Source organism: Kitasatospora sp. NPDC088346 (assembly GCF_044740765.1).
Taxonomy (GTDB): Bacteria; Actinomycetota; Actinomycetes; order Streptomycetales; family Streptomycetaceae; genus Kitasatospora.
The window spans coordinates 1-57,671 of sequence record NZ_JBIURH010000023.1 but is presented as its reverse complement, the minus strand read 5'-3'; the positions used below and the strand labels follow the sequence as shown (position 1 = coordinate 57,671).

42 protein-coding genes and 2 pseudogenes (1 of these 44 running past the window's edge) are annotated in these 57,671 nt (G+C 68.5%); 34 read left to right on the top strand and 10 right to left on the bottom strand.

Annotation, left to right across the window (positions count from 1 at the left end):
- The 18 genes from ACIOFR_RS25810 to ACIOFR_RS25725 all read left to right on the top strand — a co-directional run.
- Positions 1-829, top strand: the 3' portion of a protein-coding gene (locus ACIOFR_RS25810; RefSeq protein ID WP_401001282.1) for a hypothetical protein. 74 nt of this gene lie to the left of the window's left edge; only the last 829 of its 903 coding nucleotides appear in the window; the start codon falls outside the window, past its left edge; it ends in the stop codon at positions 827-829.
- Positions 826-1,758 carry a hypothetical protein gene (locus ACIOFR_RS25805; protein ID WP_401001280.1) on the top strand — a complete coding sequence of 311 codons (933 nt, stop codon included), beginning with the start codon at positions 826-828 and terminating at the stop codon, positions 1,756-1,758. The genes ACIOFR_RS25810 and ACIOFR_RS25805 overlap by 4 nt, the downstream gene beginning before the upstream one ends.
- Positions 1,755-2,126 carry a hypothetical protein gene (locus ACIOFR_RS25800; protein ID WP_401001278.1) on the top strand — a complete coding sequence of 124 codons (372 nt, stop codon included), beginning with the start codon at positions 1,755-1,757 and terminating at the stop codon, positions 2,124-2,126. The genes ACIOFR_RS25805 and ACIOFR_RS25800 overlap by 4 nt, the downstream gene beginning before the upstream one ends.
- The gene (locus ACIOFR_RS25795; RefSeq protein ID WP_401001277.1) at positions 2,123-2,623 is read left to right on the top strand and encodes a 6-pyruvoyl trahydropterin synthase family protein; all 501 of its coding nucleotides are present in this window, start codon (positions 2,123-2,125) and stop codon (positions 2,621-2,623) included. Before ACIOFR_RS25800 ends, ACIOFR_RS25795 begins: the two co-directional genes overlap by 4 nt.
- Complete coding sequence (locus ACIOFR_RS25790) at positions 2,620-3,351, top strand: 7-carboxy-7-deazaguanine synthase QueE (RefSeq protein ID WP_401001276.1); 732 nt, start codon at positions 2,620-2,622, stop codon at positions 3,349-3,351. Before ACIOFR_RS25795 ends, ACIOFR_RS25790 begins: the two co-directional genes overlap by 4 nt.
- Positions 3,348-3,950: a GTP cyclohydrolase I gene (folE, locus tag ACIOFR_RS25785; RefSeq protein WP_401001275.1), complete on the top strand. Its 603-nt coding sequence runs from the start codon at positions 3,348-3,350 to the stop codon at positions 3,948-3,950. Before ACIOFR_RS25790 ends, folE begins: the two co-directional genes overlap by 4 nt.
- Positions 3,951-4,055: 105 nt before the next feature.
- Positions 4,056-4,529: a hypothetical protein gene (locus tag ACIOFR_RS25780; RefSeq protein ID WP_401001274.1), complete on the top strand. Its 474-nt coding sequence runs from the start codon at positions 4,056-4,058 to the stop codon at positions 4,527-4,529.
- A gap of 424 nt (positions 4,530-4,953) precedes the next feature.
- Entirely contained in the window at positions 4,954-5,538 is a 585-nt protein-coding gene (locus tag ACIOFR_RS25775) for a hypothetical protein (RefSeq protein WP_401001273.1), read from the top strand.
- Positions 5,539-5,640: 102 nt separating this feature from the next.
- The gene (locus ACIOFR_RS25770) at positions 5,641-6,717 is read left to right on the top strand and encodes a hypothetical protein (RefSeq protein ID WP_401001272.1); all 1,077 of its coding nucleotides are present in this window, start codon (positions 5,641-5,643) and stop codon (positions 6,715-6,717) included.
- A 290-nt stretch (positions 6,718-7,007) separates the two neighbouring features.
- On the top strand, positions 7,008-7,466 hold the full coding sequence (locus tag ACIOFR_RS25765) for a hypothetical protein (RefSeq protein WP_401001270.1): 459 nt from the start codon (positions 7,008-7,010) through the stop codon (positions 7,464-7,466).
- Between the two features lie 125 nt (positions 7,467-7,591).
- Positions 7,592-8,494: a LysM peptidoglycan-binding domain-containing protein gene (locus ACIOFR_RS25760; protein ID WP_401001268.1), complete on the top strand. Its 903-nt coding sequence runs from the start codon at positions 7,592-7,594 to the stop codon at positions 8,492-8,494.
- A 219-nt stretch (positions 8,495-8,713) separates the two neighbouring features.
- The gene (locus ACIOFR_RS25755) at positions 8,714-9,319 is read left to right on the top strand and encodes a hypothetical protein (RefSeq protein WP_401001266.1); all 606 of its coding nucleotides are present in this window, start codon (positions 8,714-8,716) and stop codon (positions 9,317-9,319) included.
- Between the two features lie 398 nt (positions 9,320-9,717).
- Positions 9,718-10,086, top strand: coding sequence for an HU family DNA-binding protein (locus ACIOFR_RS25750; protein WP_401001265.1), 369 nt, complete (start codon positions 9,718-9,720; stop codon positions 10,084-10,086).
- Positions 10,083-10,532, top strand: a complete 450-nt coding sequence (locus ACIOFR_RS25745; RefSeq protein WP_401001263.1) for a hypothetical protein — start codon at positions 10,083-10,085, stop codon at positions 10,530-10,532. The genes ACIOFR_RS25750 and ACIOFR_RS25745 overlap by 4 nt, the downstream gene beginning before the upstream one ends.
- A gap of 94 nt (positions 10,533-10,626) precedes the next feature.
- Complete coding sequence (locus ACIOFR_RS25740; RefSeq protein ID WP_401001261.1) at positions 10,627-11,358, top strand: PP2C family protein-serine/threonine phosphatase; 732 nt, start codon at positions 10,627-10,629, stop codon at positions 11,356-11,358.
- 136 nt (positions 11,359-11,494) lie between these two features.
- Positions 11,495-12,052: a 3'-5' exoribonuclease domain-containing protein gene (locus ACIOFR_RS25735; protein ID WP_401001259.1), complete on the top strand. Its 558-nt coding sequence runs from the start codon at positions 11,495-11,497 to the stop codon at positions 12,050-12,052.
- The gene (locus ACIOFR_RS25730; protein ID WP_401001257.1) at positions 12,049-12,429 is read left to right on the top strand and encodes a single-stranded DNA-binding protein; all 381 of its coding nucleotides are present in this window, start codon (positions 12,049-12,051) and stop codon (positions 12,427-12,429) included. Before ACIOFR_RS25735 ends, ACIOFR_RS25730 begins: the two co-directional genes overlap by 4 nt.
- A gap of 104 nt (positions 12,430-12,533) precedes the next feature.
- Positions 12,534-12,842 carry a hypothetical protein gene (locus ACIOFR_RS25725; protein ID WP_401001255.1) on the top strand — a complete coding sequence of 103 codons (309 nt, stop codon included), beginning with the start codon at positions 12,534-12,536 and terminating at the stop codon, positions 12,840-12,842.
- Between the two features lie 29 nt (positions 12,843-12,871).
- Here ACIOFR_RS25725 and ACIOFR_RS25720 read toward each other — a convergent pair whose 3' ends face one another.
- Positions 12,872-13,165: a DUF6087 family protein gene (locus ACIOFR_RS25720; protein ID WP_401001254.1), complete on the bottom strand. Its 294-nt coding sequence runs from the start codon at positions 13,163-13,165 to the stop codon at positions 12,872-12,874.
- Positions 13,166-13,506: 341 nt separating this feature from the next.
- Here ACIOFR_RS25720 and ACIOFR_RS25715 point away from each other — a divergent pair, with 341 nt between their 5' ends.
- From ACIOFR_RS25715 to ACIOFR_RS25700, 4 genes are all read left to right on the top strand, one after another.
- Positions 13,507-14,544 (top strand): DUF932 domain-containing protein, encoded by a 1,038-nt coding sequence (locus ACIOFR_RS25715; protein ID WP_401001253.1) that lies wholly within the window; start codon positions 13,507-13,509, stop codon positions 14,542-14,544.
- Between the two features lie 104 nt (positions 14,545-14,648).
- Positions 14,649-15,224 carry a DUF4192 family protein gene (locus ACIOFR_RS25710; protein WP_401001251.1) on the top strand — a complete coding sequence of 192 codons (576 nt, stop codon included), beginning with the start codon at positions 14,649-14,651 and terminating at the stop codon, positions 15,222-15,224.
- Positions 15,225-15,373: 149 nt separating this feature from the next.
- The gene (locus ACIOFR_RS25705) at positions 15,374-15,976 is read left to right on the top strand and encodes a hypothetical protein (RefSeq protein ID WP_401001249.1); all 603 of its coding nucleotides are present in this window, start codon (positions 15,374-15,376) and stop codon (positions 15,974-15,976) included.
- Between the two features lie 178 nt (positions 15,977-16,154).
- The gene (locus ACIOFR_RS25700) at positions 16,155-16,739 is read left to right on the top strand and encodes a hypothetical protein (RefSeq protein ID WP_401001248.1); all 585 of its coding nucleotides are present in this window, start codon (positions 16,155-16,157) and stop codon (positions 16,737-16,739) included.
- Positions 16,740-17,052: 313 nt separating this feature from the next.
- Here ACIOFR_RS25700 and ACIOFR_RS25695 read toward each other — a convergent pair whose 3' ends face one another.
- From ACIOFR_RS25695 to ACIOFR_RS25675, 5 genes are all read right to left on the bottom strand, one after another.
- Positions 17,053-17,691 (bottom strand): hypothetical protein, encoded by a 639-nt coding sequence (locus ACIOFR_RS25695; RefSeq protein ID WP_401001246.1) that lies wholly within the window; start codon positions 17,689-17,691, stop codon positions 17,053-17,055.
- Between the two features lie 48 nt (positions 17,692-17,739).
- Positions 17,740-19,266, bottom strand: coding sequence for a class I SAM-dependent DNA methyltransferase (locus tag ACIOFR_RS25690; protein WP_401001245.1), 1,527 nt, complete (start codon positions 19,264-19,266; stop codon positions 17,740-17,742).
- Positions 19,267-19,383: 117 nt separating this feature from the next.
- Positions 19,384-20,943 (bottom strand): N-6 DNA methylase, encoded by a 1,560-nt coding sequence (locus ACIOFR_RS25685; RefSeq protein ID WP_401001243.1) that lies wholly within the window; start codon positions 20,941-20,943, stop codon positions 19,384-19,386.
- A complete protein-coding gene (locus tag ACIOFR_RS25680) occupies positions 20,940-22,358 on the bottom strand; it encodes a restriction endonuclease subunit S (protein WP_401001241.1) in 1,419 nt (472 codons plus the stop codon). The genes ACIOFR_RS25685 and ACIOFR_RS25680 overlap by 4 nt, the downstream gene beginning before the upstream one ends.
- Complete coding sequence (locus ACIOFR_RS25675; protein WP_401001239.1) at positions 22,355-25,990, bottom strand: DEAD/DEAH box helicase family protein; 3,636 nt, start codon at positions 25,988-25,990, stop codon at positions 22,355-22,357. The genes ACIOFR_RS25680 and ACIOFR_RS25675 overlap by 4 nt, the downstream gene beginning before the upstream one ends.
- A gap of 1,131 nt (positions 25,991-27,121) precedes the next feature.
- Here ACIOFR_RS25675 and ACIOFR_RS25670 point away from each other — a divergent pair.
- The 6 genes and pseudogenes from ACIOFR_RS25670 (at position 27,122) to ACIOFR_RS25645 (ending at position 37,838) form a co-directional block, all read left to right on the top strand.
- Positions 27,122-29,200, top strand: coding sequence for an AIPR family protein (locus ACIOFR_RS25670; RefSeq protein ID WP_401001238.1), 2,079 nt, complete (start codon positions 27,122-27,124; stop codon positions 29,198-29,200).
- 190 nt (positions 29,201-29,390) lie between these two features.
- A pseudogene (locus ACIOFR_RS25665) lies at positions 29,391-29,596 on the top strand (transposase); the annotation flags it as partial.
- 391 nt (positions 29,597-29,987) lie between these two features.
- Positions 29,988-31,589, top strand: coding sequence for a hypothetical protein (locus ACIOFR_RS25660; protein ID WP_401001236.1), 1,602 nt, complete (start codon positions 29,988-29,990; stop codon positions 31,587-31,589).
- A complete protein-coding gene (locus tag ACIOFR_RS25655; RefSeq protein ID WP_401001234.1) occupies positions 31,586-32,359 on the top strand; it encodes a hypothetical protein in 774 nt (257 codons plus the stop codon). Before ACIOFR_RS25660 ends, ACIOFR_RS25655 begins: the two co-directional genes overlap by 4 nt.
- Positions 32,356-36,792, top strand: a complete 4,437-nt coding sequence (locus tag ACIOFR_RS25650; RefSeq protein WP_401001232.1) for a hypothetical protein — start codon at positions 32,356-32,358, stop codon at positions 36,790-36,792. The genes ACIOFR_RS25655 and ACIOFR_RS25650 overlap by 4 nt, the downstream gene beginning before the upstream one ends.
- A complete protein-coding gene (locus tag ACIOFR_RS25645; protein WP_401001230.1) occupies positions 36,789-37,838 on the top strand; it encodes a Wadjet anti-phage system protein JetD domain-containing protein in 1,050 nt (349 codons plus the stop codon). The genes ACIOFR_RS25650 and ACIOFR_RS25645 overlap by 4 nt, the downstream gene beginning before the upstream one ends.
- Before the next feature lie 276 nt (positions 37,839-38,114).
- Here ACIOFR_RS25645 and ACIOFR_RS25640 read toward each other — a convergent pair whose 3' ends face one another.
- The 3 genes from ACIOFR_RS25640 to ACIOFR_RS25630 all read right to left on the bottom strand — a co-directional run bounded on the left by ACIOFR_RS25640 (position 38,115) and on the right by ACIOFR_RS25630 (position 43,087).
- Entirely contained in the window at positions 38,115-39,098 is a 984-nt protein-coding gene (locus tag ACIOFR_RS25640; protein WP_401001229.1) for a tyrosine-type recombinase/integrase, read from the bottom strand.
- A gap of 502 nt (positions 39,099-39,600) precedes the next feature.
- Entirely contained in the window at positions 39,601-42,060 is a 2,460-nt protein-coding gene (locus ACIOFR_RS25635) for a putative dsRNA-binding protein (protein WP_401001227.1), read from the bottom strand.
- A gap of 610 nt (positions 42,061-42,670) precedes the next feature.
- Positions 42,671-43,087 carry a hypothetical protein gene (locus tag ACIOFR_RS25630; protein ID WP_401001226.1) on the bottom strand — a complete coding sequence of 139 codons (417 nt, stop codon included), beginning with the start codon at positions 43,085-43,087 and terminating at the stop codon, positions 42,671-42,673.
- Positions 43,088-43,199: 112 nt separating this feature from the next.
- Here ACIOFR_RS25630 and ACIOFR_RS25625 point away from each other — a divergent pair, with 112 nt between their 5' ends.
- From ACIOFR_RS25625 to ACIOFR_RS25615, 3 genes are all read left to right on the top strand, one after another.
- Positions 43,200-44,597, top strand: a complete 1,398-nt coding sequence (locus ACIOFR_RS25625) for a hypothetical protein (RefSeq protein ID WP_401001225.1) — start codon at positions 43,200-43,202, stop codon at positions 44,595-44,597.
- Positions 44,598-45,172: 575 nt separating this feature from the next.
- Complete coding sequence (locus ACIOFR_RS25620; RefSeq protein WP_401001224.1) at positions 45,173-46,840, top strand: hypothetical protein; 1,668 nt, start codon at positions 45,173-45,175, stop codon at positions 46,838-46,840.
- A 143-nt stretch (positions 46,841-46,983) separates the two neighbouring features.
- Complete coding sequence (locus ACIOFR_RS25615) at positions 46,984-53,322, top strand: AAA family ATPase (protein WP_401001222.1); 6,339 nt, start codon at positions 46,984-46,986, stop codon at positions 53,320-53,322.
- 825 nt (positions 53,323-54,147) lie between these two features.
- Here the strand turns inward: ACIOFR_RS25615 and ACIOFR_RS25610 are convergent.
- Positions 54,148-55,416: a tyrosine-type recombinase/integrase gene (locus ACIOFR_RS25610; RefSeq protein WP_401001221.1), complete on the bottom strand. Its 1,269-nt coding sequence runs from the start codon at positions 55,414-55,416 to the stop codon at positions 54,148-54,150.
- Between the two features lie 71 nt (positions 55,417-55,487).
- Here ACIOFR_RS25610 and ACIOFR_RS25605 point away from each other — a divergent pair, with 71 nt between their 5' ends.
- From ACIOFR_RS25605 to ACIOFR_RS25595, 3 genes and pseudogenes are all read left to right on the top strand, one after another.
- Positions 55,488-56,609 carry a Fic family protein gene (locus tag ACIOFR_RS25605; RefSeq protein WP_401001220.1) on the top strand — a complete coding sequence of 374 codons (1,122 nt, stop codon included), beginning with the start codon at positions 55,488-55,490 and terminating at the stop codon, positions 56,607-56,609.
- A 260-nt stretch (positions 56,610-56,869) separates the two neighbouring features.
- Complete coding sequence (locus tag ACIOFR_RS25600; RefSeq protein WP_329492311.1) at positions 56,870-57,424, top strand: winged helix-turn-helix domain-containing protein; 555 nt, start codon at positions 56,870-56,872, stop codon at positions 57,422-57,424.
- A gap of 41 nt (positions 57,425-57,465) precedes the next feature.
- Positions 57,466-57,671: pseudogene (locus tag ACIOFR_RS25595) on the top strand (IS630 family transposase); the annotation flags it as partial.

The following is a 57,671-nucleotide window of genomic DNA, read 5'->3' as shown; positions in this document are numbered from 1 at the left end:
AGGGGAGTACAACGCCGGCCCGTACGTGCTGACCGCGGTCAACGAGCTGATGGGCGATGCCGAGGAGCGGCGGTTGCGCGGCCTCCTGGATGCCGGGAACCGAGTGCTCCTGGACTCGGGGATCTTCTGGCTGACCAACCGGCACCGGCGCGCCCACGGGGTGTCGATGGACGAGGTCCTGGCGCTGCCGCCCGAGAACATCGACGGGTTCGAGGAGCTGCGAGAGCGGTACGTCTACCTTGCTCGGACATACGAGGACCGGCTGTGGGGGTACATCGAGCTGGACCAGGGCGGCCTGGTCCACAAGCGTGCGCAGCGTGCCAGCCTCCAGGAGCTTGGCCTGTCGCCGATCCCGGTCTACCACCCGCTGGTGGACGGCTGGGACTACTTCGATGAGCTGGCCTCGCAGTACGACCGGATCTGCGTCGGCAACATTGTCCAGGCGTCGGCGCCGGTCAGGCTGCGGATCCTGCACACGCTCTGGGAGCGCCGCCGCGCTTATCCACACCTGTGGATGCACGCGCTCGGCCTGACCGCCAACGAATGGTGCCTACCCCTCGCGCCGGACTCCTGCGACTCCTCGTCCTGGCTGGCGCCGCTGCGCTGGAACCACCAGCGCATCGAGACCGCCATGCTGCGCCGGGTCGGCAACCTGCCCGCCGGCTTCCGCTACGCCCCCGGCGACACCACCTCCTACGAGGCCGCCGCCCGTATCTGCGCGGATGCCGCCGCCGCCCTCGGGCGCAGCTGGCACCACGCCGCGCACCGCATGGAGGACCTGACCGGTCCGACGCCCGCGCGCACTGACCAGGAAGGGGCGCTGCGATGACCGCCCGCGCCAAGAAGACTGCGGTGAGGAAGACCGGCGGTGGCGCCTTCGACCCGGCCAACCGGCACATCTACTTCGCCGCGGGCGACTCCGAGCACTACCCGTCGTACGTGCTGCTCGCCACCAACGACCTCCTGACCGCCGGCCACGAACGCCGACTGGTCGAGCTGCTGGATGCCGGCCACAAGGTGCTCCTCGACTCGGGGATCTTCTGGCTGACCAACCAGTACAAGCGAGCGAACCCGGGCGTCTCCATGGACGAGGCGCTGCGCCTGGCACCCGAGCAGATCGACGGCTTCGAGAACCTGTACACCCGGTACGTCGAGCTCGTACAACGGCACGGCGACCGCCTGTGGGGCTACATCGAGCTGGACCAGGGCGGCCGCGACAACAAGATCCGCACCCGGGGCCGACTGGAATCCGAAGGGCTCGCGCCGATCCCGGTCTATCACCCGTTGGTGGACGGCTGGGACTACTTCGACGAGCTGGCCTCGCAGTACGACCGGATCTGCTTCGGGAACGTCGTGCAGGCCCCGGCGCCGGTCAGGCTGCGCCTGTTGCACACCCTGTGGGAGCGGCACCGCCGGTACCCCGACCTGTGGGTGCACGTCCTCGGCCTGACTGTGAACGAGTGGTGCCTGGCCGTGCCGCCGGACTCCTGCGACTCCTCCACCTGGCTCGGCCCTCTGCGTTGGCCCGACGTCCGCGTCGACTCCGCGCTGCTGCGCAAGGTCGGAGTCATCGACCGCGGGTTCAGCTACGACCTCGACCAGCCGGCACACCCGACACGAGGCCGCACGGCCTGCTGCCTCATGTGCGCGCAGACCGTCGAGGCCACCACCACCGTGTGGAGCCTCGCGCGGACCACCAGGGAGCAGCTGCTCGGCCAGCAGCCCTACCCGCCCATCACCGAGAAGGAGACATCATGATCACGCCCCCCGGCGCGGCGGCCGCGACCGTGTGGGCGGAGGTCCGGCTGCCGGGCTTCCACCACTGGCCGGCCGCTCCCGAGCACCGCGCCTACCTGCGCGCCCGGCACCGCCACCTGTTCCACATCCGCGCCGCCGTCCACGTCGGCCACGACGACCGCGACACCGAGTTCCACGACCTCGCCGACCACATCCGCGCCTGGTGGGGCCCCGGCGACCGCGAGTGCGGCCCCGCCTCCTGCGAGGCGCTGGCCCGCACCCTTGCCGAGCGCCTGACCGCGATGGGCCTGCGCCTGGACGAGGTGGCCGTCTCCGAGGACGGAGAGGCCGGCGCCGTCATCCGCCTGCCGAAGGAGGACACGGCGTGAGCGACAACAGCGCCCTCACCGTGCGGCACGCCGTCACCGTCCGGCACAACTTCGAGACCGCCCACCGGCTCCCGCACCTCGCCGGGAAGTGCGAGAACCTGCACGGCCACAGCTGGTGGGCCGAGATCACCGTCACCTCGCCCAACCTTGCGGCCGGCACCGTCGTGGAGTTCGGAGGGTTCAAGCGAGCCCTGCGCGAGTGGATCGACACGTTCCTCGACCACGGCACCATGCTCGGCCACACCGACCCGCTCGCGCCCATCCTCGCCGGACACGGCAGCAAGCTGTTCCGCTTCGGCGCCGACGACCCGACCGAGCAAGAGCAGCACGCCACCGACCTCGGCTGGCCGAGCGTCGAAGCCGTCGCCGAGCTCCTGAGCCGGGTCGCCACCGACGCCCTGCACACCCTGCCCAGGGCCGCCGGCGCCGTCGTCTCCCACGTACGCGTGTCCGAGACCGCGGTCAACGCCGCCTCGTGGACGGCGGCGCAGCAGTGAGCGCACTCGTCCTGCCGGCCAGCCTGCCCGTGGTGGAGAAGTTCGGCCCCACCGTGCAAGGAGAGGGACCCTCCGCAGGCAGGCTGGCCCTCTTCCTGCGCCTCGGGGGCTGCAACCTGACCTGCAGCTGGTGCGACACCCCGTACTCCTGGGACGGCAAGCGGTTCGACCTGCGCAAGGAGATTGCCCGCGTGCCGGTGATCGACCTTGCGGAGTGGGCCGCTGAGCACCCGCACGCCATCATCGTGATGACCGGCGGCGAGACCCTGCTGCACCAGGGCACCGACGCCTGGCGCTCCTGGATGGCCGTGCTGCGCCACACCACCCGCCGCGTCGAGATCGAGACCAACGGCACGATCGCGCCGAAGCCCGTCAGCCTCGGCGTACCGCGGATGACGTTCAACGTGAGCCCCAAGCTCGCGAACTCCGGCGTCGCGGAGGACCGGCGGATCGTCCCCGACGCTCTGGAGGCGTTCGCGGACCTCAGCCACCGGGACCGGGCCCGCTTCAAGTTCGTGGCCACCGGCCCGGACGACCTCGAGGAGGTCGTCGCTCTGGTCGACCGCTTCCGCATCCCCCCGCACGCCGTGTGGGTGATGCCCGAAGGAACGACCGCCAAGCGCACCATCGACGTGGCGCGCTCCCTGGCCGAGCACGTGATCGGCCGCAACTGGAACCTGTCGATGCGGCAGCACGTGCTGCTGTGGCCTGGAGAGCGCAACCGATGACCACCACTACCCCTGTTCCCGAAGGCGTGGACCTGGCCGACGCCACTGCTCACGCCGCCGGCCTGCTCGCAGCCCTCGGCATCCCGTGCGACAGCGAGTCCACGGCCGACACGCCTCGCCGGATGGCCCGGGCGCTCGCCGAGCTGACCGCGGGCGTCCACCTCGATCCCGCTCGTCACCTGAAGGTCACCTTCCCGCCCGAGGACGAACGGCCGGGCATCATCGCCGCCGTCGACGTGCCGTTCGTCGCGCTGTGCGAACACCACGTCCTGCCGTTCCCCGGCCGGGCCACGGTCGCCTACCTGCCCGCGCCAGGGGCCCGCATCGTGGGTCTGTCCAAGCTCGCCCGTCTCGCCCAGGAGTACGCGGCGCGGCCGCAGGTACAGGAACGGCTCGGCCGGCAGGTGGTCGACGCCCTGGTCGGCAGCCTGGATGTCCAAGGCGCGGCGTGCCTGATCCGCTCCCAGCACGCCTGCATGACGCTGCGAGGCGCCCGCGCACACGACGCGGCGATGGTCACCACGCACCTGTCCGGCGTGATGGACACCGAGCCCGCCCGTCGCGCCGAAGTCCTCGCCCTGATGCCCTCACCGTCCTGAGTCAGTAGGGGAGTTGTGCCCAAGGTCCGTGTCCGCAGTGGAGGATGGCAGAGCCAGGTCGGGACCGCGAATCCCGGCCGCCTACAGGTCAAGGAGACCACCACCATGATGTTGCTGACCGTTCCCCTCGAGGTCCCCGCGACCGCCATCCGAGTCGGCGATCTGCGCGCCCAGCTTGAGCAGATGCCGGGCGACTACCTTGTCGTCGCCGACCACCACGACCCCGAGGGTGAGAGCCGCACCCTCCTGGGCTGGCCGGTGAAGGCCCCGGTGCGCGACGAGTCCGGCCGACGCGTCCCCGTTGTCGCGCTTCCGCAGCTCCACGCCTCAGACACCGCCGCGATGCGCGTCTCGTTCCTGCACGGCCGCTTGGCGGACCTGCCCGCCGATGCCCTGCTGGTGGTCCTCTGGGAGACCGCTGACGGGCCCCGGCAGTCCACCATCGGCTGGCCGGTGGAGACGGACTACGTGGACGAGGTGTCGGGTGTCAGCGTGCGCGCGGTGGCGCTGCCCCAGGTCGTCAGCGGCGCTACTGGCTACGCGTACGACGAGCTCGTCTACAACCTCGGCTGGGAGTAGAAGCCCCGCAGCTGCGCCCGGCACCACGTGGTGCCGGGCGCAGCCGTGTCCGGACTGTCGAGCCACACCAGACGAGGAACTCGTGAACGACGAACTCTCTCCCGCTAATGCTGTTGAGCCCGGCGGCTGCGCGTACTGCGGACTCCCGGAGCGCGGGCATGCCCGCCAGTGGACGGAGCGTGGCCGCTGGCACGCCTGGACCCACCCAAGCCAGGAACAGGTCGCTGCCCGTCTGTGCCAGCGTCGGGCTGGCCGCTTCGGCCGGACGGGCTGACCACCGAGAGCCCATCCTGACGGCTCTCCTGGGGCCCGTGCTGGGCGCGGCCGTCAGAGCGCCCTTGACCGGCCCTTCGACGTACGGTCCCCCACTGTGGATACCTCTCGCTCCGGCCGCCCCGGCCGCCGCCCAGCCCTCGAACCGGAGGTGGAGAAGAGGCTGCTCGACGCCGTCCGGGCCGGCGTGCCGGTGAGTGACGCGGCGCCGATGGCCGGCGTGCACGCCAGCACCGTGTACCGGTGGCTGGAGCGGGGGGAGCAGGAGCAGCAGCGTATCGAGGGCGGGCAGCGGGCGAGGGCGGGGGAGCGGCAGTTTCGCGAGTTTCGCGACAGGTTCATGCGCGCGCGTAGCGAGGGCAAGGCGCAGCTGGTGCTGCTGGTGCGGAAGGCCGCGCAGGGCGGCCACGTGCTTCGGGAGCGGACCCGGATGGTGCGCGACCCGGAGTCCGGCCAGCAGGTGGTTCAGACGGAGCGGGACTTCGCGCAGCCGGACTGGCGCGCGGCGCAGTTCCTGCTCGCCTGCCTCGCGCCGGAGACGTTCGGCCGCGCGGCGCAGGCTCGCATCGAGCTGGCGCCGGCGGGCGGAGGCGAGCTGCCAGTTGCGAGCGGGGCTGGCGAGGACATCGACCGCCTGTCGGCCCGGCTCGCGCAGATCCGCGAGGAGTTCGCCGCAGAGCTGGAGGAGGACGCGCAGGTCGTCGACGCCGAGCTCATTGAAGGCCCCGAGTCCTGAATCGCCAAGTCTCCTGCCATATAGGGCTGTTGTCCTGATTCGGCCCCGTTGGTGAGTGTGGGAGACGTCGGGCCGCCGGGCCCGGGGGGTGGAGGGGTCGAGATGGCCAGCAAGGACGTGATCGTCGGCCGCATGGTGGCCGAGGCGGCGGAGCGGGTGGAGTGGGAGATGCAGACCGCAGACCGCATCCTGCGCCGCATGGGACTCGGGCTGCTGCCCCAGCAGGCGATCGAGGGCGGCGCCATGATCGCTGCTGGGTCTCCTGGTGACTTGGGCGTGCACGAGATCAGGAACATGACGACCCTGTCGGCGATGTGGAGGCTGTGGGGCCGGGAGAAGTGCGTGTATGCCGTGCACCCCGACATGGGATCCGAACTCCAGAGCTACGCGGTCGGCATGATGGCCGGAGGTGTGTTCCGCCGGCTGCGGCGACCGAACAACCCCATGCTCGTCCTCGCCGAGCCATGGCCGTGCGTGGCGCTGGACGGCGGGCCTGGCCTGCTGTTGGCCGTGATGCTGTGCGGACGGGTGCAGGACAGCACCCTGCTGTGCCACACCACCGACCCGCGCATGGGCGAGCTGACTGCCGTGGCGGTGGTCGAGTACCGGAGCGAGGAGCGGCGCACGGTCGGGCTGGACTACCTGTACTGCTCCATCCCGACAGACTCCGAGGCGCGATTCACCGTGCGAGACCTGGCGCTGCGCAACGCGCGCAGGGCGGGCCGCGAGGAGCCGACGGAGTGTGAGGTGAGCTTCATCGGGCACGTTCTGCGGCTCGCCATGTACCTGTGCTCGTCCAAGGCGGACATTCAGGAGGCCTCCCCGGCCACGTCGAAGGGCGCGGGCAAGGGCAAGAGCGCCAAACGTGACCAGCAGCGCTCCTGGAAGAAGCCCGACCGGTTCCTGCGATTGGGGTGGCGGTTGGGCCCTGCCCTCAAGGCGGCCCGTGTCCGGGCCCAGCAGGACCGAAAGGGCCCCAGGCCAGCGCCTACAGGGAGCAGCGGGCGGGGCGGCTGGCGACTGCCCCCTCATCAGCGCAGCGGGCACCTGAAGACCGTATGGTGCGGCCCGGGCCGTACCGTCGCGGACTCCGCGCTGGTCGAGCCCTACTGGGTGTCGGAAGACCTGCTCGACGCTGAGGGGATGGCCCCGGAAGGTGTGGTCCGCTCCCTGCGCTGAGCCCTGTTGTCCGCCCCGGCAGCGGTGGGGACTGTAGTGGGGCCCGTCCGTGCGGGCCCCACTGCGCGCTCTCCCGGACTCACCAGCGACCGGTCCGGGCGCGCGCTGCTGATGCCGTCAGGCCCGGTACCGGAGCAGAAGCCGGCACGGGCGCGGTCATCCCGTGGTTGCCAGCCCCCTTTGCGACGGGGGCGCTTGGAGGAGACAGGTCGAAGACCACCCTGTACGAGCTGCCGCCAGCCCTGGCCGCCCGGCCGGTTGACCCCCGGCGCGGACTGCCGATCCCCGCAGTGAACGAGCGGCCGGACGGCACTGCCGACTACGTGTCCATCGATGGCCCGACCGCACTGTTCCTGGCCATAAAGGGGCGGTGCGGGCTGTGCGCCGAACCGATAGTCGACGTCGCCGCATTCCTCGGCGGCCCCGGCGCAGCGGAGGCCGGCGCCTACAGCGACCCGCCGATGCACGAGGGCTGCGCGGAGGCCGCACTGAAGCTGTGCCCGCACATGGCCCGCCAACACGCCCGCCGCGCCACCGGCTCGCGCGTCCCCGAGGGCTCCGCTGTGCCGGAAGGCTTCTCGGAGGCCAAGCCCGAGGAATGGGTGATGGTGCTGGCCGCCGGCTACGGCACTGGACTGATGCCGGCCGAGGGCGGCGGCACGGTGCCGATCTTCCTACCCGGCAGCTATGAGGGAGTGCGCCGATTCGTCTACGAGGACGGCGTGTTGATCGAGAAGACCGACAGCTGACGGCGCGACCTTAACCCCGGGCCCGGCATAGCTTCCCGGCACACCAACCACCCCACACGGGAGGACATCGTGCCGACCCACCAGAAGAGCAACCGCCGGGCCGCCTGCGGGCGGGAGGCGGGCCGATGAAGCTCGTCTCCCGTGCCGAATGGGGCGCAGCGGCGCCCACCGGCTCCTACGCCGGGATCAGCTCCACCCGGGGCGTGAAGATCCACTACGAGGGCTCCCCGGTGCCCGACACCCTGCTGGGTGACCACGGCCGCTGCGCCGGCCACGTCCGCGCGATCCAGGCCTCGCACATGGCGAACGCGTCCGAGGGCTGGATCGACATCGCGTACTCGTTCGTCGTGTGCCCGCACGGGTCCGTGTTCGAAGGGCGGGGCCTGGGTCGGAAGAACGGCGCCAACGGCAACTCGGCGCTGAACGCCGGCCACTACGCGGTCTGCGCGATGGTCGGCACCTCCGGCATCACCTCCCCCACGGACGCGATGCTTGACGGCCTGGTCGACGCCATCGAGTACTGCCAGGCGTCCGGCGGTGCCGGCAGCGAGGTGCGAGGCCACCGTGACGGGTACGCCACGGACTGCCCCGGCGACGACCTGTACGGCTGGATCCAGCGCGGCGCACCCAGGCCCGCTGATGGCGGAGGCGGCGGGGCAGCGCCGCAGCCCTCGGGCGACGGCGCCGGCATCTACACGGTGCAGCCGGGTGACACGCTCAGCGCGCTCGCCGGGCGGTTCGAGACGAGCGTGACGCAGCTCGTCACCCTCAATGGCATCTCCGACCCCGACCTGATCCAGGTCGGCCAGCAGCTCCAGATTCCGGCCCCGCCGTTCCCGGGCCGCGAGCACTTCGTCCTCGGCGCGCACAGCCCGTACGCCAAGCAGCTGCAGGCCTGGCTTCAGGCCGCCGGCTGGGGTCCCCGTACCGGGTCGGGCCGAGTGAGGACATGGAGGGCCTGGACCTCCAGAAGGTCCAGGCCCTCCATGAGTACTACGTCGGCGACCTGGGGCCGGCGGACGGGCTGACGGGGCCGGTGACCTGGCTGTACGCCTACCAGACCGCTCACGGCCTGCGCAGCCGGTAGGTCGTGGTCAACTCGGCTTTGGGGTGGGCGCTTTGAGTGCCCACCCCGAACCCAAAGTTACCTAGGTCTAGTTATTTGACTCAGGTCAATTCTGTGCGAGGCTGGTACTGCCAGCCGGGGAACGCGAAGCCCCGGCCAAACACCCAGGGAGTACAGCCCCATGACCGACACCCCCGCCACCGAGGCCAACACCCAGAGCGAGACCGGCACCCGCCCGGCCGCCAAGCGCCTCGACAAGCGGACTGTGGTCGCCCTCGGCCTCGCCGCCGCCGGGTTCGTCGCCGGTTCCGTCGTGATGGGCCGCCCGGCCGCCGCCCCGGCCCCGAGCGCCCAGCCCGTCCCGACCAACCTCGTGCCGACCCTGACGGCGGCCCCGGCCCAGCTCAACATCGAGGCTCCAACCCTCCCGGCCCTGCCGACACAGGCCCCGGCCGCCCCCGGCCTGGTTCCGGCCGCCCCGGCCCTGCCGGTGGCGCCCGCCGTCCCGGCCCCGGGCCTCACCCCCGCCCCGGCCGTCGTCACCCAGACGGCCGAGCAGCCCGCCCCCGTCCCGACCGTCACCGTGACCGTCACCCACGTGCAGACCGCCCCCTCCCCGGTGGCGCCCGCCCCGACCGGCGCGCCCACGATCTGCGCGCCCGCCCCGTCGCCCACCGCGACCGCGAGCCCGGCCCCCGTGCTGAGCCCGTCGGCAAGCTCCAGCCCCTCGCCCGCCCCGACCAGCCTGCCGCCCCTGGTGCCTGGCCGCCCGACCCCCAGCCACTGACCGGAACCTGACCGGCCTCGCCCCCGGGCGGGGCCGGTCAGGCCCCACCTCAGGAAGGAACCCGCCATGCGCAGCCCCGCTCTGTTCGTCGGCTCTCTCCTCGCCGGACTGGTGCTCGGCACCATCAGCGGCGCCGCCGTGGCGCGCACCGCCGACGCACCCCACCAGCCGCCCGCCATCCCGGCATCCCGGCATCCCAGCCCGGCTGCGCCACGCCGCCCGGCCCGGCCAAGCCGGTCGTCACCCCACCTCTTCCCGCTCCCAGCCCGGCCCCGGCACCCGTGCCGCACCTGGCCGTGTAGGGACCGCCCCACGCCCCGGGCCGGGCGCCGTGACGACTGAACCGGCGCCCGGCCCGGCACCACACCACACCCGCCCAACCCAGGACAGGAACGCAAATGAAGGTCAACAAGAACACCCTCATCGAGCGCCTCGCTCCCCAGCTCGGAGGCCGGCGCGCCGCCACCGCCGCCGTTGAGGCAGTGCTGGACACCATCGTTCGCGCCGTCGTCGCCGGTGACACAGTCTCTGTCACCGGCTTCGGTGCCTTCGAGCCGGTCGAGCACGCCAGCCGCCTCGCCCGCAATCCCCAGACCGGTGAGAAGGTGAAGGTCCCGGCGCGCCGGGTACCCCGCTTCCGCCCGCACGAGCGCTTCAAGGACCTCGCGGACAGCCGCCGCGCGCTCCCGATGGCCGGCAGCTCCATCCGCAAGGACCCGAAGGGCACCCACGCCGGAGCGCTGGCGTCGGCCCGGGACGCGGCATGAGCCGAAACCTCGCGGACCGCCTGTCCGCCCTCGTCCAGCAGTTCCATCCCGCTCCGCCCACGCCCTACGTGCTGCGCCGCGACATTGACGTGTCCGGGGTTTCTGGTACCGGGACGGTAGCTGAGGGCTGCTACTTCTCGATGGCTGCCGGCTCCGGCGCGGTCACCCGATGGCGAGGCGAGCGGGGCTCTACCGTCGCCTGGGACCGCGGGCAGGACATCGAGGCAATCCACGGGCACGGCGGGGCGACGCGCGTTGTCATCCTGCCGGTCCCGGCGATGCTCGCGGCCCTGTCGTCGGTCGCCTCCCTCGGTGAACAGCGGGGTGAGGACCGGTGGTCGGAAGGCTGGAACGAGGCACTGCGGACGGCTCGCGGACTGATCGAGGCGGCCCTCGGGCCGTACCTGCAAGGCGGCGAGCCGACAGTCAGCCCGCTAGATAATTGACCAGCGTCCAAATAGTTGACCTAAGTCAATTGCGCTGCGAGGCTGGTCCTGCCAGCCGGGGAATGCGAAGCCCCCGCCCACGAGAGGGGGCCCCATGCCCATCCGCAACTACGCCACGGCCCAGGACGTCGGCCTGCGCGCCAACCAGTGCGACGCCACCGCGGTCTCCACCACCCCCGCCGGCGTGCGGGCCTACGTCCTGCTGGACGGCATCGGCGAGAGCGAGGCCGTCCGAAGCTGGGTGCGTGACGCCGCCCGCCGTCTCGCCCGCGCCGCCGCACGCCGAGGCGACGCGGAAGCGGGCCTGCGCGCCGTCTACACCGCCTACGCCACCGAGCGCGCCGACGGCAGTCCCTACGCGCGCCCGCCGAAGGCCGCCGCAGTCGTGGCCGTCACCGCCCCAGGCAAGCCGCTGACCGTGGCCTGGTGCGGGGATTCACGCGCCTACGTCCTGACTCCGCGCGGGACCGTCGAGTGCCTGACCAACGACCACAACGTGCGCCGTGTGTTCGGCGGCAGCCGCAACGTCATCACCTCCTGCCTCGGCTCATCGCTCGGCGATGACGAGGTCAAGGAGCGGTACGGGCACCCGGCGATCGAGTCGATCACCCGCGGCATGGAGCCGTGCCGCCTGCTCCTGACCTCCGATGGGGCGTATGAGCCGCACGAGGACGCCGGGCAGCTCCTGGCCGACCACCTCGTCGGCGCCCCCGGCCAGGTTGCCCGCGTCCTGACCGCCACTGCCGTCCAACGCTCCCTCGCCGCGACCGGGAGCCAGCCGTACGCGGACAACGCCACCGCCTTGGTCGCCGACTTGCTGCCCTGACGTAGCGCCGGGGCAGGGCGCACTACCGCCCTGCCCCGGCCCGCAGCAGTACGGCCAACGGCCAGTACGTGGAGAACCGCACCTGGCCAGCCCGACCACCGCGACCGATATCCACACTGCTATCCCTGGAGGGACCGTGCGGGTCTTCTACAGCGCTCAGTACCTCGACTACAGCGACCGGCTCGCCCTGGTCAGCATCGGCCTGGTCCGCGAGGACGGCGGGACCTACTACGCGGTCAACCGGGGGCTGTCCGCCAGCCATGTCCTCGCGGACCCGTCGCTGCGCACGGCCGCATGGCCCCACCTGCCGACACGCGGTGACCGCCACCTCGACCGCAGTCACCCCGACGTCAAGGTGCGCAGCCGCATCGCCGCAGAGGTCACCGACTTCCTCGCGGCCGTGCCCGACCTCGAACTCTGGTCGTGGCGCGGAGCCCACGCCCATGTCCTGCTCTGCCAGCTGTACGGCACGGAACTGGATCTGCCGGACGCGGTCCCGGACTGGACCAACGACCTACGGCAGGAGGCGCACCGCCTCGGCGTGGATCCGGACGAACTGCCCGACCAGCAGACGCGTCGGCACCACGCCCTGGACGACGCCCGGCACCTGCTGATCCTCGCCCGCTGCTTGGACGCGGCCGCCGTCACAGACGCTGCCGAGCTGGCCGGCCACGCGCCCGGACGGGGCTGGTGACCGTGACCACCCAGACGTTGATTGGCCGCATCACCAAAGGCCCGGAGCTCCACCGGATCCCCGGCAGCCCCGTCCAGAACGTCACGTTCACCCTCGAACAGCGCCCCGCACTCGCCGAGCGCGGCAAGCGACGCGCGGCCGCCGGGCCGCTGCTCCTGCGGTGCATCGCCTGGCGAGGCATGGCCCAGCTGATCGCCGAGACCTTCCGCGCGGGCGACCGAGTGATCGTGATCGGTGCCCTGCAGCAGCGCTCCGGGCGCGCTGCCGGCTCCGCCCCCCACTCGTCCATGGAACTCGAGGTGACCGACATCGGGGCGCTGCTCCACGACGGGATGCCGCTCCGACGCACGGTGCCCACGGCGGGCGAGCCGGACTAACCCGTGGAGGGCGGTGTGGGCGTTGCTCGCACTGCCCTCGGGCGGACTGATAGACATGACGTCGTACCCCGTCCGGGCAGCCGGGCCATCACGCGAGGAGCATCATGAGCGGCAGGAAGCCGGGCACGGCGCTGGCCGGCGCCGCCAAGGCCCTAAAGGAGGCGGTCAAGGCCCTCGAGGAGGCCGGCCTCACCCATGTCGAGATCATGGCGGCCCTGCGCGAGCCGTTGGCCGAGGTCGATTCGACGCTGACCGAGATGCGCAGGCTGCGCCGCGAGGCCGTCGTGGCCGCCTACCCGGACCGAACCCGCACCGTCTATGAGCTGTCCGAGGCGTCGGGGCTGGAGTCCGCCCTGATCACCCGCTACGCGAAGGAAGCCGGCCTGGAGCTGCGCAACCGCAAGCGCGGCTAGTACCCGCCCCCGGGGCGGGCCAGCGCTCGTCACCGCGGCTTCCTGTGGCGGCCGGTGCCCCGCCCGAGGTTCGGCGCCGGCACCGGCCGGACGGTGCCGTCCCCGTCGATCCCGTGCAGCAGGCGCTGCGCCGCCGCGTAGTCGCCAACGACCGACTCCGGCAGCCACTGCACGCCGTCCCACCGCAACACCAGCCGCGGTTCCTCCGGCCGGACGTGCGCGGCGCCCTCGCTGCCGTCCAGCCGCACCACCTTCAAGGCACCTACCTGGCGGCGGGACGCCTCCCGCCGGGCCATCCACGACTCCAGTGGCTCGTCATCCACCAGTCGGGCTCCCTTCCTGCAACGCACCAGCGTGAAGCGCGCGGAGTGCCGGCTCACTGGCCGGGCACCGCGCCGGCGGAGCTCCGCGAGGACCCCGCCGAGTGTGTCAGTCGACAAGCCGTCAGGCCAAGCTGATCAAGGCCCGTCACTCTCCAGTTCCCCCGGCCCTCTCTTCCTCGAGTACGACCACGCCGCCTCCAGCATGCCTGCTGCGAGCCGAAGTTGGGTGTGCCCAAGGGCGCGCCCCAGCATTTAGACTTGAGTCAAGAAAGCGGACGAAAGTCCGAAAGGTTGCCAGTCCGGGCCGCGAACCCGGACCACACCACACAGGAGACCCACCCATGCGACAGAGCGACGTCATCACCGGCCGCGCCGACCTCGGGGCCATCGACAACACCACCGGCGAGGCCGCCTTCTACTCCCACCGCCAGCCCGCCTGGCACGGCCTCGGCACCGTCACCGAGGAGGCCATGACCAGCGAGGAGGTCCTGCACCTCGCCAAGCTGAACTGGCTGGTCGAGAAGCGCCCGCTGCTCTCCATGCACAAGGGCAAGCTCGGCAAGAAGATCCCCAACCGCTTCGGCACCTTCCGCGACGACACGGGTGACTGGCTCGGCGGCCTGGTCGGCAACACCTGGAACCCCATCCAGAACCGCGACGCCTTCGCCTTCCTGGACGAGCTTGTCGGCGGCGGCCACGTCACCTATGAGACTGCCGGGGCCCTCGACGGCGGCCGAGTCGTCTTCATGTCCACCAAGTCGCCGAGCATCACCCTCGACCCCGAGGGCGCGGCCGACCGCATCGACCTCTACACCCTGTTCGCCAACAGTCACGACGGCCGCGCCGCTGCCGTCGCCGTCGAAACCCCGGTCCGGGCCGTCTGCACCAACACCCTCGACCTCGCGGTTGAGGAGGCGGACCGCGTCTGGAAGATCCGCCACACCAAGGACGCGCTGACCGATCTGGAGGAGGCTCGCAAGACCCTCGGCTTCACGGAGCGGTACGCGGCCGCCTTCGAGGCGGAGGCAACCCAGCTCTTCCAGACCGCGATGACCAACCAGGAGTTCGACAAGCTGATTGCCCAGCTGTGGACGCCCCCGGCTGAGGGTGCCCGCAAGAACCTGGTCACGGCACATGAGGAGCGGCGCGACCGCCTGCACCACCTGTTCCGGGAGGCCGACACCCAGGACAACATCCGGGGCACTCGCTGGGCCGCTCTGCAGGCCGTCATCGAGTTCGACGACTACTTCCGCAACGTCAAGGTGCCCGAGGCGCTGAGCGAGCAGGAGCACCGCAACAGCCTGGCGATGACCACCCTGCTGGCCGATCAGAAGAACGACCTCAAGGACCTCGCCAAGTCCATGCTGCTCGCGGCCTGATCGTCCCGGCGGCCGGGGGCGGTGCCCCCGGCCGCCACGGCGCCCACTTCACGTCACCCCAGCCGCGCCGACGACCGGCGCGGCCCTCCGCAGCGAGGAAAGTCATGTCCAGCCACACCCCCAACGTCCCCCATCCTGCCGACGATGGCGCACGCGCCAGCGCCCTCGTTCACGACGTCTTCCACGACTTCGCCGACGAACTGGCCGCCGGCCACGAAGCCATGAAGCGGCGCATGCTGCTCCTCCTCGACTCCGCCTTGGCCAGCGATCACGCCGCTGGCGCTGTCGCGGACCGGGACGTCGCCCGACTGCTCCTCGCCGTCCAGAACGGGCCTGTCTTCGATGCAGCGACCGAGTACTGCGAGGCATCGGAGACGGCCCGAGCGGCTGGTCTGTGGAATCGCGCGATCCGCCTGTGTGTCGGGCGGCACGAGACTCTGGCCGGCGCCCCGTATGCCCTGCTCGGGCTGGCTTTGCTGCTGGACGGCGACAACGCGGGTGCCGCCGCTCTCACCCGCGCGGCTGCCCTGCGCCCGGACCATCCCAGCGCGGAGGCACTCGTGGCGATCCTCGAAATTCACATGACGGGGCAGAGGGCTGGTGTTGACCTCGGCACGGTCGGCCTGATGCGACGGCACCTGCGCTCGGAGAGGGCCCGTCGGCTGCGTGACCGGAGCTGACGGCCGATAAGCCAGGCCGGGCAGGCGCCCATGTGCCTGCCCGGCCCGGCGCGGGCCCGCCCGCGCGCGAGCTGCCCCCGATTCGTCCGGCCTGGGGTGTGCCCAACAACCCTGCCCCCAAATAGACTTGAGTCAACAGCGCCTGGATGATGCGCGCCCTCACCCACCAGGCCCTCGACCTGAACCAGCCGTTCCACACCGTGGAGCTGGCCGAAGCCGCACTCGCGCGGGCCCGCGGCAACGTGGACCGCGGCACTGAGGCTCTGCTGCTGGTGACGGCCGCCCGTGCGTACGGAGCGAGCGACCGGGGCAGAGACGCCGCGCGGGCACTCCTTGCGGCCGAGGACGCCCTGCTCGCCGGAGACGGCATCGTCCCCGGCTACGCCGCCGCCTCCGGTCCCGTCGCCTCGACCGTGGCATCACATACTGGCAGGACCCTGACTGCGATGGGAGACCATCAAGCCGCAGAGCGCCACTACCGAACAGCCATGGTCGGCCGCGTCCCGCAGACGTACCAGCGTGTACGCGGCTTGACCATCGCGAACTTGGCAAAGGCCGTGGCGTCCCAGCGCCGGCATGAGGAGGCCGTGATCCTCTGGAATCAGTGCCTCGACACCATGGACGGCGTGGCGTCGGACCGGAACAGGAGGGAGCTGAAGACGGTGCGCTCAGCCATGGCCGTCTACACCGCGCGAGGAATCCCGGGCGCCGCTGAACTGGCCCAGCGTGTAAGCGAACTCGCCCTTCACTGAAGCGAGGCAACACAGGACAAGCTCCTCGCCTTCTCAATGTCCGTGTGCAGCAGGCTAGTTGATGTGCCCAGCGGTGCACCGTGTTGAGGAGGCTGGGGATTAGCCGGGCACCACCCGGCGGATCCCCAGCCCACGGCCGGCCCGCCCCAAGCGGCCCGGCCCCGAAGAAAAGGCCGCCATGTCCACCCCAACCACACCGGCTCCCGGACCCGCCACCCCCGGCGACCTCCAGACCGCCCGAGACAAGCACCGCCGCAGCGCCGCCGACGAAACCCTTGGCCCGTCCGCCCGCCGCCACCATGAACACGCTGCCTGTGGCTACGACTGGGCGCTCCAGGCGATCGACACCGACCCGGAGGCCGTACACCGACACATGGGCTATGCCGCCGCCTACGCCGAGCAGGCCCGCCACCACGTCGTCTCCAGTCGCCGATGGACCCTCGTCCTGCCCGGCCCCTTCTGCGAGTGGCTGACCCGTAGCGGACAACTCCCGGACGACTACACCGGTGACGAGGCGGACGACCGACTGCTGCTCGCCTACCGCGCCGGCATCAACCACCGCATCGGCCCCGAGGGCGGCTGGACCCGCACGATCCCCGCCTACGACACCCTCGCGATGTGGCGCCTGACCACCATCGCCACGCAGTTCCTCGACAGCTGCGCCACCGGGACCGGCCACTCCTCCTCCGAGCTTCGCGCCGCGAAGGCCCTCACGGACCACCTCGCGGATCTGGCCCACCGCCAGCTCAACGCCGCCAACTGACCTGCGTGCCGGGCCGCCGCCGGCGGCCCGGCACGGAGCCCCAGTGCGCTTACGACACCGCGCAGGCGGCCGCCACCGACCGAAGTCGATACCGCACAGTCGCCGTCGAGACCGCGTTTGAACCTGCGGCGTGGGACGATCGATCCGTGACTCGACTGGTAGACCGTGACCGCTCTCTGGAGGGGCGCGGGCCGGCGTGATCGCAGCGGGGCTTCCAGCCGTCGCGCAGCACCTCGAAGGCATGGTGGTGCACGTCTTGCAGTTCATCCGCGATGCTGACAGTCCGCCGCGAAGACTCCCGGCTGAGTCTTCCTCACCGAATGGTGCTGGTGAGGGCCTCGGCTAGGTGCCGGATCCATGTCACGGCCTCGGCCGTCTCCTGCCTTGTGAGGGGGCGACGCTTGCCAGTGGCTGGGTTGATGTCCGACTCGTGGGCGATTTGGTTGCGGCGCCGGACGATGATGCCGTCGTGGTATGCGACCAACTGTTCCTTGGTGAGGCCAGGGCTATGTCCGGCGTCGTCGAGATGCTTAGCCGCGCGTTGCCACATGGTAGCGGCACTGATGTGATGGAGGAGGAGCGAGAATGCCTCTCCGATTCGGCGGGTGCTCTGGTAGGACTCGTGCCCGAGTCGCTCCTCGAGGACCTCACGGAAGACGTCTTCCATACGCCGCCCCTGGTTGTGGATCTCTTCCACACGACCCCAGGGGATCTCGAAGGCGTTGAACCGCTTGGAGCGGCCCGCAGTGGAGTTCATCGCGATCGCAGTGGCACGCTCGTAGACCTCCTGATGGACCCAGTGGTCGAGGGCGGCAACCGCTTGGACCCACGCAGCGCGATACAAATCCTCTTCCGCCTTCATGTGCTCGCCGACGGCGACCATACGCTCGGCGTATTCGAGGTTGCTGATGAGCTGGCGGAATTGGGGAGTGACAGAACCAAGGGACGGCACGGCGTAAAGCTCCGGGAAGTTGGGCGTTGAGTGGACGAAGAGGTCGGATTAGGGGAGCTGCTGCGCGAGTTCGGCGAACAGCTGCTGGGCCTTCGCTAGATCTTTGGCGATGTCGGCGGCGATCTCGCGAGCCGGGCGCATCGGCGCGAGTCCGGGCTTGGGCCCGGCCTCGAGGTCGTGGAGCTGAAACCTCTGACTGCGGAGGGAGGCGTAGTCGTAGCGGCTGAAGGTGCTTGAGGACGTCCGGGTGTTGGTTGGCTGTCCTGGACGGTAAGCGGCAACGAAGGCGTCCAAGTCGGTAGCGATGGACTCGCGTGTGCTCTGGCGGAGGTCGTAGACCCAGAGCTCCGACGTGGAGGGCGTACCACGAGGGTCGGCATGGATCTTGTTGAAGAAGAGAACGTTGGCCTTGACCGAGCTGAGCTTGCTGCCATTGCGGAAGATCCGATCGGGTAGACGCAGCAGCGTGTGGAGGTCGCAGACATTTGCCAGTTCTTGAAGAATCGCACCAGCGCCACTGCCCTGGAGCATGCCTTCGGGGATGAAGACAGCAGCCCGGGCGTTCCTCGGCATGCCGAAGGCAATGTGCTGCAGGAAGTAGCCCGGCAGCAGTTGGTTGTAGTGCAAGAGATCCAGGCGGTGGATTGGGGGCGGGGTGGTGCTCCGGAACGGCGGGTTGCAGATGACTACGGTGGGCTCGGGAGAGCCGGTGGGTCGGCTGACGATCGCTCCACCGTCAGCCAGAGAGTCAGCCTTCTGGATAGGGGCATTGTCGTTGAAGGGGCGGATCGTGTTGAGAAGGATGTTCATTGTGCCCAGGCGGACCATTTGCGGCCCCCAGTCGGCGCCGCCAATGGCGTCGGGGCCCAGCCGCCCCAAATCAGCCGCGGTAGCCTGCCGGTAAGCAGCGAGCAGCGCGCCACCTGTCCCGGCGGCGGGGTCGAGAACGACGTCAGTGGACCGCACGTCGAGGACGCGTGCGATCGCGGAGAGCAATGGCCGAGGGGTGATGACCTGCCCCATGTCGCGATTCTGGTCGATGTCGTCGGCGCAGAACTCAAGAAGCCTCTCGTATGCCTCACCCAGCGCGGGGAGGTGGCGGGACCACTCCCAGGGCTTGATGACGTCTTGGATCAGGCTGGTGAGCTCGCCGATGTGCTGCTCGTCCCACATCTTGGCATTGCGGAAGATAGCCAGGGTGGTGGAGTGCGCGGGTTGGTCGAGCTTTGCATCCTGCTTGGCCAGCTCGCGAAGGATAATGCCGAGTTGTTTCCGCAGGTCGTCGCCGGCGCGGTCGGCGATGGTGGTCCAACCGTATGCGGGCGGCACGACCGGTGGGTTGGCCGCGCGAAAGCGCTCGGGCAGTTGAGAACGCTCGTGGTCCAGCTTGAGGTAGAGGAGGTAGGTGAAGTGCTCCAGGAAGGTGAGCTTAGTGACCTCGATGTGAGCGAGCTTGTCGTCAAAGAACTTCTCCAGAAGCTTGGCGATCCCGCCGGCGGTCCAGTCGAGATCGGAACCCGGAGCCGCAGGCTCCGAGGTCTGGTCCGAGAAGATGAAGGACTGCTGCTCTGCCATGCCCACCCTGTCTATCGGATCATCGGCCCCAGCCTGAGGCCGCATACGACGGCGGCGCGGCCCAGGAGAGTCTCCTGGGCCGCGCCGCCGGGTCGCGACTCGCACCGGCTCGCTGTGTTACACCTCGTGCTCGCTGGTGGCGCTCGGGCCGACATCGGGGGTACGGCTCACCTTGAGCGCCTGGGCGATGGCGGAGAACTCGGCAAGGGCCGTCTCCAGGTCGTCCACGATCTCTTGGGCGATCACCTCGGGAGAGGTGATCGCCTTGGCGGTGCCGGAGCCCTGAAGGACGGTCAGGTCGAGGTTGACCTTGTCGCGCTTGACCAGCTGATCGTAACTGTACGGCTGGAAGCGGTCGTTCGCGATCCGATTGTTGTAATCCCCGTTGCCCGAGTGGAAGGACTTGACGAAGGCGTCCAGGTGCTCGCGCCGCAGAGGGCGCTGCTTGAGTGTGAACCTCTGGTCGGTACGGAAGTCGTAGACCCACAGCTGCTCGGTGGCAGGACGGTCACTGGACTTTGCGCGCGCCTTGTCGAGGAAGAGCACGTTGGCCTTGACGCCGTTGGCGTAGAAGATGCCGGTCGGCAGGCGCAGCAGGGTGTGGACGTTACAGGTGTCCAGCAGCCGACGCCGGATCTCGGCTCCTGCGCCGCCCTCGAAGAGGACATTATCGGGGAGGACGATGGCGGCTCGGCCGTCCGACTTGAGTAGATTGACGATGTGTTGCACAAAGTTGAGCTGCTTATTGGTGGTTTGCGCCCAGAAGTCTGTGCGGGATGTGTACGCCTCGCCGGTCACTGAGCCGACCCCGAAGGGCGGGTTAGCGAGCACGATGTCGTAGAACCGCTCCGGGGCCTTGGCCAGTGAGTCCTGCACCGTGATCAACGGGCGGCCTTCCGAGCTCCCAATGCCATGCAGCAGCATGTTCATCAGCGCCAGGCGGGCAGTCTCGCGAACCAGCTCGTAACCAGTGATGTCGCCGCTCTGTAGCTTGCGCCCAGCATCGGAGAAGAGCTCGTCGCCATAGTGCTCGAGAAGATATGCGTACGCGGCGATTAGGAAGCCACCCGTTCCACAGGCCGGGTCGGTGATCCTCTCGCCAAGTTTAGGCTGGATGCAGTCGACCATGGCGTCGATCAGCGGGCGGGGCGTGAAGTACTGGCCGGCACCGGTCTTGCGGTCCTCAGCGCCGCGCTGCAGCAGGCCCTCGTAGGCGTCGCCCTTAAGGTCGACGTCGGTGCGGTTCCAGCTGTAGGGGTTAATGAGGTCCTTGACCAGGCGCTCTAGGACGGCTGGCTCATGGATTTTGTTCTGCGCCTTGAGGAACACCTCTCCGAGCATCGTCCCTGGGCGGCTCCCCAGATCGCGGAGGATGTGCTCGTAGTGCTCCACCAGGGGCTCGGCCGACCGGACCATCAAGCTCGGCCAGTCCCTGCCTTCCGGTACCAGTCGCTCAAGCTTGATGCCCCGCTTCTCCGCCATCGGCCGATGGATCTTGTCTCGCTCATCCGCCATCTTCAGGAAGAGGAGGTATGTGAGTTGCTCGACATAGTCCAGGGTGGAGACGCCGCTGTGGCGCAGCAGCTCGCAGTATGACCAAAGCCGGTTGACCAGGGTGCTGGTGTCTTCGCCGGAGGCGGCGAAGCTGGCGGAAGGCTTAGTGGGGGTGGTGCTCACTGGGGAATTTCTCCCTGGTTGGGGGCGGCCTTCTTGCGGGGGCCCGGTACACGGAGGGTGCGCTTGCGGACCGTGGCGCTTTCGCCGCCGTTGAAGCGGATGCGCTCCAGGAGAACCGAAGCGGGCTCGTCGGTAGGATCCTGCGGCACAAGCGTGCCTGCGGCAGCGGCGCTGAAGAGGGCAGCACGAAGCTCCGCAGCATTGTCCTTTGTCCGCGCCACCAGTGGCATCAGCTGATCAAGAATTGCATGTTGCTTTTCGACATTCGCAACAATTTCCTGCTGCTTTTCTAGGCTAGGAAGTGGAATCCTTGTTCCGGAAATTGTGGTTTGGTCGATCTTTGGCATGGAGCCGCTCAGCCCCCTTGCCTTGCGCTTGAAGTAAGACATGACTGCTTCTGTCTTCAGCACAAGCGCAACGAAGTCCGGCGAGGCTCGATTGCAGTCTACGCGTACACGAATCAAGAGGTCGGGGAAAATTGCCCAACCGCTCGGTCCGCTGTAAAGTGCAGATGTTCCAACAAGGTCGGGGGCATTGGAGCGTTCGATGAAGATGTCACCGTCCTCGAGCCATAGATCGGTGGCGCGAGCAGGGTTGGCGCAAGTCATCTTCGTGAAGTCGTCGATGAACCTTCCCTGGGTAATCGCAGTCAGAGTGAGAGTGCGAATTCCCGACCCATCAGCCGTAGCCTTCGCCGACACCCCGTTGCGCAATGGCTCGCGGAGGAGGTCACCGAGCCTCTCGATTGGGTATTCGTCTAGCGCGGCGATGCCGTTATCCACGAGGTTCGTCTGGAGGGCTTTAATCTGCGCGCGCGCCGAGGCGACTGCGGCTTCTCCAGCTGTAATCCGAGTGATGTGTTCTTCGAGTTTTGCTGCGATTCGGTGCTGCTCTGCCGCGGGTGGTACAGGTAGAAGTACGTCCATCAGCCAGGGAACTTCTAGCGAGGCTACCGTCGTGCCACGCTTGCGGCAGTTCTTGAGGAGATATTGCTCGTGGGCGCGGAGAGCCCAAGTCAGCCACCGCGGGTCGATCCCCTTATGCGGACTGACGGCCTTCATGTCTTGGTTGAGCGTGGTCGCGAAGGGCACATAGGCGATCGGGAGCTTGCGCTCGAGGATGCCAGAGCGCACCACGAGAGCGACCGAGTGGGCCGGCACCAACTTCACTGGCGAGTCGTCCAGTGCTGAAGTGTGGATGAGGTCTTGGGTGCCCGCGAGTGTGGAATCGCCCATGTCTTTTGGAGACAGCCATGGGATACTTCCGTCCTGCCAGAATTCTGGCCGACGCTTCGAAGGCGTGCCGCCGCCGTACCAGGTGCCGAGTTCACTGAGCTTCGCCCAGGCCCACCCCGACGGTAGGTCCCCGGCGTGGTCCGCCGCGCCCATCACCGCCGCATCCGCCGCGCTCGTCACGCGCTCAGCTCCCTGTCAAGATCATCGAGAAGTTCGTCGGCTCGTGCCTCGCCGAAGGCGGCCACGAAGCCGTATACACCGTTCCGCGCACTGAAGGGCGGATAGTTGAGGTCGGTGAAGTCGAAGCGTACACGCGCCGCTGTGGCGTCGGCGATGCGACGCAGCCACCAGAGCTGCTGTTCGGTGAACTGGGCGCCGGCCTGGCGCTGCCGTTCGAGCCAGGCGGCGAAACGCTCTTCCACCACAGCCGCGTACGGCCGAACCGGCGCTGCCCCCGACTCGGCACCGCCCTCTAGCTCGTAACGGATCAGTGCCACTAGGTCGGTCACCCCATGCTTGGCACCAGGCTCCGCGATGGCCTCACCCATCGCTTCATATGCCTGCCACAGCCGCTCGGGGGTCCATGCCCGCGGAGGCCGAGCGAGGCTGCGGGCTACGTCCTGCAGCTTCTGGTAGGCATCTCGGGGTTTGACTCCGGGCTGGCTGAACGCGGCGCTGAGGACGGCGATCTCGTCCTGGTGCTCGTGTAGATATTCGCGCCAGCTAGTGACTACGGCCTGCGCACTCGCCTCATCCTCGACGACCGCTCCAGCATGCAGAAGGTAGTCCTTACTAGTCTCGTCGTAAAGGATGTCCTTGGCTCGTCGAATCTCCAGCAGCTTGGCGCGCAGTTCGTCGTTGCCGGCCAGTGGCTGCAGCGCATGCTCCAGTAGTTCCCGGATCGCAGCGTCTCCGCCGCGGGTGCGTGCTTCCTCCTGGCTGTCAACCGACACGGCATGGACCAGGCCGCGAACGATACTCGGCAAGGGCTGACCTTCGGCGGCGCGCTCGATCTCGGCCCGCTCAGGGTCCGTGAGTTGGAGATTAAGCTTGGCCAGTCGTGCGGCGAGGGTGGAGATCTCCGACTCGTCGATGGTGAGGTTCGAAGCCTTCTGTAGCAGCTTCTCCAAGCTGATCCGCGTTTCGGGATCCCGGTCGAGCGGGGCAGCGTCCATCTTGGGCTTCTCGGTTACCCCGACCGCGTCCACGATCACGAAACGGGTCTTGTTGCCCACTCCGGGTGTGACCCGTTCGAATTCTGTCAGCGGCAAGGTCCGCGCCCCGCGGCCCTTCATCTGCTCAAAATAGGCCCAGCTCTTGACGTCTCGCAGGAATAGCAGACATTCCAATGGCTTGACGTCGGTCCCGGTCGCGATCATGTCGACAGTGACCGCAATCCTCAGCTGTGGCAGATTTCGAAATGAGGAGAGAAGTTCGGCCGGCTTCTTCGCTTGATGTGTGATCTTTGCGCAGAAGTCATTTCCCTTGCCGAAGACATCTCGAATGACCTCGACAATCTCCTCGGCATGATTGTCGTCCTTGGCGAATACGAGAGTCTTTGGTACGTAGATCTCGTCCCGTCGCAGCCTTCCGGTCGTCCGGTCCTTCTTCCCTCGCTCGGGGAAGATATCGGTGAAGAGTCGGTCTCGGAAGGTTTGGATCACTGTCCGCAGCTGATCCTTCGCGATAACCCGCGTGCCGACCTCCCTGGCGCCATACTGAATATCATCGTCGATATCCTGGTATCGCTGGCGGCGGGTGCGGCGATCGCGCATTGGAATAGTGCCCTTGGCGATCACCCCGCCCTTGCCGGTGATTTCCGTTTGGATGCGGTACACGTTGAATGTGACGTTTACTCCGTCGGCGACGGCTTCTTCGTAGGTGTACTCGCTGACCAGGTTGCCATTGAAATAGCCAAAGGTCTGCGCTACTGGAGTTGCCGTTAGCCCCACCACTGGCGCATCAAAATACTCTAGGACGGAGCGCCATTTGCCATAGATCGAGCGGTGGCACTCGTCTACGATGATCAGATCGAAGGATTCAGGTGGAATTCCTCGATTGTAGCCGACGGCGATGTCCCCGGGAACGTCGTAGGGGTCCTTCTCGAGGTCATCGCTGTCGATCTCCGCCAACTCTTTGCCCGTAAGGGACATGTACAACCGTTGGACGGTGGAGACGACGACCTTCGACGACGGCGCAATGCCATCGCCGTCGAGGCGCTGGACGTTGTACAGCTCAGTGAACTTCCGGCCCGTATCGGGGGTGGTGTAGTTCTCGAACTCTGCCTTGGCCTGGACGCCCAAGTTATTGCGGTCGACCAGGAACAGAACCCGCTCCGCGCGGGCATGCTTGAGGAGTCGGTAAGAGAATGTAACTGCAGTGAACGTCTTGCCGGCGCCAGTGGCCATCTGTACCAGCGACCGGCTCTGGCCCGCCCCGGCCTGTCCTCGACCCTCAGCCAGAGAGCGCTCGACACCTCGCACCGCTTCAACCTGAGCCGGGCGCAAGCCCGCAGGGTCTAGCTCCGGCATTCGCACTTGCACGCGCGCCCGATAACTCGGGGCCTGCGGATCTTCGTCTGCCTGGCGCATCCACCGCGACAGCGTGCGCGGTTGGTGGAATGAGAACACTCTCCGCGAGCGCGAATCTGGGTCCAAGCTGTTGCGGAACCGCGTCTCACCACCATCGCTGGCATACCGAAACGGTAGCTCCGGCCGCCACGCCGCCAGGCGCTGCCCGCTGCTTAGGCTGTGCGCGTATCGGTCGGCCTGCTCCTCAGCAGCCGACAGGTCCGCACCCTCGCGCTTGGCCTCGATGACTCCGACCAGCTTCCGATCCACGTACAGCACGTAGTCGGCCCGGCCCCCTGCCGTAGTCACCTCGCGTACTGCCACGCCCGATCCGCGCTCGTCTCCCTTAACGAACAGGTTCAATCGCGGTCCGTGATCCTGGACCGACCAGCCTGCTTCCAGGAGCATCTGGTCCAGCTGCGCGCGCACCTGCACCTCGGTCAGCGGTTCCCGCGACGCGGCCTCGGCGTTGTCCAGCAACCGGGCCCGCTCGGTCACAGCCACCGAGGCTGCCGTTTTGTCCTTTTCCTTTGCAAGCTCCGGAACGCGGGCCGCGTCGAAACTGGCCTGGAGCGCTTGGAGCTCCTGCTGCATCGTTGCAACGATCTGGGCAAGCTGATCCTGCTGTGCCCGGGCCGCCGCGAGTTCCCGCTCGGCCGTCAGTCGTGCGTCGCGCTCGGCATCGGCGTAGCTGGCCTTGTCCTGGAGGGTCAGCCGCGCCTCTGCCAGTGCCCGCGTTGCCTCCTCTATCTGGTTGCGAAGGCCTAGCGTGTGCGCGGGCGGCTGTGGCGGGACGAACGGCAACTGCTCGCGAGACCCGGTCAGCAGTCGGTGGAACCACACCGCCAAGCGAAAGCAGGTCTGCAGACACCGGAACGCCAGCTGCGGGTCGGCTACGTTCATGTGGACTGCGTCGTTACCGACGGTACGCAGTTCGTGGAAGGCGCTCCCGACGGTGCCGTGGAGATAGCCCTCGCGGTCGAGCGACCGCAACCGGTCAACCTGCCGATCGCCTTCCACTCGGACACGGCCGCGGCGGACCAAGTCTGCGGCCATCACCTCGCCGAACTGTCGTGCCTTAATCAGTGACGTATTCGGGTCGTCGAAGACTGTGGCCTCTGCTCCAGCGCCATAGGCCACCAGCAAGGGCAGGTGCGGGAGAAGGAAGCCAAAGTTTCTTGATCTCTGCGCCAGCTCAACTAGCTTGGGATCTGGAGTTCCTACGGCGCTGCGTACGCCCATTGAGCCGCCTCGTCCTCGTCTGCGTCAACCGTGATCAGCTTCCGAGGGTAGCCGTAGCCGAGGACAATCTCTCAGGGTTTGCCTACGGGTGCACAACTCAAGAGTGGGGTGTGACTGATCTGGTCGCGGGGCATGACATCAAGCCCTCCCCGGGAGGCGGGACTCATCAGACGGCCGTCTACCCCCATGGGCGAGGTCCATGACGACCTTGAAGACGCGCAAGACGGTAGTGGGCCTGCTGGCGGTGGCGGGCCGGGTCCGCAGCGGCGTGCTGAAGCGCGAAGCAAGTGACTCGGAGCTCACGGACGTCTCGCAGTACCGAGTAGCCGGCCCAGGCCATCACGTTGGCCCAGGCTTCCCCTCTGGTCACGACTCCACGCTACGAGGGGAATGTCAGTACGCGAAGAGCTCAGCGATGCTCCTGACGAGCATCCCCGTCAGCCGAGGATCACACCAAGCCTGCTTCCGGACAGGCCGGCCGCGCTCGAGATCCCGTAGCTGGGCCGCGCGGACGAGCAGCCCGTGCCCAGCAGAGATACACCACAGTTCAGCCCGCGGCCTGCTCAACCGTGAGACCGCGATCATCAGGTGCAGCGACGAAGAGACGAGTCACGTCGAGCTCCTGGACCGGGCTTCGCTCCAGCTCGTCGTGAACACCGGGAGTAGTCGATCACACGGCCCCACTGCAGTAGTCACTGAAGCAGTGTCTGGCACGTCACCCTACTGGTTCGGGTCGCCCTTGAAGCCGGCGCCGTTTGCCGCGGGAGCTCGGCGCGTGCGGCCGCGATCCACGAGAGGGAGTCCACCCGGCCAGCAGCTCGGCCGCCTTCTCCGACGAGGGTTGTAGTACACGACCCCCGCGCCGGAAGCCCAGAAGCGTCGCTCCGCACCAGCCCAGGTGATCTCCTCTAGGAGGACCTCCTCCGCAGAGCCTTCGCGATGCTCCTCCCAACGAAGTCAAGCACCGTTACGCTCAATCGGAACTCGCTGCTCTCAGTCCCACTCCGACTACGCAATGCGGCGAAGCGCTTGACGTGCAGCCTCCTGGGCAAGCAACCTGAATCGCTGGTGAGGCGTGGGCGTATCCCTGCCACCCGTCCCAGTAAGCCGCAACCCGCCGACAGGAGCCAAGTGACCGCTCTGCATGCCCAGCAGCTCGAACACGCCCTCGACGAGCAGTTCACCGGGATCATCGCCGTTGACGACCTGTCTCGCTTCGACGAGCGAACCCGGCGGAGCTCGTTTCTCTCCCGTTCCCTGGCTGCCCTAGCAATCCGCGAGTTCACCGGGTATCCGCTAGCGCGCTGCGCTGAGTTCGTCATCGACTCGTTCGGCGACCAGGGAATCGACGCTGTGGCGGTGGATCTCACTTCGGAGGAGCCTCAGGTCTGGGTGGTGCAGGCGAAGTGGAGCAGCGAAGGCACAGCCACATTCTCCAAGAACGCTGCGCTCGATCTGAAGAACGGCCTGGAACTGCTGATCGCTCGGGAGTACCAGTGCTTCAACGCTAAGCTGACGCCGCTCATCCCCGATCTGGAACGAGCGCTCAGCAATCCGCGGGTCCAGATCACCCTACTGCCGGCCTGGGCCGGGACCCAGCCGTTGGGGGCTGAAGCTAAGGAGGTGCTCGACCGATTCTGCGCGGAGTACGAGGACTCGTTGCGTCTGCGTGCCCTTCGGCTACCGGACTTCATCCGCATCTTGCGCTCCGGAATTGCTGAACCCCAGATCAAGCTGAAGGCTTCAGCCTCGGCTGTCGATGTCAGTCCGATCAAGGAACCCATCCTGGCGTACCACGGCACGATCGGGGCTGCGGAGGTTGCCCGCTGGTACGAGGACAATCATCACCGGCTCTTCCAGCGGAACATCCGTAATCCCCTCGGCGTCACTGCGGTCAATCGCACTCTCGTGGAGACCCTTCGCAGGAAGCCCGAATACTTTTGGTACTTCAACAACGGGATCACGGTACTGTGTGACAAGGTGATCATGGGCCCTCGGGGGGACCTTGAAATGGAGGGCGCGAGCATCGTCAACGGCGCTCAGACGGTCGCCTCCGTTCACGAGGCATACCAGAAAACCCCGGATGTCGTGACGCGTGCACGGATCGGCGTCCGAATCATTTCCTTGACGGACTGCCCGGAAAGCTTCGATCACGACGTCACCCGGACGACCAATACCCAGAACAGGGTGGAGCCTCAGGACTTCATCGCTCTAGAGAAGGTGCAGCAGCAACTCCGCGACGACTTCCTGCTTCGATTGCGGAAGACATATGTCCTGCGCCGGGGCGAGGAACCGCCGCAGTCGAAGGATGATGGTTGCACTCTGAGGGAGGCCGCAACCGCACTCGCCTGCGCTCACGCCTCTCCGGAACTGTCCTTCCAAGCCAACGTGGACATCAACCTTCTTTGGGATCCGAAGCTGCACCACCGGCTATTTCCGCTCCAGCGTACCGACGCGGTCAGGACCTGGCGCACCATCCTGGTGTTCAGGGAGGTCGAGCGGCAGATTGCTACACAACGTCCGCAGTGGGAGGGGCGCGCCGGCACACTCGCCGACCTTGGGCGGCTGCTCATCGCCCATGTGACCTTCCAGCGCCTACCCCAGGGCTGGCGGGAGATTCCGGAGTCCGATTGGTCGACGGTACCGGCGTGCGTCGCCGGGCTCGTAGACGCCAGCGTAGCCACCCTGATCCATTGGATCGACACAGGTTACGGACCTAAGAGTCAGGTGAGTAGCATCTTCCGGAATGCTGAGAGATATTCGGACCTTGTTGGTTCGGCGCTGGCAACCTTGCAGGGCGACATTCAACCACCTCCCCTCTCGCCGGAGTACCGGGCGTCCGAGCGTGAACAACACGCACGGCAAGCAAACGCAGTCACCGTGATCTTTGAGAATAACGCGCTGGAGGAAGGGACTCTTCTGGAGTTCCGCCCAGTCCCCGGCCGCGAGCAGCAGCAGCTCACCCCCTGGCTCACGGCGGATGCGCGCCGAGCGCGTGCGACCTGGACCCGGCAGCGCCGCAACTGCTTGGTATGGGCGGTGGACGGCGTCGCGTACTCACCGACCGGTCTGGCCAAGAAGATGCTCGTGGAGGCCGGCCACCAGAGCAAGCCGCTTCAGGGAACGCGGCGCTGGTTCGTGCCTCAGCGCGGCTCCCTCGTGGACATCGCCGACCGGTTGCGCCAGGAAACAGAAGAAGAGGAAGAATAGGCTTATTGCTCAATCTCGGAGGTCATTGGGCCTGCTGAGGATCTCAGATCGCTCCGCCATTCTCTCCCGGCGTCGGGCATTGGAGTGTGCCGGCGGCCGAGCGCCAGGACACGCTCGACGACCAGCTCATCGGGCAGCTGGTCGGCCGGGCGAGGGCCGAGGGCCGAGGGCCGAGGGCCTGAACCTGACCGGCGCCGGCGGGCTGTTGCAACAGCTCACGAAGAAGATCCTGGAGTCCGCCCTTGAGGGCGACTCACCGACCACCTCGGCTATGAGAAGCACGACCCCGCCGGAGCCGGCTCCGGCAACTCCCGCAACGGAGCCCGCTCGAAGACAGTGCTGACCGAGATCGGCCCGGTCGAGATAGACGTGCCCCGCGATCGGGAGGGCACGTTCGTGCGGGCCCGGAGCCGGCTTGCTGGCAGCGCTGACGCTCCAGAGGCTGGGCCGGCGTCCGGGCGACTGCGACTTTCAGCTCGTATACGAACCGGCGATGTCATCGGAGCAGCTATCGGATGCCGCCTGAAGACCGACGCAGCCGGAGCGCCACGACCGCAGGCCGCCTACGCTCCGAAGGAAGAGGCACCCACCTGCTGCCACCCGAGCACCTTAGCCGCGTTGGCCCCGAAGGACCTTCCCTCCTCCGTCGCCGTTGGTTACACCCGGTAGAGCCGAACTGATGGTGATGTCGGCGGGTGAGTCGACCTATGTGAGCGATCTCCCAGCGCATTGTCGGTGCGAGCGGTTACGGTACGGACCATGCGCTGGCTCGGGGAAGGAGCGCACGTTGGACATACCCTTTGATGAGGCCGACGGCAGAGCCGCGTCCTCGATGCCCGGTCCCGGGGACTTGGCGGTGTTCGACCGCACATTCCCGGCGCGCGTTGCCGTGCTGATGCGGTCCCGCCCCATCGCGGAAGCCGCCGCGGGCGCCGTGCGTCAGGACTGGCCGGACGCCACATACGACGTCGCGACGTTCGCTCTCGCTGCCATCGACCTGATCATCGCGCAGCAGGGCTTCGAGGACGAGGCCACCTACCCGGCGGTGACGGAGGGACTCGCGGCCCTCGCCCGCCGGGCCGCACCCGGCCGTCCTGCGGATGAGCATCTCAACGTCGCCAGGTACACCCTCGACGCGTTGCTCAACCGGGCCCAGCGCGAGGCGCCGTTCACCTACCGGATCAGCGACTACACCAGCGAGGACGGAGCGCACCAGCAGCGGCAGGTGCAGTTCCGGTTGCTGATCGAGCGCGAAGACCCCGTGCGTGGTGAAGTCGTCCTGAACGCGACCCGGGATGCGATCAACGCCCTGATCGGGGGCCTGGAGTTCGACGTCGAGGACGAGCAAGTCGCCAGCGAGCTCATGCTGGAGCGCCAGCTCGCCAAGGGCGCGTTCGCCGCAGCCGAAAGAGCCGCCGTCCGTGCCCGCCTGCTCTCGGTCTCGCTCGCCGACGACCTCAACCGGCTGATCAAGGACACGCGCCGGGACCTGCGGTCCGTGCTGGACCAGTGGGCCAACGACGTCCCGGCACGCCTGGATGCGGCACGTGAACACATCGCCGGCCGCCTGGATTCGGAACACCGCCTCCTGCTTAAGGTCCGCGAATCGCTTGATGCCGAGGATGAGCAGGTGACTGCCGCGGCCGCCCGGATCGCAGGAATCCTCACCGAGTGCGCGCGCCGGCACGAGGCACTGCACCGCCAGGTGATCACCGCCCGCAGCATCTTCCTCGATGAACAGGACCGTCAGGCGTTCCGGCCTCCGGCCCTGGGCTACCTGCCCGACCTCGGCCAGGAAGTACTTATACCGCTCCTCGGCCTCGACACGGACACCGCCCTACTGGTGGCGGACCGGTGGCTGTCCGACATCACAGGACCGAGGCCGCCCAAACTCCCACGGTTGTACCGGCTGATCGACGACCTCTGGGCCGCCCGTGGCCCCCTGGAGGACACACGCGACCTCGGCGACACGGACGAGGAGGTCGGGGACGCGGACCCGCCGACTATCCCACCCGAGGTCATCACCGCGGCCCAGCGCGTCGTCACCCGCACCGGCATGCCCACCCGGCTGTCGGCCTTGCTGGCTGGCGCCCTCGCCGACGACGAATCCGCTGATCCCCGCCAGCGCCAGCAGACCGCAGAGATCCTCGCCCTCACCGCGCTGTGGTGCTACGCCCCCGAGGACCTCGAACCCGGCCAGCCGATCTCTGCCGACCTTGCAGCGCAGATCCTCGGCCCGCGCGCGGCAGCCGACACCGACGGGCTGCCCCTGCGCCTTGCCGACTGGGACGGCGACGACCTCATCATCGCCGCGCACCCGGACGCCCTCGAGACCGCTGACCCCGCCCCGGTCACCTCCCTCCACCGCTCTGCCCAGGAGAGCGCATGACGCTGACACAGACCGATCACACCGACCTGGGCACCCTTATCGGGTACGCACTCCAGCCCACGCAGCGCCCCGGCCGCAGTCCCGAATACCGCCGCCTGCTCGGCCGCTACCGCAGCGAGCCGCACTTTCGTACCGCCGCTGACGCCGTCCTGCACGGCCTCGGAGCCCGGGTCCTGTCCGACGGAGACTTCGGCCTCGTCCTGGGCGTCGAACCGGAGTCCCCGTTCGCCTTCCGCGTCACCGACATGCCGAACGCCGGGACGAGAAACAGCCGACTGCTCGCCGGGCTCGTCCTGGTCGGGATCGCCGCCTACGCCTACCCGAGCCCGGCCGAACTCGACGAGGAACGCATCCGCCGTGTACCGGACACGGAGTTCGAACAGTGGATGCGATCCCTCTGCGAGCGCCTGCAGGTCGTCGATGCCGCAGGCGAGACCATCCCGGAGGAAGGCCTCGACGAAGCCTGGCGCGTCTACCACGAACTGCCCCCCGTCCTGGTCGGTGACCGCGGACGCGGATCGGGACGGCTGTCCCCCAAGTGCACCCTCTACTGGGTCCGCAACACCCTCGGATGGCTCGTCGAACAGGGCATGGCCCGCACCGACGGCACCGACGGCACGTGGATCCTCACCGAACGGTTCCGCATCCAGGTCAAGGACATGGCCAGCGAACCCGCCTACACCTTCCTCGCCGCCCTCGCCCGCGGCGAACACACTGCGACCGCAGCAGCCACCTCCGGCAGCGACGACCACACGACGGAGGAGAAGTGACCTACCACCTCGCGGCCCTGCGCCTGCACTCCATCGGCGAGCGCTCCGCCCGCTTCACCGACGTCACCCTGGACTTCACCGCCCCGCACGGCATCGTCGCCACCCCGGACGACTCGATCGTGTGGCTGCGCAACGGCGGCGGCAAATCCTCGCTGCTCTCGCTCTTCTACGCGCTCATGCTGCCCAGGGCGACCGACTTCATGGGCCGGGCTGTCAAGCGCAGCCTGACCGACTACGTCGACTCCGGTGACACCTCCCACACCGTCGCCGTCTGGCACCCCGCAACCTCGCAGACCCTCGACGGCCGGCCCGACCGCGTCCTGGTCACCGGCGCCGTCTACGAATGGGTCGACCTGCGCCGTCCCGCCGATGCCGACCGGGCCCGGGACAAGCTCGACACCACCTTCTACGCCTTCTACGCGGTCCCCGGTGTCATCGACCTGGAGCGCCTGCCGATCTTGGACGAGACCGGTGCCCCCCGGCGGCGGGCGACGTTCATCACCAAGCTCAAAGAGGCCGCCGCAGCCCATCCCCACGCGATGGACCTGGTCACCACCGAGCGGCAGCACGACTGGACGACGCAGCTGGCGAACCGGGGCGTGGACCCCTCCCTGTTCCGGACCCAGAAGCAGATGAACCACGTCGAGGGTGGCGTGGACGAGCTGTTCAAATTCTCCTCCGCCCGCGAGTTCATCGACCTCCTCATCGACCTCACCGTTTCCCCGGACGACGCGACCAACGTCGCCGAACGGCTCTCCTCCATCGCTTCCCTGCTCGCCACCAAGCCAGGTAGGGAAGCCGAGCGGGCGTTCTGCCTGGATGCCGCCGCCGGACTGGAAGGAGTGATGGTCGCGCACCAGGACGTGGAAGACTCCGAGATCACGCTCGACCGCGCCATCGCCGAAGGCGCCACGCTCGCTGCCGCGTTCAGCACGACGGTCACCGAGGCCCAGGCCCAGCAGGAGGGCCTCGCCGAGCACAAGGCAGATGCCGAAGCACGCAAGTCGGCAGCGGAAACCGAGCGCGGCGTCGCCTACGACCTCGTCTATCTCTACGAGAAGCGCGCAGCAGAGCTCCGAATCGCCGACGCGCGGGGACAGTTCGATGAGGCCGATCGGGCGGTCACCGAAGCAGGTGGTCTGGTGGCGGCCTGGGACGCCACCGAGCATCTGGCGGCCAGAGCTGAAGCTGAGCAGGCTCTCGACGTCACCCGGCGCGAGGCCGAGGCCGAGCGCGCTCAGAGCGCGCCGCAGCGCCGTGAGCACGACGAGCACACCGCGCGCCTGCGCCTTCGGCTCATGGGACTCGCCGAGGAACACGACGCGCGTGCCGTGATCGCCGACGAGGACGCTACGACAGCGGCCGAGGAACGCGAGGACCACCTCCGCGCGGCGGCGGATGCGCGAGGCGCGGCCTCGGCGGCTGACAAGGACATCGCCCGGGCACATGCAGACCTGGAGCGACTGGCCGCGGATCTTCGCGCGGCGGTCCGTGACGGCGTCCTGCCCACCGAGATCACCGATCCGGCCGTCCACGACACTGACCTCGGGGTGCAGCTGGACGGGCTTGAAGGTGTCCTGGGAGAGATCCGGGTACGACGTGGCCAGCGGCCGGCCCTCCGTACCGAGCTGACCAACAAGATCGCCTTCCACACCGGCGAACGCACGCGACTCGACAGTGACCGCTCAAGCCTGGCAGGCGAACGCGAAACCCTCACGCGCCGCGCCGAGGAACTCGCGGCGAACCGCCGCATCCAGGACCTGATCGAAGCCACCGACGACTCCCCGGTGAACCTGTGGGCGGAAACCGACACACTCACCAGGCGGCTCGCGAACGCCATCGTCGACGTGGACGTCGAACTGGTCCGCCTGGAAGCGGAGCACCTCGACGACAAGCGCACCCTCGACGCTCACACACGGACCGGCCTGCTGCCCACCACACTGGACGCAGACCGTGTCCGCACCACGCTCGCCGAACACGGAATTACTGCCGAAACGGGCTGGCAGCACCTGCGGACCCTTCTCCCGGAAAGCCGCCTCGCCGAAGCCCTCATCGATCCTCACATTTCGCGCATCGGCATCGGCGTTGTCGTCCCGACGGAGCAGCACCAGGCAGCCGTCACCGTTCTGGCCTCGGTCGACGCCACTACCACAGCACTCGTCGGCGTCTACACCTCCCAGGCCGCCTCCGCCATCGCCACTCACGGCCCGCAGGCCGCAGTCACCGAGAACCCAGGACCTGCCTGGACCGGACTGCACCGCGGGCTGATCGACGCTTCGTCCACCAACACGACCATCCGCCAGGTCACGGCCCGCACCGAGGCCCACACTGCCAGGCAAGCTGCCCTGACCGAGGCCAGGGCAATAGACCGCAACCTCCTGGATGCGGTCACCTCGTTCGTCAAGGAGTGCCCGGCCGACCACCTGCCGGCTCTCACTCGCCGCATCAACGACCTCGACCAGGCGATCACCGCCCACGACACCGCCCTGCGCAACACCCAGCAGGCGCTCGACGAGCTGAATCGCGCCGAGGCCGAGGACAGCGACCTCCAGGACACCACCCAGACCGAGATCACCCGCATCGAAAAGGTCCGCACCCGACTCGCAGGCCTGGCCGAGCGGACCGCTACCGCGGCAACCTGGCGAGACGACCTGCACGACGCCGAAAGCCGCCGGGCCGCAGCAACTGAGCTTGCCCAACAGCTCGAAGAGCAGGCCAACACTGCCTTCGAGACAGCAACCCACAGCAAGCTACTCGCCGAGAAGGAGCAGGAAGCCGCCAGCGCCCTACGCTCCGAGGCTAGCTCACTGATCTACCTCGACACCGAGCCGACCGTGGACGACGACCGAAAAGCCCCACTCGAAGCGCTCCGCAAGCGGTACCACGACGCCCGGCGCGCCTGGGAGATCCAGGCCGCCAAGTCAGTTCTTGCTGAGCGTGAGAAGACGCTCACCGAGACGATCGCCAAGGAGAACGCCGCCCTCACCCGTATTCCGCCCCAGACCCAGGCTCATGCGGCCGAGCTGCTGCGCACTGCGGAGGGCCAGACCGCTCAGCAGCGTTCAGCAGCCCTTACCGCCGCCCGGACCTCCGAGCGGGACGCGATCGACCAGCGAGGGCGGGCCGCCTCCGACATCGAACGGCACACCAGCGCGCTCGCGACCGTCGCGAAGCGCCGTGCTGATCCGCCACGCCGTGCCCTGCCCACCGAGCCGAGCACCGCCGAGCACGCAGGCGCCCTCGCTGCCGAACAGGAGCAGATCGGGCAGAGCACCGGCGAACGCAGGTCCGAAGCCGAGCGTGAACTCGCCGACCTCGAAAAGAAGCACACCGAACTCAACGGCACGATCAGCTTCTTTAACCTCCTCACCGACGGCCTCCCCGAACCGGATCCGGACGGCGCGGCGGCGTTCACGGGCAACACGGCACAGGCCCAGGAACGCAAGCGCGACATCATCGCGCGGATCCGCACGGCCGAGCAAGGCAGCACGGAGGCAGCCGCCACTCGGACCAAGGCTGTTGCCGCCCTTCGAAGCCTCGGAGCCAGGTACCCGAACGTCGCAACACCCGCGAAGGACCGCGTCCTCCACGACGCCGAGGAGACCCTGGCCAAGAACGCGCAGCAACTCGCAACCCAGCTCGCCCTGCGGGCGGACATGATCGACGGCGAACTCGCAGGCATTGCCAAGGACCAGGCGATCGTCACCGACTCCCTGGCCCGCCTGGTCGCCAACACCCTCGACACTCTGCGCAAGGCCGAGCGGTACTCGCGCGTCAACACCAAGACCGGCGGCTGGGCCGGCAAACAGATGCTTCGCATCGCCTTCGACGCACCCGCCAGCGACGCGGACCTGCGCACCTACGTCAACCGTGTCATCGAACGGCGGGTCACCCACGGCGTCAAGCCCGAAGGTCTGCCCCTGCTCAAGGACGCTGTTCACGAGGCCGTCGGTCCCCGCGGCTTCACCGTCAAAGCGCTCAAACCCGCCCGCGACACCGTCGCCACCACCGAGGACATCACCCGCCTCGGAAAGTGGTCCGGAGGCGAGAAGCTCACCGTCTGCGTCGCGCTCTACTGCACCATCGCGGCATTGCGCGCCGCCAACGCCGGCCGCAAGGACCGATCCGGCGGAGTGCTCCTCCTCGACAACCCGATCGGCCGCGCATCCCATGGCGACCTCGTCCGCCTCCAGCGCGCCGTCGCCGCAGCACACAAGGTCCAGCTCATCTACACCACTGGCGTCAAGGACCCCAACGCGATCTCGCTCTTCCCCAACGTCATCCGTCTCGACAATCGCCCGGGCCGTACCCAGAACCGCCGCTACATCGTCCCCGACACCTCCGCTGCCACCAGCGAAGCCACAACCGGCTACATCACCGGAGCCCGAGTCGCCCACGACGAGACGGCGAATACCGACGGCGAGACGCCATGACCCGGCCTCTCATCGACATCCTGTCCGCTCATATCGCAGAGCAGCAGGGCCAGCGCATCCAGGTCGACACCCTTCTGCGCCACGCGACCACCGCCGACCCCACGCTGCTCGGTGACCCGAGCGCACGAACCAGGCTCGCTGAAGCGCTCACCAAGCTCGCCACCGACGGCGCCATCCAACTGCCCAAGGCGCGCAAGGGCTGGGACGACCGCACCCAGCCACCACTTCCCCGCTGGATCGGAAAGACCACTGCACGCTCCACGGTGGCCCGACCGGCCGACCGGGTGTGGCCACAGGCGCTCGAACAAGCCGCCACCATCGCGTCCCGCCCGGACGAACACGACCTCCTCGAACGCATCGCGGTCTGGCTGCGAGACAACCCTCACCCCGAACCCGCCCCCATCGAAGAGCGCTCACTGGAGATCCTCGACGACGAAAAGGCCCTCGCCACCCATACCCCCAAGCGCCTCTTCACCAGCGGCGCACTCAACCTCAACCTCCTGGCGTGCTACCCCACCCCCGTACCCTTCCCGTCGCAGTACATCCCCGGAACTGGTGACCCACGCCTCCTGGTCACCGAGAACAACGCCACATTCCACTCCCTCCTCACCATCGCCCGCAGCCTCGACCCCGCCAGCCGGCCCAGCCTCCACATCGGCTGGGGCAGCGGAAATCAGTTCCCCGCCTCCATCACCGCCCTGACCCTCCTCGATCCCCTGCCGACAGCCGCCTACTACTTCGGTGACCTCGACGTCGCAGGACTGCGCATCGCGGCAAACGCAGCCGTTACCGCCGAGCAGAACAACCTGCCCGCCCTCCGCCCCGCTGCAGCCCTCTACCGCTGGCTGCTCACCCACGGCACCCCACGCCCCGACAAGTCCAACAGCGGAATCACCGACCCGAAGCCCCTGACTACGTGGTTGCCTGACGACCTCCGAAGCGCAGCCGCAAACCTCATCGCCACCCGGCAGCGGATCCCCCAAGAACGACTTGGACTACGGGCCCTGCGAGCTGATGCCGCTCTCCTCATCCAAGCGGTCAGCTGACGACAGATGCTCGCCGAGCTACCGCAACCTGGGACATAAGCACGTAGCTACCAGCCAGCATCAGCTGACGGCGGTCCAACCCCACGGTCGTGGACCGTTCTCCTCTTGCAGGCAGGCGAGACGGCTGGGGGTCAAGGGGTCGCAGGTTCAAATCCTGTCGTCCCGACGTATGTGACCAGCGGGTCTGTCAGAAATGACAGGCCCGCTGTTCTCGTTCGGGTGAACGGTGATGGCGACGTGATGGCAGGGCACATGGCCCTGGTGACGTTCTGCCAGCTACGCGGCGTCCGGAAGGTCTGACGCTTCGCCGTCTGGGGCGGCGGAAGGCGGCGAGGCGTCGTCGAGCGCCTGGCACAGGGCGGTGACGGCATCGCGGGCGGCGTGCGGGAGCAGATGGCCGTAGATATTGACCGTGGTAGACAGCGTCGAGTGCCGCAGCGTCTTCGACACCACGGCCAGCGGAACCTCGGAGCTGATCATGATGCTGGCGGCCGTGTGCCGCAGGTCGTGAACCCCGATCCGCGGGAGACCGATCTCCGCCGACCTGCGGCGCAGCGTGACCAGGAGCTGTTGCGGGCGCAGTGGCGCGCCGTCCGGCTGGCAGAACACGAGCCCTTCGAGCGGGGCGTCCTCCGGCAGGAGCGCCCGCGCGGGCGTAGCTCGCCGTTCGAGCGCGGCGACCACCCGAGCAGACAGGCTGACCCAGTTCCGGCTCGCCTTGGTCTTGGGGTGGCAGAGGTGGAGGTGGTTGTTGTCGACGGCAGTGAGGTTCCACCGCACCAGCAGCAGCCGTTCGGCCAGGTACACCTCGGGCCAGTGCAGACCCAGAAGTTCGCCGCGGCGCATCCCGGTGCCCAGCAGCACTTCGAATGCGTCCGCCAGCTGGTCGCCGTAGGTGTCGTGGTTGTGCCGCAGGAACGCCGCGGCCTGCGGCGGGGTCCAGCAGATCCGCTCGGGTGCGGCGGGGCGGGACATGATGGCGTAGCGCGCCGGGTTGTCGGCCAGCCGCCGGGTGCGGACTGCGGTGTTCAGGGCGCTGGAGAGGGTGGCGCCGGCCCGGTAGACGCTGGTGCGTCCCCGCCCGCGGGCCAGCTCGGCGTCGTTCCAGGCCGTGATGTGCCGCTCGCGCAGGTCGGACAGCTTGAGCCGGCCGAAGGCCGGAATGAGGTCGTTGTGTACGTGGTCGCGGTAGCGGGCGAAGGTGGTGGGCTTGAGCACGTCTTCCTTGGTGCACAGCCAGCCGGCCAGATAGCCGGCCACCGTCAGGTCGTCGTCACGGTCCAGGCCGGTGCGCTCGCACTCAAGAGCATGCTCCAGCGCCCCGCGAGCGGCCTTGCGGGTGGGGAAGCCGCTGCGGCATCGCTGTCGGCGGCGTCCGTCGGTCGAGCGGCACGTCGAAGGCGTAGGCCCAGGAGCCGTGGCGCGTTGCGCGGTTGAGGCTGGGGCACCGCGCGCCGAACTGATTTCCGTTGGCGTCGCGGCAGCCGCATCGCCGGTAGATCCGTCCACGGTCAGGATGAGCAGCCATGCGTTCCTCCAGAAGGAGAGCCTGTCCCCACGATGGCTGTCAGCGCTCGGAGAAGGCAGCTGGCGGAGCATGGCGTTTGAGTTGCCATCACTCCGCCATCACCCGCCACCTGTTCGTCGTCGTGAACAGGGCTTCCCCCTTGGCGATGGTGATGAGAGAGCCCTCCCCACCTAGTCTCGGTGGTCACCGCCGACGTGTGTGCCTGCGCCCGGAAAGCTGGAGGAGGAAGCCAGGTCAGGGTGCGGGCAGCACAGCGTCCTGAGCATGGCCCGGCAGGATGTCCCGCGGGTAGTCGCTATCTGCGGCGAAATCCCTTTGCGCGTCCTCATCGGCGCGCTGTTCAGAGATGGCGGCTGTATCTACACCAGCCTGCCGAGGGCGTGGGGCGCTGTTCGTGTATGCGTCCAGGCCGACCCGTGCAAGAGCCGGCAGTGACGCCGGCTCGGGGGGCTGAGTGAGCTCTAGCAGGACCCGGTCCTCGTCCGGAGTGCAGGAGAAGAAGGGAACGGTGCTGTTGAGCAGGCTGGTGAGCGCGTTGCATGTTGCTGGGACATCAACGCCCGGAAGCTCGATCAGCACATGGGCGTTCTCGTCGGGCGCGGCTAGCTCGATGTTCACGGCTCTACCAGCCGCCGCCGCAGCCTGCGCACACCACTCCAGCACCTCGGTCAACGCGCCGGTCTGCTGAGGTAGCAGGTGCCTGTCGCGCGTTACCCACTCGTCCGATATTCGCAGGGCGACCTTGGCGGTTGAGCTGCGCCACCAGTCGACGACCGCGCCTCGGAGATCGGCGGCCAGCGGATGGTCCAGGGCCCGCGAGGTTGCTTGCGCGGCGAGACGGCGCGCGACGGCCTCGGAGCCTTCGCCCAGCGCCCTGCGTGCTCGTGCCAGCGGAGAGGTATGGCCGATCCGTTGGTAGCGGACTGCTGCCCGGTACAACGGCGACATGGCGTGGGCCAGCTTTTCGGGGATCCCGCCGACAAGCTCGGAGGCTGCCTCGGCCCAGGCCGCGAACGCCCTCGTGTCCCCGGTGACGAGCGCTGCCATGCCGAGGTCTCCCCGAGCAATGGCACGCTCCATCGCTCGCTGACTGAGTGCCGCTGCACCCTCTATCTGGGAGAGCAGCATGCCGCAGGCCAGCGCGCGTTCTTGGGCGTTCCATGCATGATTCTCGCTGACGAGGTCAGCCGTGATGATGTCAAGCACCTCGCGCGACGCCTGGATCTTGGCAGCGCTGTGCCCTCGGCCTCCGTCCTTGGCCTGCCAGGTGAGGGTGCGGCGATGGCTCGTCATGGTCAGCCGGCAGTGATAGACGCTTTGGTGGTCGGGTCCGGTCACCTCGAATTCGTGGTCAAGGCCCATCCCGTAGGCGCTGCAGATCTGCTGCAGTTGGGTGAAGGAGTCCAGTTCGTGGCCGAGTCCTTCCAACCATCGGTCCAGAGCATCGGGACGTCGCTGCAATAGCCGGTTTTCGTGGGCACGCCAGGCGACGGCCAGCACGCTTTGTGTGGCTCCGTCGAGCAACCGGGATCTCTCTCGACCGGTTTCACCCCGTCCGAGGAGAAGGCCTGCGTCAAGGTTCAGCGCCTGGCCGAGCTGGTGGGTCCACTCGTTGTTGATGCCAGTGATGCGGGCCTGGTCCTTGTCTGGATCCAAAGTCGTCGAGAAGGTGTTACGGCACCGGTTGAGGGCGGCCAGGAACGCTGCCACGAGGGAGCCGTGGTGCGCGAGGAAGGTATTGTCGCGCTGGCGCGCCGAGGCCAGCTCCCGCTTGTTCTCGTACGCCCAAGAGGTGTGAGTCAGTGCCTGCGTGAGCCAGGGCTCCTCCCGTTGGTCGAGCTCGAACATGGCCCGCAGATCAGCGACCGTTTGGCGGTGAGCATTCCCCGGAGCTGAATAGCACAGAGGCGGCACGCTCCTCGCGGACACTGCCTCGGCAGCCGCGCGCTGGCGGCGGGCAAAGCGGCCCAAGAACGCCTGGGCGGCGGCGCTGCGCGCGGCCTTCTTCGACGGACCCCTTCCCTCGGCCTGGCGGCCGTCTTCACTGTCGACCACGGCTGTGAAGACACGCGCATGGTCAGGACCGTCCTCCCGGTAGGTCCACGTCAAGCGAGTCCTCGAAAACTCGCGTTCCAACTCGCTTACGGGTGATTCGCCTCGTGTGACGACAACGGATGTCAGGGATGGGCACACCGTCTCCAGCAGAGTAGCTGCGACAGAGAAGCAGCCATGGAGGGCAAGAGCGCCCAGAACCTGATAGGCGACCTGCTCGTAGACGGAGGCGGCACCGCCGTTCGCGGCCTCACCCTTCCCTAGCTGAGCCGCACCGAGGGACCGCAGCCACTGGCCCAGCTCCTGCCGGACCGTGGTGGCCATCCGGACGACATCGCTGCTCTGCGCCCCAGCCGTGGCCGGAGCAGCGACCTTCACGTAGGTGTCGGCGCATACGAGGTCAGCGTAGGACCGGCCAAGCCGCTGCAGCATGGTCAAGCTCTTCGCGCCGACTTCTTCAAGATCGTGCGAGTTCTCGTAGAGGTGGCTGGTATGGAAGCTCGCCAGTGCCAACCAGCACCTCAGGTCTTCGGTGGCTCCACCGTTGAGCCCGCATGCGTTCAGGGTCGACTGCAGCTGGGAGTGTGGGGACTCGACCCCTTCCGGGATGCCGAGAAGCCGGGCCGGTTCCACGTCGATCACGCGATACGCCCGGGTTGCCAGTTGGCTGTCGTCAGATCGCTGACCTGTTGAAGGCCGCGGCGATGGTGTCGTGGTTGCGAATTGAGTCCGATGCGCGTGTTGACTTGAGAAATGGCGGGCGTTCCGTGACCGGTTGGGTCGTCGAGAGGGTCGGTCTAGTTCTGCGCGTAGATCCGCGAGTAGCCACCATGGGAGGACGCTGGGCGGTACCGCGCCGTCATAGAACAGACTGGCTGCGTCCGCGCACGTCTGGGACCGACCCCAGTCGCCGAGGAGTCCATATTGGCGGCCGATCTGACGGACCGCCGAGCGCACGCGCTCGTAGGGGATCGTCCTGCCGTCCATGGTGTACGAGCGCCGAAGCGCGGCGGCCTGGATTGCCTGCGCGATCCGGTGCACGGGGGTAGGGACCGGATGGTCGCGCAGAGAAACGATACCGACCCAGTGATTCACGATGCTATCCCCTTCCGTGCTCTCCCGTACGGGTAGTCCTGCTCCCGGCATGCACGTGATGTGCACGAGGCAGGCGCGAGCGCCCGGCAGTAGCGATCACAGGCTGCTCGGCGGACGTCCAAGCAGGTCTTGCTGAGCCGGCGCCACCCAGCGGTGGTCAGTCTGCCGCAAAGTGGCGCGACCCTGAGGGCACTTGGGCAGGTACGAGCGAAGGCCTTCTGGAATGGGCTATTGCTGAGTATGAGCTGCAACCAGGCCAACACCGGCAGGTCCGCTGGACGAACTCCGGGTTCTCGTTGAGCTGCCCGAAGCCCTTCATCCCAGCGAGGTTGGCGTCGCCGGCGGTGGCGGAGACCAGGCGGGCGAGCAGCGGCAGCGCCCGGAACATGGCGACGGTACCAGTGCGGGCGGCTCCCAGAGCCTGCTCGTCGGTCGCCCGCACCGCGGCGGTGAGGGCGGGCTGGGAGACCAGGAAGCCGGCGTCGAACAGCACTGCCGCCGGACCGGTCAGCCACGGGCCCGCCGCGCCGACACGCTCCCGGCGCCCCAGAGCGAGGCCGAGCGCCTTCTCCACGGTCCGGGCCTTCGCCGGTTCGCACCACCGCCACGGCTGTGCTCCCAGGGCTCGCGTGTACAAATCGGCCTGGAAGTCCCCCCCAGGCTCCGTCCGGCCCCACAATGCCGGTGTGAACATTCGACTCCAGTTGATCGACAGGTACCGGGAGCTGCGGAATGCCCCGAACACCCAGGTGGCCAAGGCGAAGCGCGGCCGGGAGTTCAACCAGTACCTCGCCGACGTGCTGACCGCTGGCGGTACCGAGGCACGGGCGGACAACCGGGGCCAAGACGGCCGTGACGAGATCGACGTGGTCTTCGCGGTCGACGGCGTCAGCTACATCGCCGAGGCGAAGTGGCTGGCCGAGGCCGTGGACGACGACCCGATCGGAAAGATCGAAAGGCGCCTGAAGACGCGCCTGTCAGGCATCCGCCCGGGGTTCTTCTCCATCTCCGGCTACATCTCCGCAGTCTTGGAGAACTCCAAGAAGGACCCGGCCGTGGTGCTGCTCGACCGGGCGCACATCGAGGCACTGGTGTCGGAACTGCTCACGCCCCACCAGCTGTTCTCCCGCCTGCACACCATCGCCGCCCGCCGCGGCGGCTCCTACGTGAGCCTCACGGATCTGCTCACCCCGGACCGGCCGGCCCCCGTACCCCGCTGGTCCGCCGCCGCCACCGACACCGTCCTTCCCAGCGCCGAGTACGCCCCCGGGGTGACGGTCCGGCCGCTGTGGGCAGCCACCCCGTTCGAGGAACCGACCGGCCTCACCCGCGCGAACGGGCAGGAGGTGCTGGTGACGACCCGCGGCGGCGTGCACCGTCTCGACACCGCCACCGGCAGCACGGTCCCCAAGGGGGACCTGGTGCTCGACGGGCACGTTCACGAGAGCAGCGCGCAGCTCCGCGGCGACGGCGAGTTCCTGGTGCTGAGCGGAGACGTCGTGGTCTCCCGCAAGGACGGCGAGCTGGAGGCGGTCGCAGGCGCGATCGCTGGCGCCGGCCGCCTGCTCGCCCATCCCGACGGCAGCGTGTGGGCGTTCTCCAGCACCGGCCCCATCGGCCCGGTCTACCGGGGCTCCCACACCCTGGTCAGCGTCGGCGACCGGCTCGGCGACGAGCAGCGGTACAGCATCGAGTTCGACGGGCAGGTTGACGACGTCGTCTTCACCGAGGATGGCCGACTCTACCTGGCCGGCGGCAGCAAGAGCGGCCGCCTGGACGTCGGACCGGACATGGTCCTGGACCAGGAGAACTGGCGCGACGGCCCGCCCATGAGCTGCACCGCGCTGCTCGCCCTGGACGCGAACACCGTGCTCAGCGCCGGCCCGGACCCGAGCGGGGCCGTCGTCGTCCTCTACCGGACCGACCTGACCACCAACCAGCACTCGCTGGTGTGCCGCCTGCCCGGCCTCAACCGGGCTGTGGCGCTCGCCCTCGCCGGTGACGGGCGGGTCCTGCTGCTGGCAGATAACCGCGGCAACGAGGTGGGACCGCATCCGGTTCTCCTGGAGGTGGAACTGGCATAACCCGCACCGGGGCCGCTCCGCCGGGGCTTGGACTACGTGCCGGCCGCCGTTCGGGCCTGGCGGTGGCCGAGTACGGACAGGACCCGGGCTGGTCCCGGCCCGAGTGCGCGGCGCCTGGCGGCCTGGCCGGTAGTGCGGGTGCTGCTCGGTCGGGCCCTGAGTCGGGGCGCGCGTCGGGGCGGCGGTCGGCGGACTTCCGGCTCACCGCGCGGTGAACCCAGGAGATGCGGGTCCGCCCCGCGGCGTGTGCTGACGGGGCATCATGCTGGTACGGGCGACCTCACTCCTTCGCCGGGGCACACCGCCTACCTCGATCAGCTCGGAGCCAGGGCACGCGATCTGAGCGGCGAGGACCGTAGCCGGATCGAGGAGGCCGCGGCACAGGTGTGGGAGAACCCGACGCCCGGGGCGATCGGTGCGCTGCTTACCGTGCTGCAGGAAGCGGGAATCGAGTAAGGACTGGTGGCGCTCCCGAGGCCCGCGGAACTGGAGTCGCCGGGTTGCCAAGGCCCACGAAAATCGGTGCGCGCCGACCACGACTGCTCCGATACTGCTGGTGACGAAAGCGAGGCCCCGTGCCGCAGATCGAGCCGAGCGTGCTCACCGCACTCATGAAGGCGGCGAAGGACGCCCCGTTCCACACATCCACCGCGTTCGCCCTCCGGGCCGCGGACGTCGGTTCGCGCGCTGCCGCCGAACAGCGGGATGCACTGGTTGCAGCCCTGCGCCTCCGGCCGTCCGAGGGGACAAAGTCTCGCCAGGAGGCGCAGGCGGGGCTGCCGAGTCAGCCCGCACCAGCCCAGTTGGAGATCTGGAACCTGTACGCGGACGGCGTGAGTGATCCCCTCCTTCGCGGCCACCTCCATCATCTGCTCCTCGACGCCGGCCACGGCCGTACGTACGACCACATCTGCGGCGCAGCGACCGGGTACCTCGACGCGGCGCAGCTGCTGCTGGCCACTCCCCGGGAGGGCCACGGGCTGTCGCGGGCCGCCAGATGCCTGACGAGGGCCAGGGAGTTGGCCCGCAGGTTCAACCAGCCTCTTCTTCGTGACCGCGCGACCACGGACGCCCTTGCCCTGGCCGAGCGCATCCTGGACGGAGACGAGGACGAGGGGCGAGCCCTGCTGGGTCTCCTGGAGGAGCTGAGGGGTCCGCAAGGCGACGCCGCGGTCCTCGCGGACCTCGCCGAGCGGGCGGCTGAGCGCTTCGCCCATGACGTGGACGACCGGCTCGGCTTCCTTGAGCTGTTGCGGGAGAGCGCGCCCCCGAGCCGCCGTACGGAGATCGACACTGCGGTGGTTCACACCCTCCTCGATGCCGCTGATGCTGCCGATGCCGGGCACCGCCGCCTGTACTACCTGACGGAGGCGGCGACCGAGGCGCAGAAGCGGGGCTTGTCCGAGTTGCGGGTACGTGCCGTGATGGCGCTGCAGCAGACCACGCTGGAGTGGACTGTGATCCGCAGTGAGGGCACCCTCCCGCGTGCGTTGGTTACCGGGCAGCGGGCGCTGGTCGATGCCGCCCCAGATCTGCAGACCGCACTGTGGCGCACCGTGGAGGACATCCATCCGGCGATGCGCACGCAGGCCCAGGCCGAGGCCGACGGCGCGCTCGACGGCCTTCTGCGGCTCCCGCGCTCGCGCATCAACCCGGCCGGACCGGTCTTCGTCCGCCCGCCCGTCGACGCCGACGACGACCACGCCGTGCAGATGCAGGTCGACGGCCTGGGCGTGTTCGGGAGGCTGACCGCGGTCCAGCTCGACCGCATCCACGAGCGCTTCCGGCCCGACGAGTTCGAGATGATCGGCGCTCTGGCACACGAGACGGTGCTGCCCGAACCCCGCGCGCGGATCCTCGCCCGGGCCTTCCTCTACTACTGGCTGGGGGAGTTCGAGGCCGCGGCGTGCGTCGCGCTGCCCCAGGTCGAGCAGATCCTCCGGGAGCTCCTGCGTACCCGGGTCTCCATCGTCTCCGTGGCCAAGGGGCAGACCCCCGGTGGAGTCGCCATGCTGGGCGGGCTGCTGCAGAGCATGCCGGAGGCCGGGTACCCGGCGGACTGGAGCCGAGCGCTGGAACTCCTCCTGGTCGATTCCGACCGCGGGATGAACCTGCGCAACGACATCCTCCACGGCCTGACCGGCACTCCGCCCAGGCACCACGTCGCGCTCATCCTCCAAGCGGCGCTGTACCTGCTCAGCCACGCGCACGGGCAACGCGCAGCACCCAGAACGACAGCCTGATCCGTTCGGGTGCGAGCCGGCCGCGCCAGGTCCGTTTCGCGGTCCCCAGCGATGGCAAAGCCGGTGGACCTGATCGGGAGCCTTCGTCGCGGTTTGGTCACTTCTGCGCCGCAGGATGTCCGACGGTGGAGAATGCTGTCGACATGAGCGATCTGACTGCCGCGCACCGCGGGTACGAGTACCAGGACTTGATGGAGGCAGGCCGCGTCGTCGACCTGCTGCTCGGCGGGATCGCCAGGGTCCATGTCGACGAGAAGTTGGTGACGGACGACCGTTTCGACGATCTCACGGTGATCAACGCAGACGGATCCCGTGAGCGGACCCAGTTCAAGCACTCGGACGAGGAAGGCCCCCTCGGCTACACCACGTTCACGACCGACGACCGCGGACTGAGGCTGGACCGCCTTGTGGCGGCTGCCGTCGCCGACCGGGACGGACCAGGTGCGGGCGCCACCGCCCACCGGTTGCGCATTGTGATGCGCGACGCACCTCCGGATAACGACGCACTGAACGCGGTGATGGTGCCCGCCAGCTCTTCCGACGCGCCCTTCCTGTCGGGGATGAACACCACACTCCTGCGGTTCGACGCGGAAGCCCTATGGCGAGGGTTCGACCTGCCCGCGCGGGGCCGGCGCAAGGCGGGCAACGTCTTCGGGTTCCTGACCAGCGGTGACAAGGCCGTGTCCAAGCAGGACCTGGAATGGCTGTGCGAGCACCTGGTGGTGGAAGTCGGTGCACCGGCCATGACGACGGACCTCCTGCAGCCAGGGTCGGCCGAACAGCTTCTCCTCCAACGAGTACGCGGCGAGCTCGGCGCGGGGATCTACCCCAACGGGGGACGCTCCCCGGTGGACGTCGCCGAGGCGCTGATCCGCACGGTCCGCTCCGCCCGGCAGCGCGGCACCGAGGTGACACCTCGCGAGCTCCTGCGCCAGGCCCAGCTGCGCAGCGACCTCGGCGCCGTCGTGCGCGCGAACCCTGTCGACCGAGCCCTGGAAGTGGCCAGGCCCGCCACGGTCGGCGTCCTGGCGGAAGCGGCCGCGACAGCGGCGGCCAGCGGGGGAGTCCTGCTGGTCACGGGCCCTCCGGGACAGGGCAAGTCCTGGGCATGCCAGCAGCTGGTCGACCAACTCACCGGTGACGGATGGCTGGTCGCCGAGCACTACTGCTACCTCGGCGACGCCGACGGCGACCAGCTGACCCGGGTGGTCACCGAAACGGTCTTCGGCAGCCTTCTGAGCCGGCTGGCCGAGGCGGACCCCGACCTCGTCCAGGAGCAGCGCCCGCGTTTCGCCGCCGATGCGCAAGCGCTGACCACGGCGGTGGACACCGCCCTGCGCAAGGACCCCACCCGCCGCGTGGCGCTCGTCGTGGACGGACTGGACCACGTCACCCGCGTACAAGGAGGAAGGACCAGGAGAGCCGATCCGTCCCTGGCCCTCGCCGCGGTCCTCGGCTCGCTGCCCGTTCCGCCAGGCAGCGTCCTCATCGTGCTCAGCCAGCCCGGAAACCACCTCGTCCCCCTCCAGGACACGGGGGCGGCATCCGTCGCCGTGCCGCCACTGACCGCGCACGAGTGCCGCGCCGTCGCCCAGCGGCTCAAACTCGTCCCGGCGGCGGACGACGAGCGCACCGAAGCGCTCCTGACCGACGACCGCGACGTGACCGACTTCCTGGACGCGCTACAGGAATGCTCGGGCGGAAACGCCCTGTACGCGACGTACCTCTGCCGCGAGGTCGCCCTCCGGCCGGAGACGATCACGAAAGCCACGGCAGTGGTGCGGGCGCTCCCTGCCTACCAGGGATCGTTGGAGGGCTACTACAACCACCTCTACGACACCCTCGGTGCGGAAGCCGACGTCGTCGCGGACATCATCGCCCTGCTCGGCATGTCCGTCACCCGCGAGGAGCTCGGGCAGATCATCCCGGACCGGGCGCACAGGATCGACGGCGCGCTGAAGGTGCTGGCCCCGGTGCTCTCCGGGACAGCCGGACCCGGCGAAATCCGCGTCTACCACGAGTCGTTCGCCCGCTACCTGCGCCTGGGCTACGACAACAACCCCGGGGCCCTGGAATCGACGCTGGCGCTGATCGCCACCTGGCTGACCGAGAAGGGACTGTTCGACGACCCGCGGGCTTTCCGCCGCCTCCTGCAGATCCTCGCCGAAGCGGGACGCGACACGGAGGTGCTCGACCACATCGGGCGGGACTTCGTCACCCGTGCCGTCGCCACCGCCCACCCGGCCTCGGCGATCAGGGACAACCTGGCCACCGGCGTGCGCTGCGCCGCCAGGACGGCGAACTGGCCCCTCGTCGCTCGTTACGTCGAACTCGCCAGGGCCGCGCAGACGTTCGAGTTCGAGCGCTTCGATGCGGTCCTGGTGGAATTTGCCGACGTGCCGATTGCCTTGATGGGGGCTCAGACGCTGGCGGACCGGCTCCTGCACGATGGGCGGACCGTCATGCCCGCCCGGGCAGGTCTGCAGATGTGCGCCGTCCTCGACGAGGCAGGCGCCGTGGCACCCTGGCACGCGTACATGACGGCACACGACCACGAGGCGGAATCGGACAACACCTCCTACGGGGCGGAGTCCGACCGGGCCGTCGACCTGGCATACCTGCGTGGCCGGTTGTGCCTGTCGGCGACCAATCAGGGGACAGGAGAGGAGCCGTGCGAGGACGGGCCCGGCCGGCCGGTGTCGCTGGACCGCATCGCCGAGTGGTTCGACGAACAGGGTGACCAGGCAGCGGCCGACGCCGTCGTTAAGACGCTCCTCGACACCGTCGGAAGCGCGGCCGTCACCGACCTGGTGCCGCGCCTTGAGATCGGCGGCCCGGTATGCCTCGCCGTCGCCGAGCAGATCGCCGCAGGCGCGGTGCCCGGAGCGGCGGGCAGCGCCGACGACTGGGCGCAGAAGGCCGCCAACCTGGGATACGTGATGGGAACGGCGCACCGGCTGCTCGCCCTTGGGGTCGCCGCCACCGATCTCGCCGCAGGCCTTGCGGCAGACGAGACTTCGACGGCCCGCGACACCCTGTTCTCCCTGACCTACGACGTACAGAACGAACAGGTCCGGTGGAGCCCCGAGGCCGTGGCCAGGTGGCTCGACGCGCTGGCGATCACGGCACGAACCGACCCCATCGCCCTCGACGCGGTACCGGCTCTCGTCCAGGGGCCCGGCTGGTACCCCTGCTGGCTGCGGTACGCGATCGCCCTCGCCCTCGCCGAAGCCGCCGAAGCACCCACCCGGTCTGGCCTGGTCATCGAAGCCCTCGATCTCCTGACCGCAGACCTCAGCCCCTTCACCGGCAAACCGCGCGCCTGCGACCTCTACCCGATCCATCCACTCATCGAAGAGTCGGTACGCCGGGCGGCCGCCCTCGTGTCCGACCAGGACTGGCCACAGGCGTGGAAGACCCTCATCCACGTCAGCCGGGAAATCAGCGTCAGCCTGCGCGGCGAGATGGGCGGACCGCTGCCGGCCGACACGCTCCTGACGATCGCCGTCGAGCACACCACGCCCGCACGGCGGGCCGGCGTCGACGAAGCCGTCCGCAACGAATTCCTACAGCAGGCCGGCGGACGCTTCTACAGCGACCTCGCCCGCTACCGCCTCATCCACGCGCGTCTCGCCCTCACCGCCGACGACCTCGCCGAGGCCGAGGAGCACTGGCTGGCGGCCTGCCGCTTCCTGGTGGCCTACGGCTGGCGCAAAGACATCACCGTCTACGAGGTCCTGGATCCGCTGCCCGCCCTGGTCGCCGCGGACCCGGCCCGGGGCCGGGCACGGGTGGCGCGCATCCAGCCACTGTGCGAACGCCTTGTCAATCACACCGACGGCAAGGAGACCAACGCCGCCCGCCCGCGGTGGTGGAACGTCCTGGCCGGGGCAGATCCCGTGGCCCTCGCCGATTTCGCCGCCACCGGCCTGCTCAGCGACTGCAACGGCCCGAACACCCTCCTCCACGGCGCCCGAGAAGACCTCTGGGACGCGTGGAGCGACACCGCCGACCCGGTCGCGGCAACTGCCCTGCGCCTCACCCTGGACACCCCGCTCCGCCAAGGCGACGCCGCACTTCTGGACCGGCTCGCCCGGACAATCGGCCCCTCCACGCCCGACGATGTTCCACAGCTGCTGCGCCTCGCAATGAGCAGGGCCGACGAGAGGCAGGCCAACCGTGACTCCTCCATCGACGAGACCAGGCCGGACGACGCGCAGCTTGTCGCGGAACTCAATGCCGTCGCCGAACGCATCGGCGCCCCGCAGCTCACCCCCCTGCCCGAACCACCGGCCACCGACGAACCCCACAACCGCCATACCGAACCCGTCCCCGCGCAGCCGAACCCGGCCCCAGCCTCTCCTGCTGCCCTGTCGCCCGCGCCCTCCGAACCGGTCGGCCTGATCCGGGTACTGCGCGCATGGCACCTGAGCCCGTACGAGGCCGGCGCACCACAGCACACCCTCGAACAGATGACAGACCTCGTCGGCGACGGCCTGCTCGACCTCGCCACCCGAGGACAGACCGACGACGCCGCACAGGTCCTGCGTGCCATCGCCGGCCCCTTCGACTTCCGCGACGGCCCGCTCCTGCTGCGCCGCCTCGCGGACAAGCTCCACCAGAACGGCCACGACGCTCTCGCCGCCGAGGCCTACGCACTGACCTGGGTACGCACCCGCGGACAAGGCGGATGGCTGAACTTCGGAGGCGAGACAGCCCTCGACGCCCTTCGCACGGCCTCCCAACTCGACTCCACCCTCACCCACCGCGTCATCACCGAAGAAGCCGAAGCAGTGGTGGGCGCCGGCCGGTACGGGACCCACGGCATCACCCAGGCACTAATCTTCGCCTTCGCCCACCAATCCCTCGCCCTGCCCCCGAACCACTCCCTCGACCTGGCCTTCGCCCTATGGGACGAAGCCGCAACGGTCATCGAGAACAGAGCACCCCGCGTCCACGACAGCGACGACCCCCAGCACCCCTACCGCGCCCCCGACAACGACAACGGCACCCCCGCACCCGGCGACCTCGACCACGCCTTCGCGACCGCGGCCCTGGCCGCACTCGCCCACGCCGACCGGGAAGGCAAACGCCGCGCGATGGTCGCGACGCGGTACCTGATCACACTGCGCCCCGAAGCCACGGCACCCGCCATCGCCCTCGCGCTGGAGCAACTCTCCGATCCGGCGACCCTGATGTGGCTGCTGTGCCTCCTCCAGGAACAGGGAGCCGCAGCCCAACCCGTCGTGGACCACTGCCAGCACGCACTCGAAGCACTGGCCCGAGGACCGATGCTCACCGTCCGCGCCCTCGCCCGCCGGCTGCTCACCGATGCGGCCAGCGTGCCCATGGGACCCTCCGACCCGGCCGCGTTTACCCCGCCGAGCCGCCTGTGGACCTCCGCCGCACAGGAAGACAGCCAGAAAGACCGCTTCGTGAAGGGGATGGTCGCAGAAGTGGCCCGCGCGCGGCTGAACGAAGCCGAGCAGCTGCAGCCCGGGCTGATCCGAGCGATCCTCGCCAAGGCCCGCCGCCAAGTCGACAGCAAGCGCACCATCGAGAGGAACAAGGCCCAGCTCCGCGCCAACCGCAGTGCCGACGAGGACGAGCTGCCGGACGCCTACCTCGCCATCGAAGAGACCATCGAAGAGGCGATCCAGACGGTGGCAGCGGGCAGCCGCGCGCACAGGCTCTCGCAGGGCCTGGGCACGAGCGACCCGGCCCTCTGGGAGGACCAGCTGGCCACCGTGCTGACAGACCACCCCCGCATCCCGCTGGCCTTCGAAGAAGCACGCTGGCCGCGCCCCGACCTCCGGCTGCCACCCGGCCCCGACGCCCCGTCCGACCAGGACACCCCGGTAGCCGGAACAACCGCCGAGACCTCCTCCACACGGCCCCTGGCGCAAGCCGCCGTACTCACCGGACAGACCCTCCCGGGCTGGCGCATCCTCGCTTCCGTGGAGGAACGCAAGTTCCTGTCATCGGACACCAGGACGATCGGCCTGACCGTCGTGACCTTCTCAGGCCCGGAAGTGACGGACACCGGGAACCAGCGAGGCAGCGTTGCCCCCTTCTTCTTGAACGGAGACCTTGAGGAGTGGACCCGACCGCCGGGACAGCACCCCGACGCTGACGCCCCGCCGGGAACCCCGCTCCTCGGCCTCGACCGCGACATGACCGCCGCCGCAGACGCCGCCCAAGGCCTGGGCCTGCCCGGCTTCGCACTAACACCCACCCTGCGGCTGCGGGCCGCACTGCGCCTGAAACCTGGACCCCCGCTGACACTGGACGACGACCGCGGTCCGGCCCTGCGGCTCATCTGCTGGCGCACCGAGTACGAGCGGAGCGCCTACCACCTGCCGTGGCCACGGACGACCGGCTGCGCCGTGGTGATCCGCCCCGACCTGCTGGACGTCCTGTCCGAACGGACATCCGCACCGATCGTTATCCGAGACGTCGTAATGCGGCTGGAAGCGGAGTAAAGAAAAACAAGTGAGACCCGCCATCTCCCGACGAGGGGAACCCCGCATCCGTAGACTGGGCACGCTCCGCTACGTGGTGGACGCAGACCTTCGCCCTGCTCTACCAGTTCAAGCGCCTCGCCGTCCGCTGGGAACACCGCCTCGACCTCCACGAGCCATCGGTCTCGCTCGCGCGCGCGCAATCGTCTGCTGGAGGAGACTCAACAGGCCGACATTGTGATCGTGTTACGAGCTCATAAAACCCCGTCACCACAATGGGCTTCACTCTTGGGAATTGGGGACTTGCCGGGGACCACGCGGTTCGCACATCGGTCCGCGCACTGTCATCCGGTGGACGAACAGCGCGCGCTGTCTATGCTCTGACGTGCAGTTAGGAGATTCGCCGGGCGACTGGGGGTCAAGGGGTCGCAGGTTCAAATCCTGTCGTCCCGACTGTGAAGTCGCTTGTGAGAGCGGGTGCTTGGGAAACCAAGGGCCCGCTCTTGCTGGTTTTGGGGCCTGTTTTTTGGTCCCGGGTGGTCCCAAAATGGTCCCCAGGTTTGGCCGCAGGTGCGTCACCACCCGTTGCCCCAGTGGCTGGCGTGTGGATTGTTCTTCGATCTCAAGGTGAAGTGCGAGACCTCCTTGCCGCTTCGCTGGAGCGACGTGTGATGGCGCACTTGACCTTCGGTCAAGTGCGCCGGCCGCAGGTCAAGTGAGTCAAACTGGTTCATATCGGGGAATTTTCAAGGCCCTTCTGACGCCTACTGCTTGCCGTGTAGTGACTTGTGCAGCCTCGGATCGGCTTGTTGGCGGCCATTTCGAGGCGATGGCAGTTACGGCGTGTTACCAGCGGCGGATGATCTGGCCGTCGCGTTGGAGTTTCTCGAGGTGATGAGTGAGGGCTTGGCCGGCCTCCAGGATCCGGAGCACGTCGGGGTGGAAGTAACGCTGGGTGGTGGTGATGAGCCGGTGGCCTGCGATTTCCTTGAGGATGTGCGGAAGGATTCCGGCGTCGGCCATCCAAGTCAGGCCGGTGTGGCGCAGGTCGTGGCGGCGTAGGTGCTCGTAGCCGAGGCCCCGGGTTACGTCGTCCCAGTGGGTGGCGTCGCGCAGGACTGCGGTGCTGATGCGACCGCCGCGCGGGCCGGTGTAGAGGCGGGCGTCCGGGTCGCCTCGCGTTGCTTGGAGCCGCCTGATGATGAGCGGGCGCAATGGTTCGATGATCGGGATGAGGCGGGCGACCCTACCCTTGGTGTGCTTGTCGACCAGGCCGCCGGGAGCGGGGGTGGTCTGTCGGCGGCAGGTCAGGAGCCACTTGTCGGTATCGACGTCGCGGGCCCGGACTCCGGAGACCTCGCCGATCCGCGTGGCAGTGCAGGCGCTGTGGACAACGACATCACCCCATCCGCGATAGCGGTTGTATGAGGCTGTGACCAGGGCATCGGCGAGTTCGGCGAGGGCGTCCCAGTTGCGCAGGGCGAGGGAGCGGGGGTCCCGCAGTTCGTCTTCGACCTGCTGGTATTCGCGCTGCCAGCCGGTGATGTGGGCGGGGTTGTGTTCGAGGATGCCGTCCATTATGGCCTGCTCGAAGATGCGAGAGAGCATGGCGAGGGTGTTCTTGATCGTGGAGCGGCCGCAGCCATCGGCGATCCAGCTGAAAACTGCCGCAGTGATGAGAGCTGTGGTGATCAGGCGGAGGGGGAAACGCCCGAGCTCGGGCTCGATCCGCAGGTGCCAGCCGGCGAGGTATGGGGCGTGTGTGGTGGTTTCCAGGCCGGTCAGGATGACCGGGAGGCGGAGGTTGACGTAGTCACCCAACGGCATGGAGGCCAGGGACGGGAGGACGGGGCTGCCGGTGGCGTCGGCCAGGATGGTCAGCCATTGGGTGACCAGTGTCGGGTCGAGCCCATTGTGGACGGCCCCTGCCAGGAAGCTAGCCCACGCCTGTGTCTGGGCCGGGGTGGCCTGTGTGGCCGGCGAGCGGGGGCTGGTGAGCGGGGAAGTGCGGTATTGCGAGCGCAGGGCGCCCGGCGGAGCTGGAAGGTCGGCGGTGATGATCTCGCTGAACGGATCCGGGGAGGCTGATTCCCAGCGGTGCATTGAAGTGCTCATGCACCATGGTTACGCCGATTCTGCTTGCATGCTTGATGCCGTCATGGTGTCATTGCTTCATGCTCTATGGTGTGCCATCGCTGCAGGACATCGACCAGTCCGTCCTCGCGGAGATCGACGAGATGCGCGACCGGCTGCGTCTCCATCTGCGCACTTCACGTCGCTGGGAAGGGCAGCTGCGGCGTAACCTCACGGCGCGGGCGATCGCCGGATCGAACACGATCGAGGGCTACGCCGCGAGCGTGTCGGACGTCGAGGACATCATGGTCGGCGAAGCGCCGATCGATGCGAACGACACCGTCACGGCCGAGATCGAGGGTTATCGGCAGGCGATGACCTACATCCAACGCCTCGCCGAAGCGGGCGACGACTTCGCCTACAGCAAGGGCCTGCTCAACGCGCTGCACTTCATGATGCAGGGCCACCACCTGATCAAACGGCCCGGCTGGTGGCGTACCGGGCCGGTGTACGTCACCTCCGCCGAAGACCCGACCATCGCCGCGTACACCGCCCCTGATGCCCAGCAGCTGGCAGTACTGACTGACGAGCTGGTCGAGTGGCTGAACGAGGGCGACCTGAACGCACCGGGACTGGTGCGGGCCTCTATGGCGCACCTGAACCTGGTGGCGATCCATCCGTGGTCGGACGGCAACGGGCGGATGTCCCGCGCCCTGCACACCCTGGTCCTGGCCCGTGAGGGGATCATGGCGCCGGAGTTCTCCAGCATCGAGGAATGGCTCGGCCGGGCCCGCAACACTTACCGCTACTACGACATACTCGCCGACGTCGGCGGCCCCGTCTGGACTCCCGACCGCGACACCTTGCCCTGGGTGCGGTTCTGCCTGCGCGCCCACCATCAGCAGGCCCAGAGCGTCGAGCGCCAGGTGAACACCACCCGCGAGGTCTGGAGCGCCCTCGACGAAGCCGTTGAGCAGCGCGGCTGGCCCGACCGCATGCTCTACGCCCTCTACCCCGCGGCCATGGGCAACCGCCTGCGCCGCGCCACCTACCAGGCCGACGCCGAGCTCAGCGAGCAGCAGGCCCAACGCGACATCCGCGAACTCGTCCGCGCAGGCTGGCTTGCTGCCCGGGGCGAGGCCCAAGGACGCTACTACACCGCTGGCTCGGACCTTCCCGAAGCCATCGTTCGAGGCGTACGGGAACCGCGGCCGCTTCGCGATCCTTACGCCTGAAGTTCACCCAGTGGGTGCCAGACGGAACAGGAGGGGACCTATGCCGCATTCATCCGCGTATCAAGGCAAGCACGGCCCCTGCTTCCGGCTGCCCGCAGGGCGGTTGGCCAGAAGCAGGGACGGTGACGGACCGGTTGGTGTTACTGACTTCGGCTCGTCAGGGTGAACTGTCCCGAATTGCCTGACGGGCTCGCTGCGGTGGTTGTATCCGGTGGTGTGTGAGGTATGCGGATGGGGGCGGGCTGACCGCCGCGGGACGGGTGCGCCGGGAGTCGCTGCGGATGCAGGCGGCCGAGCTGTTCGAGCAGAGGATCAAGCCGCCGGAAGTGGCCCGGCGTCTGCGGGTGAGCCCGAAGTCGGCCTACCAGTGGCACCAGTTGTGGCGCGATGGCGGTGTGCAGGCTCTGGCCTCTCGAGGCCCGGGTGGGTCGCGGTGCCGTCTGTCGCCGCGCTGCCTGGAGAAACTCGCCGCATACCTGGACCAGGGCCCGGCCGCACACGGCTGGGTGGAGGACCAGGTGTGGACCGCGGCGCGGGTGGCCACGCTGATCGGGCGGAAGTTCCACCTTTCCTACAGCGTGTCCGGGGCAACGAGGCTGATGCACCGGCTCGGCTTCAGCCCGCAGGTCCCCGCCCGGCGGGTGGCCGAGCGCGACGAGCAGGCCGTCACCGCGTGGAAGGAGGTGACCTGGGCGGAGGTAAAAGAGCGCGGGCGGCCTGCGGGGGCTACATCTGCTTCGAGGACGAGGCAGGATTCACCCGCCGTCCGCCCAGAGGACGCACCTGGGGCCGGCGGGGCCGCACGCCGGTTGTGACGGTCAGCGGCCGCCGCTCGGGACGGTTGTCGGTGGCCGGGATGATCGCCATGCGGCCGGGCTCGCGCACCCGGCTGTGCCACCGCCTGATCACCCACCCCGCGGGCAGAGGCAAGCGCCGCAGCATGGGCGAGCGCGACTTCATCGCCCTGGTCGACGGTGTCCACCAGCTCGTCAAGGCGCCGATCGTTCTCGTCTGGGACCGCCTGAACACCCACATCTCCCACGCCATGCGCGACTTGATCGC

What these genes read in the sequence shown, in the direction of transcription:
- ACIOFR_RS25705 (WP_401001249.1), top strand. Translation starts at nt 15,374, where the DNA reads ATGCGCGCCCTCACCCACCAGGCCCTCGACCTGAACCAGCCGTTCCAC.
- ACIOFR_RS25690 (WP_401001245.1), bottom strand. Translation starts at nt 19,266, where the DNA reads ATGGCAGAGCAGCAGTCCTTCATCTTCTCGGACCAGACCTCGGAGCCT.
- ACIOFR_RS25610 (WP_401001221.1), bottom strand. Translation starts at nt 55,416, where the DNA reads ATGAGCACTTCAATGCACCGCTGGGAATCAGCCTCCCCGGATCCGTTC.
- ACIOFR_RS25750 (WP_401001265.1), top strand. Translation starts at nt 9,718, where the DNA reads ATGAAGGTCAACAAGAACACCCTCATCGAGCGCCTCGCTCCCCAGCTC.
- folE (WP_401001275.1), top strand. Translation starts at nt 3,348, where the DNA reads ATGACCACCACTACCCCTGTTCCCGAAGGCGTGGACCTGGCCGACGCC.
- ACIOFR_RS25805 (WP_401001280.1), top strand. Translation starts at nt 826, where the DNA reads ATGACCGCCCGCGCCAAGAAGACTGCGGTGAGGAAGACCGGCGGTGGC.
- ACIOFR_RS25780 (WP_401001274.1), top strand. Translation starts at nt 4,056, where the DNA reads ATGATGTTGCTGACCGTTCCCCTCGAGGTCCCCGCGACCGCCATCCGA.
- ACIOFR_RS25740 (WP_401001261.1), top strand. Translation starts at nt 10,627, where the DNA reads ATGCCCATCCGCAACTACGCCACGGCCCAGGACGTCGGCCTGCGCGCC.
- ACIOFR_RS25760 (WP_401001268.1), top strand. Translation starts at nt 7,592, where the DNA reads ATGAAGCTCGTCTCCCGTGCCGAATGGGGCGCAGCGGCGCCCACCGGC.
- ACIOFR_RS25745 (WP_401001263.1), top strand. Translation starts at nt 10,083, where the DNA reads ATGAGCCGAAACCTCGCGGACCGCCTGTCCGCCCTCGTCCAGCAGTTC.
- ACIOFR_RS25755 (WP_401001266.1), top strand. Translation starts at nt 8,714, where the DNA reads ATGACCGACACCCCCGCCACCGAGGCCAACACCCAGAGCGAGACCGGC.
- ACIOFR_RS25655 (WP_401001234.1), top strand. Translation starts at nt 31,586, where the DNA reads ATGACGCTGACACAGACCGATCACACCGACCTGGGCACCCTTATCGGG.
- ACIOFR_RS25725 (WP_401001255.1), top strand. Translation starts at nt 12,534, where the DNA reads ATGAGCGGCAGGAAGCCGGGCACGGCGCTGGCCGGCGCCGCCAAGGCC.
- ACIOFR_RS25800 (WP_401001278.1), top strand. Translation starts at nt 1,755, where the DNA reads ATGATCACGCCCCCCGGCGCGGCGGCCGCGACCGTGTGGGCGGAGGTC.
- ACIOFR_RS25715 (WP_401001253.1), top strand. Translation starts at nt 13,507, where the DNA reads ATGCGACAGAGCGACGTCATCACCGGCCGCGCCGACCTCGGGGCCATC.
- ACIOFR_RS25645 (WP_401001230.1), top strand. Translation starts at nt 36,789, where the DNA reads ATGACCCGGCCTCTCATCGACATCCTGTCCGCTCATATCGCAGAGCAG.
- ACIOFR_RS25700 (WP_401001248.1), top strand. Translation starts at nt 16,155, where the DNA reads ATGTCCACCCCAACCACACCGGCTCCCGGACCCGCCACCCCCGGCGAC.
- ACIOFR_RS25770 (WP_401001272.1), top strand. Translation starts at nt 5,641, where the DNA reads ATGGCCAGCAAGGACGTGATCGTCGGCCGCATGGTGGCCGAGGCGGCG.
- ACIOFR_RS25710 (WP_401001251.1), top strand. Translation starts at nt 14,649, where the DNA reads ATGTCCAGCCACACCCCCAACGTCCCCCATCCTGCCGACGATGGCGCA.
- ACIOFR_RS25615 (WP_401001222.1), top strand. Translation starts at nt 46,984, where the DNA reads ATGAGCGATCTGACTGCCGCGCACCGCGGGTACGAGTACCAGGACTTG.
- ACIOFR_RS25675 (WP_401001239.1), bottom strand. Translation starts at nt 25,990, where the DNA reads ATGGGCGTACGCAGCGCCGTAGGAACTCCAGATCCCAAGCTAGTTGAG.